Genomic DNA, 56,045 nt, shown 5'->3' with positions numbered 1-56,045 from the left:
CACGTCGACGGTGTCGACTCCGGCTGAGTACGACGACGCCACCGCGCAGCCCGCCCCGGACGCGTCCGAGGGGTCACAGAACTCCGCTGTCACCGCGGCCGAGCAAGTCGTCAGCGTCTACGCCCAGCCGACCCTCACCGCAGACGAATGGGCGCAGCAGATGACGCCCTTGCTGTCGCAGTCAGGCGCAGTCGCCTACGAGGGCCAGGACCCCACCACGATCCCCGCCACGCAAGTCACCGGTGACGGCACGATCGTCGACGGCGCCACCAACGTCGCCCTCAACGTCCTCGTCCCCACGGACGCCGGCGAGTACAACGTCGCCCTGTCGCGCACCGGCGACGGCGCCCCGTGGCTCGCCAACGAGATCCGGCCCACCGACGACGAATGAAGGGCGGCGGCAAGGGTCTGTTGATCCTCATCGGAACACCAGCGGCCCTCATGGGCCTCATGGTGTTCCTCGTCGTGTTCTCCTTCGGTGGCAGTGCCGCGGCCGCGTGCACCACCATGACCGGCGGCAGCGTCGACGTCGACGCGGCCGCACAGCACGCCCCGATCGACGGGTTCTCCGGCGACCAGCTCAAAAACGCCGCCTACATCATGAACTCCGCCGAATCACTCGGCCTCACCCAGCAGGCGCAGGTCATCGGGATCATGACCGCCATCGGCGAGTCCACCCTGCAGGTACTCGACCGCGGCGACGCAGTCGGCCCAGACAGCCGCGGCCTGTTCCAGCAGCGCAGCAACGGCGCGTGGGGGTCCTACGAAGACCGCATGGACCCCACGATCAGCGCCACCAACTTCTTCAAGGCCCTGCAGGCCGTCGAGAACTGGGAGACTCTCGAGCCCACCATCGCGATCCACCGCGTGCAGATCAACCAAGACCCCTTCCACTACCGGCAGTACCAGCCGGCCGCACAGAACATCGTCACGCAGCTCTCCGGTGGCGCCGGCGGTTCCACCACCTCCCCCGCCTCGAGCACCGCGACCCCGACACCGCTTGCAACACCCGGCACAGCCGCCCCGACCAACGGATGCTCCGCCGGTGGCACCGTCCTGCCCCTGACGGCCCCGTTCGACCAGACCTCTGACTACGGCCCCCGCGAGAGCCCCACCGCAGGGGCCTCGTCCTGGCACCCCGCGTACGACTACCAGACCCGCGTCTCCGGCGCCTCCGCCGGCCGCTCCGGCTACTCGTGCGGCTCCCCCATCTACGCCTCCCAGGCCGGCACCGTCACCGTCGCCGCCGGGTACACCCTCTCGATCAAGTCCGCCGAGGGCTACACGATCAGCTACCTGCACATGTACCCATCCGACATGACCGTCGGCGTCGGCGACGCCGTCAGCAGCGGCCAAGAAATCGGAAAAATCGGCTCCAACGGCCCCTCCACCGGCTGCCACCTCGACCTCCGCGTGAACACGGACGGCTCCACCAACGACAGCGTCAGCGCCCTCCCCCAGTCGCAGACCATCGGCGGCCCCCAGGGCTACGTCGACCCCGAAGAGTTCTACTCCCTCTTCGGCGTCACGCTCTGCGGCGAGGACTGCGAGAAGAAGAGCTTCTGATGGCTGACGCCCTGATCCCGCACTTCCCTGTCGTCCACGGCAACGTCTACCCCGACGGCACCGCGCACATTAACTTCGCCGCCCACGACGTGCCGCTCACCCCCGCGAACGTCGATGACGCCCGCGCGCAGATCACGTCCTACGCGATCGCCGCCGCCCGGGACGTGCTGCACCGGCCCGTGCGCCTAACCACCGTCGACCCCGACGGACAATGGACTCTCGCTGCTCACCCTGACGGCAGGATCACGGACCTCGCCCCCGCCGCCAGGCGCTCCGTGACGAGCGAAGTGACCCCACGATGAGTGACACCAGCCCCGACGGAGCGGTCTACTGGAAGCAGCAAGGGATAATCAACCCCAGGGGTAGCGATTCTGAGCAGTTCGCCCCGGAAGAGCTACCCGCGCACCGTCTCCCTGATCAGACGGAGACCGAACGCCCGCCCTCGACCGGAGCTGCACTCCCGCGCATGGCACAAGACGACTACTGGGACAGCCTGCCTGTCACGCTCAAGTCCAAGGACCTCGAGCGCCTACTGCAGATCGGTCAGACGACCGTAAGCCTCTGGCTCAACCGAGGAACTATCCCCGGCCACCAAATCGCTCACTCCTGGATCGTGTTCCGATCCGAGGTGCGGGACTGGCTCGAATCGACGTCGACCGTTCCCGTCCCCGAGCACGAGCCCTACCCAGATCCCCTCGACGACTACGGCGACTACCTCAACTACCAAGACCTCATGGCCCTGCTCGGCAAGAGCCGGCCCGCAATCTTTGGATGGCTCAACAACGGGACCATCCCCGCCATGCGCCCCGGCGGGCGCTGGCGCGTTGAAAAGAACACCCTTCGACGCCTCCTCGAAGAGACCAGCAACCAGCGCCCCGGGTTCATCCCCCGCACCCGTCGTGGTGTTGAACCCAAGGGCGACGCGTCACCTACGACAGAGGAGGCATAAGCCGTGCCGATGCTCGAAACGCCGCACCGCGTCCCGGGCCATACCGCGGAAAATAACCACGACACGCGCCCAGATGAGGTCGGCGTATGCATCTTAAGTACCCATGATGGCTGCATGAGCGCAATTCGTGGGCTGGCCCACCGACCCCAGAACGTCCCAACGGTCCTTCTGCAGGGCCGCGTGTCACCGGAAACGCGTATGGAGGTCCGCGCAGCTGCGGCTGCCAGCGGCGTCTCCATTGCCTACTACATGGAAGCGCTCGTGGCCAAGATCGTTGCCGACCAGGGGTGCCTGCCCCTGGTCGAGCACCCCCGCGACAAGAAGCTCGAGGAGTTGCCTATCCCGGCTGCTTAAACGAAAGAGCCCGCCGCTTCCGCGACGGGCCTCTTCAAATTCGTTGCTCTTACCCCAGTAGCCGCCAAGCAGGTGGGTTCGAGCTCCTAGATCCGATCAAGAACCGGTAGTGCACCGGGCCTTAGTCGTACCCCCATCCCGAGGGAAGGTGATGGCATCAGTGTAAACAGCTTTTCTGTGCGCGCAAGCACCGCGCCGGAAAAATCACCCTCCGGCGTGTCGTCATCTCTGACTGCCGATCCGAACGACGCGTGGGCACTTACTCGAGTGTTGTCCCCGCGGGATTACGTACAGCGCGCGGCCGAGTTCGTCGACGGTACGTTCCTGAACTCCTACGCCGCCCACCACGGCCTGGATGAGGAAGCCCCTGCCGGGCCCTGGGCGATGTGGCTGACGTCGCGTCCGGGCTGGTTCCGATTCATCTGCTTCGACTTCGACGCCAAGAACGGCCGCCCCGCCTACGACGCGGCCCGGCTGTCGTACTGGCTTCACGAGGTGTCGATCGCGCACACGGTCACTGAGTCCGGCCCCACGGGCGGCCGGCACGTGTGGATCGCCCTCGACGAGCTCACCCCGGGTGCTGCTGTGCACCGGGTCGCGCGCCTGGCGAGGCAGTTGCTGCCCTCCCTTGACCCCTCCCCCCTGTCGGAGACCGGCGGTGCTGTCCGCCCACCGGGGGCCCCGCACCGTGTGTCGGGCATGTCGGTGCCGCAGGGTTCGCTGCAGCCGCTCTTGGCGCCCTCGACATCGATGGCTGACGTGGCAGCGCTTGATGCGCTGCTGGTCGATCTGGGCGCCGAGCTCGAGCCGGTGGACGTGTCCCTGGCCCACAATGTGCGGAAGGACCCGGGCGGGCACCCGTACCTGCTCGGGGCGCGACGGGAACTGTCCGAGTACGTCCGGGGCCTACTCGATGCGGCGCCGGCAGGAGACACGTCCGCTGCAGCCGCGTCGATCCTCGCTGGCTGCGCGAACGCCAGGTGGCGGTACGACGACGTCGCCGCCCTGGTCGAGCACTCCGCTGGCCTTGAGCACCTCCGCACCCGCCGTGCCGGCACCCAACGTCTCCCCCGCACCAGCACGCAGCAGGCAAGGACCTTGGCGTCGACGTGGGCTTCTGCTGTGGCGTACGTGTCGGCCAATCCTGCGGCCGCCGACAGTGACCCCACCTTCCCGACCCGTGTTGCTGGCGTCGTGGCCACGATCGACCGGGTCCAAGAACGCGCCAACCTCACCATTGGCCTCTGGGGCGGCAGCCGCGGCCGAGGCGTCACCGGCCGCGGCTCCCTCGTCTTCCGCGCCGTACTCGACGCCCTGTGCGTCTACATGCTCCAGGCGGCGTCCACCGAGGTCGAGGCCGACACCCGGCGCCTCGCGATCGACACCGGCTGGTCCGAACGCCGAGTTGGCGAAGTCCTGACCCTCCTCACCGCAGGCGACGACAGCTGGCTCCAACGCGCCGGGGAACGCATTGACAAGGCCCGCGGGCAACGGTTCCGCCTCCATCCCAAGTTTTCCACAGATCAGATGACGCAAACTCGCGCACAAGTGCTTGCACGCCCGGCGCCGACCCCTCCCCCACCTGACGCCCTCACCTCACGAGCCCTCCTTATCTCAGAACTCCAGCACCGACTGGTTCCCCTACGTACCGATACGTTCGCAGCACCCCATTCGCTAGGACGTGCTGCAGGGCACGTCTATCGGCTTTTGACCAGGACACACGGACAGAGCGCCACGGTCATCGCTGACGCAGCTGGGTTCACCGTTCGCCAGGTCAGGATCTACCTCGGACGACTCATCTCCGTCGGGCTCTCCCGTCGATCCCGGAGCGGTTGGGTCCAGACTCTTCAAACGCCCGAGCCGATCGCCGAAACCCTCGACGTCGACGGGTACCTCGAGCGCCGAGAAGCCCGCTACCGTGCCGAGCGCTCCCGATGGGGCCTCTGGCTTGACGAACTCCGCTGGCGTCGACAGAGAGGCGCCCACAAACCCCGTAGGCGGCGCTTCGAGCAACTCACCTTGACCGGCCTGGAGGAACGGACACGCGTTCGGTACCCCCGCGGCCCAGGCGGCCGGGCTCGGCACGGACATGTGTTGAGCGCATTGCTCGTGCTACAGGACACGCGACCAGGAGTCCGGTTCAAGTGACGGGTGGAAACCGGCGACGTACTTAATAAATACGTCTAGACAGATTGGCAGATCTCACATTCGTGCTCGGCCGTGCCGGCCCAATTCCTTGGGGCTACGTCATGTATTCATGCAAGCGGGCCGTTTCAACGATCGCTCGGTGTTCTTTAGTAATTACCTCCGGATTGACCACGGTGCACGGTGCTGGGCCGCTTAGCGGCTGAGAAAACCGGGCCGTTAGGAAAGAGTAATTACGTCTTGACGGATTGACGTACGCACGTCTATCAGCCATTATCGAGTGGATGGCCGCAACAAGTAATAATTACGTCTTGACGGATTGACGCACGCGCGTCAATCCGCCCGCATCAGTTGGATGGCTCCAAAGACTATTAATTACGTCTTTACGGATTGTTAGACAGATCGACAGTCATGAGGCTGTTCACTCGCGCTCCCAAATTGGTGGTTGGGCTTAGTTATTAATTACGTCTAGATGTATTGACGTATGGAAGGATCTACTCGTGTCACCTAAAATAACAGCTATTGGCAACCGAAAAGGCGGAGTTGGAAAGACCTCCGTAACTCTCGGCCTCGCCTCTGGTCTTGCGTTACTCGGCCAGCGCGTCTGCGTTGTCGACCTCGACCCTCAAGCTGACATCACTGACACCCTCGGGGGAGTCGGCGACTTCAACATCTTCGACGTCCTCTACGCCGGCGACATGGGGACCCTGGGCCAAGCTGCAGTCGCCTCCAGCTGGGAGGGAATCGATGTCGTTCCCGGGTCCCAAGACCTAGCTCGAATCGACACTGAAAGTCTTGTTGGCGCGGAGTTGCGCCTGAAAGCTGCAGCTCAGTCGTCGCAGGAGTTGGACGCCTACGACCACGTCTTAATCGATCTCCCCCCCGCATTGGGCAGGCTGACCCTGAATGGCCTCATCGCCGCTCATAACGTCGTCGTCGTAACTGAACCAGGGGCGTACTCCGTGCGGGGAGTGGCCGAGTTCCTTCAAACAGTCCAAAAGATTCAGAGCGCGCCCTACCTCAACCCTGACCTCGTCTTCAGCGGCATCATCGTCAACAAGGTCAGCTCTCCGCGCACAGCAGAGCATAAGTTCCAGATCGAGCAGCTGCTCGAGGCATTCGGCGACCAGGTTCACGAGCCGTTCCTGCCTCTACGAACAGCCATGCAGGATTCCCAAAGCGGTGGAGTGCCTCTTGCAAAGGTGGGAACCCGAGGGGCAGCCATTCTCTTCGAGTACTTCACCCAACACGCCAAACGCATCAACGGAGGAAACTGATGGTCATCGAGCGCAAAACGCTACAGAAGGCGCCGCAGCGTGACGTCGTGGAATCGTTCACGACGCCACCCCAGCCGGTAAGTACTTCAACTAGCCAGGCGCAGCTGGGGCGAGAGGAATCGACCCCAACCCACGCGCCCACTAGGCGGGGGCCTGGGCGGCCGCGCAGTGCTCGGCGCATGGAGCCCTTCTCCAGCAAAATCGAGATCTCACTCCGAGATCAGCTGGACGAGTACATCTCCGAACACGGGGGCACGATGGTCGACTTCCTCGACGAAGCCATCCGTGACCGACTTACAAAGTAATTACGTAAAGACAGAATTATATCTAGAGTGTCGTCGGCAGGCGGCGGTCCACGAAGCTACTGGCCAACGGGGTTGGCCGGGTTCCAGATGGATCTGGTGACTATCCACGACAAGTCGTGCGAGCTCATCGGAGACGACTGTGGGATTGCAAAGGGATCGAACTGCGCGGTCGATTTTCGCTACGACGTGAATGCCGCCTCGCCGGTAAGCGGCCATTGATACGCCTCCGCTCGAGGACCAGGCCGGCATTGTTTCCTCAGGCCTTCGCATCGCTGACGTCGCGGTCGTCTGCATGGCGTCCACCGTGGGCGAGTACGAACGCCCGCCCGAGGTATGGGCCGCGATTGACGACGTGAAGCCGCTGCGCGCGACGCCATTGGTCGCGGCCGTGCTGATGAACCGCACTGTCACTAACGCCAACAGCACGCCAATGTTTCGCGAGCTGATGACCGATGAAGGACACACGGTCTTGTCGACGACCATTCCTCGGAGAGAGCCCATCGCACAGGCCTTCGGTGGCCCGGTCACCGACCTCGGCAGGTACGCCGATGCCGCCGAGGAGATCGAGACGTTGGGAGCAGGACGATGACCAAGGCCGAAGAGCTGCGAGCACGAGCTGCCCGCGCAACGCAGAGAGCCGCGTCGACGACGCTCGAGCAGCACGAGCCAGGGGCACCCGCCGCCGAGGCGACGCCGGCACCCCGGCCGAGCGTCATCCGAGCCAAGCCCGTACGCATCACCGCCGACCTGTCGCCCCAGGTCTACCGAGGGCTCATCGACTATGCCGCGGGCCTTGCAGAGACTCAGGGCCGCGTCCGCGTCCGCGTCGCGCACGTGCACGTCACTCGCGCCCTCGTTGCGGAGCTACTGGAAAACGACAAGCTGCAGGTAGCCATCGCCCGCCGCGTTCGCGTTCAGGTCGATGACTAGACCGTCCGTAGTTCAGTAACTACGGACTTACGCTACTGGCCGTCTAGTGCCTCAAGGTCCGTGGCCCAGCGCTCTGCGCCGCTCGAGTGCCACGTGACGGCTCGGTAGCCCTCGGCTCTCAGGCGCTCGTCTGCTTCTGGGACGGGGTCGTGGTGGAGATCGCGGGTCGGCAGGATGACGGTAGTGGACTCGCCGGTTTCTGGTGCGAGAGTCAACAGCCATGCACCGCCTCCGCCATATGAATTGACCGGCACGTCGCGGTGGATATAGGCACTTTCGGCCAGCGAGGTCATGGCCAGCACAGTACGGCCTCACCGGCCCTGGCTCTTGGAATACGTCGAACAGATCAGGCGTCGGCCCGGGGGAGTGTCACGGCCGAATCCGTGGCTGCCCGGTACCGCTCGAGCGCCCGGTAGACCGTCGCCCGCCCCACCCCGAACAGTTCCACCAACTGGGCAACCGCGTGGGAGAGGATGTCGTTGAAGAACCCGGCCAGCCGCCGGTTAAGCTGGCTTGCGAACGACGCCGACAGTCTTCCTGTCATCGGAGAACATCACGCCCGCACGAGCCTCGACCTCCCGGATGACGTGGTCTGTGGAAATGTCCCCGCGCACCCACAGGGTCAAAACAACCATGGACTCCCCGACGAGCATTTCTACGCCCGGTCGAGGCTCCTGCACCATCGCCAGCATGGCAACGATGACGTCGAGCACGGGTTGCTCGTCCTTGGCCAGACGGACGGTCAACTGGTTGAGGGCGTTCCCGAACTTGGCCATAGCTGCGCCGGACGGGTTGTAGCCCTCACCTCCTCGTGTCTGACGCACCTCGAGTAGCGCTGCGATCGTGCTGAGCAGCCACTCCTGACGCTCCGTTTCGGTGACCTCGCGCGCCACGCGCTTGCGATCGAGCACGTCTCGGACCCACGGGACCACGACTGAGGCCACGAGCGACAGCACGGCCCCGATGAGGACACCCCAAAAGCCGATGAGAGCGTTTTGCGTGTCTGCGTTCATGCGCCGAGCGTAACGGCGACCGACGCCCGCTGATCAGATGCAGGGAGCCGGAGGCGCAGCGTTACGAAAGAGCTCCTCGGGCCGAAGCCGGAGGACGCAGTTAGAGACCCAGATCGGTTCGAAATCGGGTTTGCGTCGATCTGGGTCTCGGTCGCCAGAAGTATCGGGCGCCCGTTAGGCGTTCGCTAACCGGACGGTTGAGTCGCCGGGCCGGGGCATGAGATCAGCGTGACCTCGTCTTGGGCTGCTCTCACTCGTGTAACAGGTGGCCCCCGTTGTGGGGGACTTCAAGCCTGCTGTTTGTGAATAGCTTGAGCATGATCTAAGGATCTGTTCCGGTGGGGTGCCGGTTCATAAGGCAGCGTGGCCGTGAGGTGCGTTGCGGGGAAGGCCTCGTGCTTATTTCTTCGGTAGCGCGTCGTTCGCGCACCATGTTCCTGGCCGCATTTATCGCGGCAAGTGTCGTAGCAACATCTCTAGTTGTTCTCGGTCCCACCGAGAGCGCGCAGGCAGTGAGTACCGGCTCGGGAGGGCAGTACGTACCGGCTGTCGCCCGCATTGCAGACACCCGCAGTGGTCTCGGCGGGTTCACGACTCCTATCCCTCAAAACAGTTGGCGGACGTTCAAGGTCGCAGGACAGGGCGGAGTGCCAGCGTCAGGAGCTGGAGCTGTTGCCCTTGTGGTGACGGCAGTCGACACCACGCTCGGCTTACTCGACGCTCGAAAGGACGCATCGTCCCCGTCCACTACCGTGCTGGCCTACGGCGGCACAGGAGCAGCTGGAACGAAAGACACGACTTCAGGTACCGCGGTACTTCCTCTCGCGGCCGACGGGACCGTTCAGCTGCACGCAGCTGCCCCGGTGCACATCATCTTGGACGTGCAGGGCTACTACACGTCAGTGGAATCCGGAGTTGCTGATGGCGGCTACGTCCCTGTTCCTGGTTCCCGCATTGTCGACACCCGTTCGGGCCTTGGAGCACCCATTGCTCAGCTGACACCGGGCCAGGCAGTGACGTTCCAGGTCTCTGGTAACGCCGGGGTTCCCGCCGGCGCTTCCGCAGTAATGACGACTCTCATCGGCATCAACAACTCGGGCGGCAGTGGGTACCTAACACCGTCGCCAGCAGGTGCTGCTCTTCCTGACACGTCCCTGACGTACTCGAAAGAGCCTGGTGTTCCGAGCACGGTGAGCGCCCAGGTCGGCCTCAGTACGGACGGCAAGCTGACCGTCACGAACCGAGGCGGCGGCACCGTCGACCTCGTTGTCGAGGTCCAGGGCTATTTCGCTAAGACGAACCCGGGAGGAGCATTTACCCCGGGCGTCGGAACTCTCTTCAACTCACTGGCAGGCAACGCTCCCATCGCCGCGGGGTCAGAAGTAGCCATTCAAGTTGCCGGCACAGCAGGTGTTCCTTCTGTGGATTCGGGCCTGAGCGCCGTTGCTGTCACCTTGACCTCCCACCACGAGACCACTGCCGGCGGTGGGGCGGTCATGTGGGCCGACGGCGTCAGCCGACCCACTCCCTTCACGTCCGTGACCTACCAGCCTCAGGGAAGTCGCTCCAACACAGTCATCGTTCCCGTGGGGTCGAACGGAAAAATTCGGCTCTGGAACGGCGGTTCCACCACTGAGAAGTTCGAGGTGGATCTGCAGGGCTGGTACATCTCTCTCCCCATGGGGCCAGAAACAACCAACCTCACAGGATCCCGGCCGTCCGCCACGAACCTGACCTTCGGAATTAGCGATCAAACGTCCGCGCAGGTTGACGTGGCCACAGGCAACCTCATGGTGACCACCAATGCGCTAAGCCTGCCAGGCGTGACCTCAAGCACCTCGATCGGTGCGACCTACAACTCCCGGAGCACCCTGGTTGCGGACTCGAACCTGCCGGATGCGAACCGGTGGCAGTACAGCCTCGCTGGAGCCGGATCTCTTTCCTCGAACAGCAAGGGCGTCGCCTACATCGCGGCGGACGGCTCCACGTGGCAGTTCACCCCCAGCGGTACGAACGGCGGCTTCACCTCGCCGGCGGGACTTCAGCAGACCCTGCAGCGGACCTCGACGGAGTACGTCATGTCCGGCTGGGCAACAAACCAGAAGATGTACTTCAACTTCGCAGGGCAGCCGACGAAGATCGTTGATCGGAACAACAACACCACGACATTCAGCCGGAACGGCTTCGAGCTCACCAGGATCGTTTCAACCGCTGGCTCCACCGCTGCCCGGACGGCCACCGTGGCGTTCTCTGGTGACTTGACGTCCTTCACGCAGGGGACCGTACCGGGCGCGCGAAAGGTGTCCTACCGAAAAGACAGCTCGGGGAACGTCCGTTCGTTCTCGGACGTCTTCTATTCGAACACCAACTTCGAGTACACCGGTAGCGACTTGACCAAGATCACCTCCCCTCAGGGTGGCGTAACAACAATCACCTACGACGACAACGACCGAGTTACTCGGATCGACCAGCAAAACACCACCGCAGGATCCCCAGGCACAGCAACGACGAGGCTCAGCTACACCTCCAACACGGAGACCCTCGTCGCGGATGCCAACACGGACCCAGCCGCTGCCGTCACGGCGGTCCCGTTCACCCGGTACACCCTTGATTCAGCGACGAACCTGGTCACGAAGGCAGTCGATGCTGCGGGCCGTGAGCAGTCCGCAACGTACAACGCCGCGAACAACGCCGTGAAGACGGCAACGTCCGGGGGTGGCGCTTCTGCTTCGACTACGACGGGCACGTTTGGGGCGAACAACCAGCAGTCCCTGACAAAGGTGCAATCTGCAACAGGTTCTTCGTCGTCAGCGACGTATGGTTCGTCCGCTGCGACGGCCTATCTACCGGCTACGTCGACAGGCTCATCGGGCGAGACGACCACCTACGGCTACGACGGGGCCGGTAACCAGATGTCGACCACCACTGGTAGTGGCGCGTTGTCTGCGACGGCGAAGCTTGAGTACAACGCGGACGGCACGATCAAGACCGCGACGGCGCCCGGGAACGAGGGCAACCCCACCCGATATGCCTACGACGCCAACAAGCAACTGTCGACCATCACCCCGCCCACTGGCACGAGCCTCGGGGTAAAGGATTTCACCTACGACGCTTACGGCCGCCAGAAGACCCAGACGGACGGTCGAGGGAACACGACGACGTTTACCTACGACCTAGCGGATCGGCTGCTACAGACGGTGTTCTCGGACGGCACCCCGCGGGTAACAAACCGTTACGACACCAACGGCAATCTCACCAGTCAAGTTGCGGGCACCGGCACCGTGACTAACGCCTACGATCAGCAGAATCGCCTCATCTCGACGGTGAACACTGCCGGTGGTGGCACGATCGGCTTCGGGTACGACAAGGCCTCCCACGAGACCTCTGTCGCCACTGAAAGCGGCACCACGACGCATACCTACGATGCCTCCGGGAAGCTCACCAGCAGCACCTACCCCGACGGGGCCGGCACAGCGACGCAGCGGTACGCCACCGACGACAAGGGCCGTCGGACGGACACGTGGCTCGCCACGAACGCCGACAACACCCTCTGGGCGGCTAAGACCACCACCAGCTACGACTCCTCAGGCCGGATCAGCCAGATCCGTGCCTGGACCGGGACCGGGAACGCCAGCAACACCGCGGTGTTCGATACCAGCTACTGCTACCAGGCCAGCACCACCGCACCCACCTGCACTGCGACCGCGGGCAGTGACCGGGACACCATCCAGTGGGCCCGCGACAACCTCTCCGGCCAATCCACCACGTACGCGTACACCACAGGTCGGCTGACATCCGCCACCCAGGCTGGCGGCGCGTCCAACAGCACCTGGACGTATTCCTACGACGCCAACGGCAACCGCACCGGTGAGACCGTCACCGGTGCCAACGCCGCAGTCAACGACTTCACCTTCAACGCCGCCAGCCAGATCACCACGGCCGGGTACGTTTACGACGGTTCGGGGAACCTGACCGCCTCACCGGGGTCGACGTACACCTACAACGGTGCCCAGCAGATGACCTCCTCCACCCGAGATGGCATCACCACGACCTACACCTACGCCGGGACCGACCAGAATCAGCTCCTCACGGAGAAAATTACGGGCGGCACCTCCTACGGGTACGTCTATGGCGGCAACGACAGCCAGGGTGTTCCGGAGATCGTGGCGCAGACCACCAGCGGCGCCGGCACCTCAAGCGTCATGACTGACCCCCTCACCGGCCAGGCGCTCAACCTGACCACGGCGGACGGTGTCACAGGGCTGTACCTCGTCGACGCGATCGGCAACCAGGTCGGCCTCCTCACCGAGACCCGCACGACCGCGTTCCAGGTGTCCTACGCCCCCTACGGCGCGCAAACTGTGACTGCCGGTGTAACCAGTGATGAGTGGCAGCAGAACCCCTACGGATTCAAGAACGGAAGCCGCACCGACAACGGCGTGCTCGTCAAGTTCGGCATGCGCTGGTACCTCGCCATCACCGGCACCTGGACCCAGAGAGACACCCTCGACGCACCCCTCGACCCTAGGAACGCCAATAGATACGGCTACGCTGGCGGCGATCCTGTCAACGGCGCGGATCCGACAGGTAAGTACACGGGATATTGCTCAGCAAGTGTGGGCTGCTATACCGATCGAAACGGCGTGAACCGATCCGCGCCGATGGTTCCGAGGGCTACGGCTGCTCAAAAACGCGCTGCCGCGTCTTGCATAATTGGAATTGGCGCTGCATCAATTACTCCAGCAGGGCCGCTAGGCACGGGAATCGCGCTTGGAATTGCCTTTGGTGGAGGATGTGGATTGGGGTTGGCATGAAGCTATTCGTCAAGTTATTCGCCCGAGAGACAATCGGTCTGACTGTCGGCTTCGGCCTCGTATTCATGGCTCTGGGCATTTGGCAATTGGCTGAAAACAGTGTGCCCGCAGGAATTTGCTTTGTCGTATTCGCTGCTCTTGTCTTGTTCACCGCATCATGGATGCTTCTGCAAAAGAGAAGGGGAACGACTCCCCGTTCCGATAAGCGTGACTGACAAAACTAGCGTCNCTTGACCACCTGAACGATTGCAGCGGCGACGATCTTCACGAGGAAGTCGAGCACTACCTTCACCCAGGTGGAGACGCTGCGACGATGCTTATCGCTGTTTACTGCCTCTTCAATCTGCGATCACGCGCAGAGGAAAGTTCTAGACAGTTCCAGAGGCCCATAGTCCTTCCCACGGTTAGCAGGCTGGTATGCCATGGCTTTGCGTCCCGTGGGAAAATGCTCTTTTGGGGTATACCCCAGTGCAACGACCCCTCAAGGGCGTGGCGCGCGTGGCGATAGAGTGTATTTCGCTCCTTCTGCATCAGGTGTGTGTCAGGGTCTAGGAATGGCGCAGCACAAAACGCAGGTCGTGGCATACGTCCGGGTGAGCTCGGTTGATCAGAACCTCGGCCGGCAGCTCGAGGCCGTCGGCGACGTCGACCGGGTCTTCGAAGAGAAGGTCTCGGGCGGATCAAGGGCAGACCGGGCCGCTCTCCTTGACTGCATCCGGTACGTCCGCGAGGGCGATGTCGTCAAGGTCGCCTCCATGGACCGGCTGGCACGGTCGCTGGGGGATCTCCGCGAGATCGTTGACGAGATCACGGGCAAGGGAGCCTCAGTAGTTTTCGTCAAGGAGCAGCAGACCTACAGCCGTGACACGGACGATGCGATTGGCCGGCTGATGCTGAATTTATTGGGGGCGTTCGCGGAGTTTGAGCGGACCTTGATTCGTGAGCGGCAGCGAGAGGGCATCCGGCTTGCCCAGGCGGCTGGCAAGTACAAGGGCCGTGCGCAGAAGCTGACCGCTGAGCAGCTGGTGGACGCGCGCCGGCTGATCGAATCCGGGGTGCCGAAGGCAAAGGTGGCTCGGGATCTGCAGATCGACCGGACCACTCTCTACCGGGCGCTTGCACGGAGACTTGCGCAGGGTCCTGTGGGGGAGTGAGGCACCCCACACTTTTAGGGGCGTGGGGTGCCTCGGTTCCGTCGTCACGCTGAGGACGGCTCGGCGACGCGAGCTCGAGCTCGAGCTCGGAGCGGCGTCGACGGTTGAGCGCACCATCTGGCCGAGGGGGAGTGAGCGCGTACAACAGGTGGGTTTAAAGGACCTCGAGGATCCTCGTTTGGTGGGACGAGCGACACGTCCCTTGCCGCCCCGCCGGGCCTCTGGCTTTCACGCCGGCGTCGCCTTCCGAGGCCTTGTCATCGCCGTGGCGGTGCTGGTTCTTCGGGTGCTTGAGGTAGACGTCGTCGTCCGGGGCCATCGCGGGTTACGGCCGCGCACGAACGGTGCTGGCGATCTGGCGACGGCGGGCGGCCAAGAAGGTCTGAGCCCCAACTCCTTCGCCCGGCCCGGACAGGGGCTACCACCGCACTCGCCAGTCCTGGGATCATCAGCCGGTGCACTCCTCCGAACCGTCCCCTGGCCCCGCCCATGTCAGGGGCCTCCTCCCCGTGCCCGTCATCCGGGCGCACCGGCCCGGGCCACATCGGGTCGAGCTCGTCGTCGCGGTAGGACAGGGCGACGAGCCCGCTCATCTCGCAGGAGTGACGCACCTTGCGGAGCACTTGTTGATCCGTCTCGCCGGCAGTGATGCCGTCTTCAAGGACGGCGAGACGGGGCTGTGGACCGTGGCATTCTCGGGCACCGGAACCGAGTCGACCTGTCTCGACTTCGTCCGACGGCTCGCCGCGGCCGTCCAGGACATCGACCGGCTGACCGACGAAGAGCTGGCGCTCGAACTCCTCATCGTCGAGAGCGAGGACCCGATGCGGTTCCTCGAGACCGTCCCGTCGCCGTCTACGGTCCGATGGGGCCTGCAGGGCCCAGGTCTGTTCGGAGCCGGCACCTCGACCGTCGCGACGCTGACACGCGAGGAGGTCGTGACCTGGGTTCGTGAACGCTTCACGGGCGACCGCGCCGTCGTCGTGCTGACGGGTCCGTGGGGTTTGGACGTCGACCCTGCTCTCTCGCTCCCGAGCCCACCGTCGGGTCTCGCTCGGATCTCGTCAGCATCTTCGGGCCTAAAGGTGCCTGTGGCGGTGCCCACCGCGCGGGGCGGCGCTGTTCTGTCCGTCCTCGTGCCCGCCGCCCTGGCGCCGTCGATCGCGGCGGCCGCGCAGCACCGCTTCTTCTCCGCCCTGCGCCACAACGCCGGCCTCGCGTACGTCGTCGACGTCCAGACCGATCGTGTCGACGCGGGCACCGTGCTCCTCGAGGTCGTTGTCGGTGCCAGTAGCCAGCGCGCCCGCGAGACCGTCGTGAGGCTTGTCGAGCTCGCCCGTCAGATCGGCGCGCATGGATTTGGTGACGAGGCGGTTGCGAGGGCCCGCCTGGCGGCCTCGCTGACGAAGGCCGACGCGGACGCCCGCGTGGCCATCGTCGCCGACGACGCAGTCCGGACCCACCTGCTCGGCCACCCCGCCGACGACCTCGAGGCTGAGCTGCGGGTCGGTGAGCTCATCGAGGACGAGGCGATGCGCGTCGCGTGGGCGGCCGCCGTCGAGGAAGCCGTCGTCATGGTCGACGAGGACGCCGAGCTGGGTGACCCTGCCGCGTTCTCCACAGCCGTGGGCATGAGGTGGGACGAGCTCGCCCCGGCGGTGGAAGTACCGGTTACAGAGGCCCGCCGTGAGGCGCGAGGACACCGGACCTGGAAGAACAGCCTCCTAGCGCCCCTGGCCAGCGACCGGGGCACACTCACAGACGACGAACTCCTCGTGCAGTCCGGAACTCGGGCCTGGCGGGTGCCCCTGCAGGAAGTCGCAGTCGCCGTAGTGGCGGAAGGAGACGTCGTCCTTGTGATGCGCGACGGCCGGCGCCTCCGGATTGAGCGCGATGGCTGGTTGCGGGGCGCGTCGTTCGTCGCAGCGGTCGTGGCAGCCGTCGAGAAGATCGACCCTGTTCTCGTTCGCCACGTGCCACCTCGTCCCGACAAGACGCTCCGGCCCGAGGACGGACACGGCGAATCGACGGCCAGATAAGACCGCTCAGCTTGCCACGTCCCACAGGCCTCGCGAGTGCCCGACCGGGACCGGATACCACCGGCCATCTGGCCGCGAGCCCTGGCGTCCTACAGGCTAGGTGCTTGCGAAGCCGCGAGGAGCCAGGTGTCGGCATCGTCGGTCGTGGTGTCTTGCGCGAGGGCGAGCTCTGATACGAGGATCTGCCGGGCACGGGAGAGCATGCTTTTCTCGCCCGCGGAGATGCCCTTGTCTTGTTCTCGCCGCCAGACATCCCGGACGACTTCGGCGACTTTGTAAACATCTCCACTGATCATCTTGGCTTGGTTGTCCTTGAACCGCCTCGACCAGTTCGCAGCCTCTTCGACCTCGTCCGCCTGGAGGAGGGCGTCGACTTTGTCGACGCCGGCCTGGTCGATGACGTCTCGCACCCCGAGATCCGCTGCCTTATCGATCGCGGCCTGGATGATCAGGTCGCTGCTGTGAACCCGCAGGGTCATGTACTTCGTCGGGGCGCCCTTGATGTCCCGAGTGGTCAGGCCCGTGATCGTGACGGCACCGTGGTGGGGATAGACCAGCGTCGTCCCCACCTCGTAGCTTGCAGGCACCGGTTACTGCGCGGCGTTGTAGGCGTCACGCACCGAAGCGGAGATCCGGCCACGGCTCGAGACGGTGTGCCCGTTTTTGCCGGCCCAGTCGCGGATCTTCTGCAGCTCCGCCGGGTCCGACTTCGCCCCCGAGCTGCGGGCTGCGCTCTGTCGACCATTCACCTTCCGGCCGGCGGCCATGTACGGCGCCAGAACCTCGGCTAGTTCGTCAACGTGCGCCTGGCTGAGGTCAATTTCATAGGTGGCCCCTTCGAGAGCAAAGGTGACCGTCTTGCCTACTCCATCTGTCAAAGCGGTTCCGTCGAGGTCGTCTATAAGCTGAACAAGGGTCTTTTTGGCCATGACTATCTCCTAAGTGTTGGGACAACGCACTCTAGTGACAGACCCGAGGCAATTTCGAAGGCATGCCCGGGACTGAACTGAAGAAAGCATTTTCGACTTGACGAACTGCGTGGAACGGGACTGTAGTCGCCACAACGAATGTAAGCCCCACGCGTGTGCGTAAAGATAGCCATGTTTATCAATGCATCACACGCTTGTGTATCAAATCAACGGTGCGACTACGGGATACTTACTCGCTGCACCAAGCGCTTGAAAACCTGCTCGTCTTGTACATCCGCAAACTCCATACAAGCCCGAAGAAGATTCTCAAGCTCATCCTTATCAGTCTTTAGATTGAAATAGTGACGCAAAACGGGAGCAATATCGTGGCCCCTAATCGTGGCAAGGGATGGTTCTGGCATCCGCTCAAGCGTCTCGGAGACCAGGGCACTTAGGCGATCAACTTCATCCTTGCCTGCATGTGTACTGGCCCGAATCAGTTCATTCACGTCTATAGCAGCGTTCCCATTCTTGTCAAAACACTTTTTTGCATAGTTGTCGACAAGGCCGTGACCGTCTGAATGTCTGTGAAGGACCCATCTCAGGACAAATAGGTGAAGCCAAATAGGAGCGAGGACTCTCAATACATCGTTGGCCTCGACCTTCTCGTCTACAAACTGATTAAGGAACTTAGAAAACGGTCTTTCCCGAAGCGCATAAGTCTCGAGAGCTGGAACGTCGGTTGCAAGGAGCTGGGGTGGAAACACCGCCTTTTCCACGATGTCAAAGTCAGAATCGATTATGCAGGTTAGGCCTTTGTTCGCCCCGCCCCAGGTATCCGCCTCGAATGCTAATGCAACAAGTCGTCCGCGAACATTATTTTCCGCATGGACTGGGCTTACTAGTTCCTCTGGGATAAGCGCCCGTGAGTCGAGTTCATAAACATGTATGTTTTCGCTGAGACCACTTTCACGAAGAAACCAGGAGTAAAAACGACGATCCGTCGCCCCTTCTACCATCACGTCTCGTAGGCGAGGATGAGTGCTGTAGAGAGTCCGCAATTCTTGCAGAGTCCGGCGCGTGCTGTTACGACTCATCGGTGAGTAGGACAAGGGAGTCAGGCGCACCGCTAATAATTTCAATGGAATGCGTCGCCACCAGGAACTGAACTTCAGTCCCGTCGGTGAGCTTCAAGAGTGCGTCAATAATCTTCCGCTGCCATTCGACACCGAGGCTTAGTTCAGGTTCGTCGATGATAAATAGCTGTGTCTGGTCTCTCGCGAGCAGAGTTGTGCATAGGAGCATCAACAACTGCCTCTCGCCTGATGAGAGTGAATCTACGGGGAGAAGATCACCGTCATCAGAAACAATCTCTATTCCTTCTCGCGGAGTGAAAGTGATTTGCTTCGAACTAAAGAACGCATTAATTGTGGGTATTAGCGTTGAGAGAACATTCTTGGCGTCCTCCAGGGCATCGTATCGGGCTTGGAGCCCAGACAGGTATGGAACAAGAACTTGGTTTGCAATCTGCGATCGCGAAGGATCAGTGATCTTGCTCAGAAGAGCCGCGAAAAGGTTTGCGTCAAAACGCGGTACAAGGCCGTAAAGCTCAAAGTCATGAGAGCGTTTGGCAATGACTTCTAGAAGTTTGCTGGGTGATTCATCCGCGGTTCCATCAGGCCCCGTAGGCGTCTCATCTTGATCGGCAAGTTGCCTTAGCAGTGACTCGTAGATGGAGTTGCTTCCAGCCGAACCTGCGTTCTGCCCGCCAAGTGTACTACTGCGCAAATATTCATTAACTCGACGGAGGGTGACTCGTAGCTCTTGGAAAACTAGCTTAGATAGAACGTCCGGTGTTGCTCTATCCAATTCACTATGACGCGAGACAATTGTGCGGGTGCGCTGGATGTCTTCATCGTCCGAATAAAGACTACGGTCATCCGCTAGGTATAACGGGTTGCGAATTTCTTGAACAAGAAAATCGAGGAATTCTCTCTCTGAGCGAGAGTTCAAGTGATCTTGTCTCTGCTCCTCCTCGTATTCCATCCAGTCGATGTTGAATGAGCCGTTCTCAAGTTCATGGGCTTGCAAGTTGCGCCTCGCACGGAGCAAGGCTCGGCTCGAGGCGAGACCTCGTGGGCCCTGAATGCTCAAGTCTTCGTTGGCCTCGAAAGAAACGACTACGTCCTCAACATCAGGGCGCACGAGCGTGATCGTGAATGTACCTACGAGTCCTTCGGCTTTTCGCACACAAATGGACTGATCGCCGCGGAGGCTAATCGTCAAAGCTTCGAAGGGTGTTCTAGATAGATAACTGCGGTGCCCGCTTTTCTCAGCTGAACTGAGTGTGTGCCACAAAAGGCGTAGAACCGTCGTCTTTCCTGAGCCATTGTCGCCGTGGAGGAGCACCAGGCGATCGCCGCTTCCGGGAAGGCGTGGGAAAGGCAACTTGTACGTGTGTCGACCAAAGAGTTTCTCGACTGTTACTTCAGTGATGAGGGGCTGCGCCGCATTTGTCTGAATCACCTGCTGAGCATGACATATACGAAGGGAGCGTGAGGCAAATCTTGCGGGTACTCAGTAGGCGGTCGTTCATCGGGACACCTCGGCGGACCTGCTTCGGCCGGCCAAGGCCAAGTGACACCTGGCCTGCGGATTCGCGTATGCCTGTCCCGCAAAAATGCCCGGTGAAGGGGGTCTAAACGCTACAGTCGCCTCATGCTCATCGGATACGCCCGCGTCTCAACGTCCGGACAGGACCTTGCAGCACAACGTGATGGTCTCGCAGCACTGGGTGTTGACGATCAACACGTGCATGTTGATCACGGCCTGTCGGGCACGACTCGAGCACGGCCCGGGCTCCGCGAGGCGCTGGCCGCGTGCCGTGCCGGCGACGTCCTTGTCGTCACGAAGCTCGACCGTCTTGCCCGCTCGCTGCGTGACGCGACCGATATTGCGGACGAGCTGACGAAGAAGGGTGTCGCGCTGAACCTCGGGGGAGCGGTCTACGACCCCACCGCCCCGGTAGGCAGGCTCCTCTTCAATGTGCTCGGCATGGTCGCCGAGTTCGAAGCCGACCTCATCCGCGCCCGAACCCGAGAGGGCATGGCGATCGCCAAAGCCGCCGGCAAGCTCCGCGGCCGCAAGCCCAAGCTCACCCCCTCCCAGGAGAAGCACCTCGTACAGCTGCACCGCACCGGCGCCCACACGACCAGCGAGATCGCGGAGCTGTTCAAGGTGGCCCGTTCGACGGTCTATCGAGCGATCCAAAGAGCCGAGCAGGCCTAGGTGGGACCCGGAAGAAAGGAGCCTCCCCGCCGAGAGCGCCTGAGGAACGGCCGCCGCCGTCCGGCGCCACCGCGGACACGCGCTGAACGAGACGAGTGGCGACGGGATCGCGCCAACAGTGGAGCTCCTGCCTCGTGGCCTCGACCGTCATTGTGGCTGTGGAGGTGGTTTGTCCGGCCCGTCCTGCGGTTTTTTTGCGCGTCCTGCGCTTCGTGTTCGACGGCCTGTAGGACCCAACACCGGTCCATTAGCCCAAGGCTTACCAGGGCTCAGCGAGGCCTGTTTTGAAGCAACGCAGGGTCAAACGCAGCATCTTCTGGAGCTGGCCGAGTTCCTGCGAGCTCCATCTGTTCAGCGCCTTCGAGCGGCTGTCATCGGTGAGGTACGGGAACTGTCGTTCGACCAGTTTGTCGTAGACGGCTTGCGCTGCCCTGGATCGAGACCGGGGGAGGTGCAGTGAGTGGCGGACATCGTCGGCCAAGTTGATGCAGGTGAGGGCCGCCTCCTCGTCGAGCTTGTTCACCTTGCGATCGAGGTAGTCCTTGACCCCACGCACGTCCACGATGCTGAGGGCCTCCGGCGGGCCGCTCGGCCAGGACTGTTGCTCCGCATGGCGACGTGCCGCGTCTTCAGTGGGGAAGGTCTCGACGAGCGTGGCTTGGGTTGCGACGGCATCTCGTGTTTCGTCGTCGACGTCCTGTCCCCACCAGATGAAGCGGGGGCGAGGGCCAAGATCGACCCGGACAGGCCGCCCGTCATCTATACGCATCTCCCTGGTCTACAGGTGTTGAGGCAACGCTGCCTAATGCTGCAGGGAGGTGTTTGCGCATCTCCGAGATGGAGAAGGAGTGCCTCGGCTTCCGCAGAGTGTCGTTGTCTCGATAGGTGATCCCCTTCCAGCCGAATGCCAGTGGCCAGTGGCCAGGGCCTAGCGGCCCCAGTGCCCAGACAGATGCGTTGCAAGGTCAGGGTCGGCGTCTCAAGCTGGTGAGCCACCACACGAACGATTCTGATTCTTCCTTCGGGGGCCTGGGGTTTGCTTCCCAGTCGAATGGCCGCAAGCCATTCTGTTCTCGTTCCTGGTCCACCTCTCGCTTGAACGCCTCGTTCCACGCGGCGTCTGCGATCAGGAAGTCGGCGTGGTCAAGGCTCCATGTCACGTCCAGCTCGTTCGTCAGGAGGTCGATCAGGCCGCCTCCGTCAGGTCTCTCTTCGTCGCTGCATCCTGAGACGAGAAGAAGTGACCCGTCGTCTCGGAGCAGCTCATCGTCCGGCAGTACCAGGTGATACCCAAATGGTGGATCGAACGGGGTGTCATCGCACGAAGCGATGACCCACTCGCCTGCGCGATCTCCACGTCCGATCCGTCCAGCAATACCGTCAGCCGGCCAGGACGCGAAGTCGGGCACGGCAGCGCTTCTGGAGAAGACTGGTTCGGGTGGGGAGGGCGTTATGGGGCGCCGCTTGCGGAAGATCACGGTTCATGATGCGTTATCCAGTCGGAGGGCCGCGAGGCAGGGGATAAAAACGTCCCGTTTGACCATCGATGGCCGGTGCGCTAGTTGCCCTCGTTGCTCCAGATGGGTCGAGCCTGGCGAGCTGCGACTGAGTAGGCGTGATCGTCGAACGTGTGCCGTGCCTCGGAGACGTCGAATTCGGGCCAGCTCAAGACGAGCTCGAGCCGGCCGTCCGGGGGGACGGGCCACAGCCACAGCCGAGCCGAGGTCGTGAAGTAGGAGTCGTCGCCCGACCCGCCCTGTTCGGTGAGGGTCAGCAGGGGGCCTGTCGGAGCCTGGGCGGGATTGTCGTGGAACGCGTCGCCGACGTCGGCGACGACTTTCGTCCCGTCGTCGAGGACGACGCCGAAACGGATGCTGCGAGCAGGGTCGACTGCCCCGTTGCCCCAGCGTCCGCCTCCGAATCTGTCCATGAGGGTGGACCAGTCTCGGCGGTTTTGGTGACGGTTGCGGAGCAACCACTGGATATCGATCTGTAGGCCTGTGGCGTGGACCGAGAGCCCGGTGACGGTGACGGCGATGTCGTCGGTCGTGGCCATGGCCGTGGATACGCCGATGCGACTCGGGAGCCAGTCGACCGGGGGCGCAGCCCACTCAGGAGCCATGTAGTGCTCTGACGAGTCGTCGTCGGGAGGCTCAACTTCGGGGAAGAACGTCATGAGTCACTTCATCATCTGCACCTGGTCTGCGCAACAGCGTTGGTGAGCTCGTGGATCTGGTCTCGCTTACGCCCGGTAGGAAATCGGGAGACGAGACGCATGGTCATGGTGCTGGGCAGGAGCACACTGAGATGGTGATCTACTACATCGCACCTCTAGTGGTCGGGGCATCGTTTGTGGGGCTTTGCCTTGTTCTGCGTAATGAGCAGCGGGCTCGCCGGCGCAAGTAGACCCACCGGGCGGTGCCGACAGTCGATGATTTAGCACCATTAGGGGTGCCTAGACCGTGTGGGGGCCACCCCAGGTGCGTGGCCAGTTGGCCGGGTGGATCTCGGTGCGCTGTTGCAGGCTGCTCGAAGACCACGGTGTCTGCCAAAGGTCGTCAAGGAACGCCTCGCGCTCTAGCCTCTTCGTGCGGTCGTCGTCGGCGGTGGGCAAGAGCCCCGCACGACCTAGGTCGACTACCGCGTCGACGGCATGCGCGAAGCTCGGGGCGATGGCTCGAGGCAGATCGGGCCAGCTGGCGTCGATCACGGTTCCTGATCGCTCGGGGACGGCATCGATCACGGCTTGGTACCACTGCTCGTGGGTGACGGGAATCCAGGCGACGCTCCATTGCCAGGGCTCGCCGTGAGACCGGAACCAGGTCACCTGCTCAGCGATCTGCTGCCCTGAGAGCAGCGGACCGCTGTCCAACGTCGGCCACCACCCGGTCTCGCTCGACTGCCCGTCATGCGCACGCAGGAACACGTCGAGTTCGTCGGGGAGCGGCGTCGGCTGCACGGCTGCTCGGAGCGCCTCTCGCGCGTCCTCGTCGGCAGGGCCTCGCAAGCCGTCCCAAAGGGCCGGTGCCAGGTGTGGCAGGTCCATGCGGAGGCGGCGCAGAACCTCGGTCATGTGCTGGCCACGATCATCCACGTCCCCATTGACCCAGAGTCCCGCTATGCGCGACAGCCCCTCTTGGAGGCATGACGAAAGGTACCGACGGCGCACGGTGTCGTCCCTCGTCCCACTAGGTGATTAGTCAGCAGGTAGTGCCTCGACCGCGAAGGATCGCCTAGGCGGCAGGTTCGACGCCGTCAAACGGGCTCAAGGTCTGGAACGTGCCTTGGTCGTTCTTGAACAGGTACAGCCGCAGCGGACCGGGTGTGTCGAGCTGGTCGCCTTCTGGGTAATAGTTCGGCCCACACGAGTCGGGCGTGGATATGACTCGGATCTCTGTACCTGTGCTCACGCCCCCCTTCTCCACCTCGGCCACGGAGACGTCGTAGGCAGTGGCATCGACGCCCAGCATCAAGTCCGTGCCGTTTGCGCGTACGGAGTCGCTGACCACCACGTCGGTCGCGGCCTCTTCCATGTCGGCACCCGAGACGTAGTCCGGCCATGACGCGCACGCGACTGGGCCCGGGGTGGCACATGCCGAGAGCCCTGCCGTAACGACTAGGGCCGTCACGAACGGCAACACGCATCGACTCACGTGCACTCCGGGCTTCTCGCGCATTCCTGGAGTGTCGCGCATCCCGCGCGTCCTGACGAGTGTCCGATGAGGGATCGGTCATGGGGCGGTCACTGTGTAGGGCAGTGGGACACTTCTGCCATGCCTCGTTTGTCGCTCCCGGTTCTCCTCGATGGAGCGCGTTTTCGGGGCTTGTGCATGGCGGTCGCGGGGGGCATTAGCGACGAGGTGTCGGGGACCGTCGGGGACATTGCATTCGAGGTTGCTGACGCATCTGCCTTGCCCGGCACGTTCTCCATCCCTCCTCGGGATCTCAAGCGATTAGTCCGAGCTCTCGAGACGCTTCCTCTTGACGATGTCCGGTCGTGGAGCGACCCGCTCCTGTTCTTCCGTGCGCTGACGGCCTCAGTCGACGCGGCTATGCCATGGCAGGCGCCCTACGTCAGCGATGCCCTGACCGCGGATGCCTCGATCCGCGAGGCCTTGGTGCCTGTGGCGGCGGCGATCTCGGCCGCACCGGGCACGGCGTGGTGGGCCAGCGATGTCGATATGACCAATCAGTGGGTCACAACTCCTGTCAGAGAGGGTCGGGTCGTCCCGAACAGCAGCCCGGGCCCGATGACCCGGGTCCTTGATGAATGGTCCGTGAATCACGACAGGGAGAACGTCGACCTGAAGAGGCCGAGGGACCGCGCGTCACGCACGATAAGTGGTTCCTGGTGGTCGACGCCGCACACATATGGACAAGCTCAGGGTGAATGGGCGCGACCACCATCGTCGACCCGTCGCATCGGTGACCTCGGGGCTGTGAGCCTCAGGCTCATCGAGGACGGTTTTGGAGACGGCGAAGCTTTCCTGCACAGGCTGACCATGTCTCCGCATCTACGTGTGGTCGAGATCCACAGCATCCAGGACTGGGCTGCCCTCGTGGCGCGCTACCCGAGGGATGCCCGGTGGGCGCGCCGCGGGACCTGGTGGGGATCGACGGGCCGTGATGAGCAGTGGTTCATCCCCGACTACCGAGAGGTTGCGCGCGATTTCGACGGCATCCACGTCTCAGTCCAGGGCTACCTCGCTGTGGCCGGAGAGGTGGTCGAGGTCCCAGGCGGTGCGACCGTGCTGGCGGGGTGGTCACCCGACGAAACCTTCTGGCTCACCGATGACGTTGCGATCGACGGTGACACCGAGAAGTGGCGGTTCGACGACGATGACAACGTCAGCGGATGGAGACGCATCCAGCACTGAAGGCATGGGTCGCATGTCCCGACAGTGGGTCGGCTATCGCTTCACGATGAGGAGGAAGTGGTTGCTTCTCTCATCGACGAGCTCACCTGTCCAGGGTGATTCGAGGTGTCCGTCGTCGTTGTCGTCGCAGCCGCGCAGAGCTGCCCCGCTGGGCAGTCGGAGGATCGGCGTCGTCACACCGTCGTCGGCGAGGACGAGAATGTCGACGACCCGCCCGCGGACGCGGGTTTCAGGGCGGGAATCATGGTGGGTCTCGATCATCCGCACCTGTCCGTAGGCGTCTTGGATTCGGCTGCAACCCAGGTCGATCACGTCGTTGCGCTCGATCGCTTCACCGCAACAGACGTGCTCCCAGTCGCCAATCTCAACCGTAACGTTCAAGGGTGCTCCTCGGTGGACTTGCGCTTGTTAGTCACTGGTACTTCGGCCGGTTCTGACCATGGGTCGTCATCCCCATCCGCTGTACCAACCTTCGGGGCCGGCTGCCTCCGTGAGGCGCTCGTGTTCTCGGGCGTCGATGAGCCGCCAGCCGTAGGGGGCCGCTTGCACGTAGCTGTCACCGTCGCGTTCCATGCGAGCGCGCCCTTCCGTCAGGCCGCTCGTGAAGACTTCCTCGTCGATCCAGAGGAGTAGTTGACCGACCCAGTCGTCGGCGTTCGTTGGTGTGGCGTAGAGCCAGAACTGAGGTGCGCCGCTGGAGGGGAGCTGGATCATCAAGCGGGCTGAGTGCCCGTCTCGTTGCCGCAACTCGACGTCGGCGTTTCCCGTCTCAACGCGAAGATCATCGATCTCGTAGTCGAGGTAGGTCAGCGCGGGGCCAGTTGACCGGTATTGCCGCAAGACCTTCCGCAGAGCGACCTCGATCTCGTGATCTTTCAGCACGCCGACATCATGGCAGGGTCAGATCCCATTCCACTTGTCACGACGCGGTGTCCTGACAGCAGCCGCACCGGACCCGCCTGATAGGCGATCGTCCTGCGGTCGCAGATGCTTTGAGGTCGAGGAGGGGCGTTACGCTCGCGTCAAGGGGGAACAGTGAGAGGGAAACGAACAGGTCCGCTCCTGTTGGTGCTGGGTTTGGCTCTGACGGGCTGCGCGTCTGAGGTGGTTGATCCCTCGCTGGCCGAGCATGTACGGCCAGAGGCAACAGAACTAGCGGACGACGCCTTGGCGTGGCCCGGTTCGGTATCGGCTCCCCGCATCACCATTGCGCGAGAAGACACCTGCACGTTCGCCGATGACCCGTCTGGCCTGTTCGACGACGCGAGTGGTACCCGTTGCCTGCAACAGGGCCGAGCTGTCTATGCCCTCCTCGACGCCGTCACTTCTGAGCAGGCGCTCGAGCAAGCTGCTGTCGCCCTCAAAGACTCGGATATCTCTCCGGTGGACCCGTTCGCAGACTCAGAAGATCTCCCTTTGCTTGCCGATCCTGCCTTCGGCGTTCTCACAGCACATCCCGCGTCCAGAGCTCACGGAACGGACGAGACGACCCTTGTCGTCGCGACAGTTGACGCTTTCTTAGACCGCGCGTACTTCCACCCAACAGACGTCGTCGTTTCGTCTACGGCTGGGTTGGAAGGAGACGAACTAGCAACGGCGATAAGTGCCACGGGGGCCGCGTACGTGCTGGGGATCGAGTACAACCGTGAATACTTCGACAGCAGATCCGTCGGTGTGAACAAGGCGCCTCGCAACGATCAGCCTCCCTGCTTCGGCACGAGCGGCTACTGCCCCGGCGGGTAAGGCCCGTCGTGTCAGGTGAGTGGGGCCCGTTGGTCACTCGGCTCGGTGCTCACTCACTGGGCGCCTTCTTGGGGCAGACCTCGGCAATGCCTTTCACGCTTACGGATGGATGACCCTGACTCTGCGCCGACGACGCCTGCTCTGAGGGTGCCCGCTAGGGGATCCCTCACCGAGAGCGCTTCCGGACCGACCTATCGAGACATTCCGGGTCCTGCAACCACGGGGGAGTGGTTGGCGCGCCCGAGCGTCCGGCGATCGATCGACTATCGAGACACCGAGGATTGCTCGTACGGTAGACAGATGAGTCCCAAATCCGCCGCCCCCAGCCCCTACCCGAGCTTCGCCTCCATTGGAATAGGTTCAGAGGTTCATCTCCGCCTGATTGGACAGGACGAGACGGTCAAGCCCGAGTACATCAACGCCAAGTTGATTTCCGAACCATCGCCAATTGGTCCGAACAAGGAGTTCAGCGCGACGTTCCAGACTTCCAGTGGCCACGTGACGGTGTCCGAGGTTCAGTACCGGGCCTGGACCCGATATGGCAAGAACTGGTCCTAGGCGCTCTGCGGCTGCGCCCCGGTGGCCGATCGCCCATCGGGCGCCGGTCAACGCTTCGAGGATGATGCGAGCTCGCACAGTCGCTCTGTCAGAGGTGAGGCCCGCGTCGGTCATTTGACTGCTGATCGTCTTCCCGTAGCTCCAGCGATCAACGGCCCTTAACGCCGCAAAGCCCCTAGAAACTAGGGGCTTTGCTGCTCTGTTCCGTGTCGACCAGCCGGTCAAGATTTCGTCGACACACACCCGGAGGCGCTATGGACACTCTAGGCGCCGCTCCGCCTTTTGGGGGGCGTGCCCCCCAGAGCGTCTAAACCCGTTAACCGTCTTTTCGCGGCCGACGGCCCTAAATCGGAAATCCGACTTATTTGACGTTTGGGCGTGTCGCGGCCCTCGGTCGACACGCCGCGACACGCCAGTAACCCCGAACGGGGGGTGTGGATTCGAGAGTGTCGGTAGTGGGGATGAAAGTGTGGAGAACGGCCCCCAGCCGGGGAAAAACCGCCCGGTCCTGTGCACAACGTGTGCGGCTCCCTGTGGAGAACTCGGTTTGAGAACTACAAGCGTGTAACACCACATCTAGTTCCAGAACCGGACCCTCGTCGCTACATGTAGCCTGGTGGGTGTTCCCGACGAAATATCGCCGGGGTCTGTTCCGAGGGCCAGTCGCTTCAGCCGGTCAACCTGATTTCGAGCGGCCCTCACACCTCACATTGGAGAACTACGCCATGAACCCCATCGACCCCGCGGCGTCGCGAGACCCCGCTCAGAACGTCGGCGGATTCGCAACCATGCGTCTGCTGACTGGCCTTCTGCGAGAAGTCCGACTGCTCATCCCGATGCTCGCGGCCGCGATAGTGACCCTCTGGGAGCACTTCGGGCACTAGCTCGATCCGCCCTCGCTGGCCGTCTCCTCATCGAGGAGACGGCCAGCTGTGTCGGTGGCCGCTCGTAGCGTCTGCCGGCATGGGAGTTCGAGGGTCAGGCGAGGCGGCGGCGAAGGCCCTCCGCCGGCCGATTCCGACGCACCCGTTTGCGGTGCCGCCGACTCCTGGCACATTCGGTGTCTGGCAGGTCCGCCGGGTCCGCTCTGCACCCGTCGGGTACGTGCTCTCGCGACACGACCTCGGCAGCATCGTCTACCACTGCTACGCGCACGGCCGAGATGACGCCGGCGGCCGGCCCTGGCTCCGCCGGGCCGACAGCCTCAACAGCGCCGTGGCGTGGATGATCCAGCACGAAGGGGAGCTGTCGGCCCTAACCAGGCGCCTGCATCCCGAGCCCGACGAGTGGCCCTCATGACGACGGGGAGCGCCGAGACATGAGCTGGTTCGTCAGGCACCGCCCCGAGGGCGACACAAGCGCCAAGGCCGTGGCCGTAGAGGTCACCGCGCCGACGCCGGCCGACGCGATCGACCAGGTACGCGCCACGCTCCTAGAAGGTCACATCGTGACCGCTGTCGCCCCGTACTAGCGCGAATCGACCGCCCCAGAGGCGTGGGTAACTTGTCGCGCCCCCGGCACCTGTCCACGGTCGCCGGCAGCCGGCACGACCACCCCAAGTCGCTGCGCTCCAGGTCGCTGCGCTCCCCAGGGAAGCCGCTCCGCGGCCCTCTTCCCTGAGCCCTTCGGGCTTTTCGGCCGTGGCGCTTGCGCAGGATACGGGTCGGGGTTCCGGCGTCAAGCCGTCGTCCGGATTGGCGAAAAAACTGGCTCCCCCGCTGCGCTCCTCCGCAACTTTTTCGGCCAATCCCTCCTTGGGGCGTGACCCCGGAACCCACTCCCCAGGCGGTGATGAATCACCGCCACGGCAAAAAAACGTGGGGGAGAGAGGAACACAGAACATGAGCCAGCAGATCACCACCGTCACGACGTTGGTCCCCGTGGTCACCGAGGAGGCGCTTAACCGCCAGCTGCGGAAGCTGGGGGAGCGCGACAGCGACCTCGCCCAGTACGCAAGCAACGGTTGGGCCCTCGTCCACACCCACGCGATCGCAGGCGTCGACTACACGACCTTCGTCGACACCCTCACCCGCAGCGAGTGACAGGACGGGAGTGACCTATTCGAACTAGGTCCCTCCCGCTCCCTCATCATCTCGGATCGACCGCAGGAGCAGAACCCCATGACCACCGCCCCCACCACGCTCTACGTCACCAACGCCTGCCGGTTCTGTGGCGCCGCCAGCACCGTCGAGCTCACCGCGGCCGAGGTCGCCGCGTGGCTCACCGGCGCCCCGATCCAGGACGCCATGCCCGACCGCCCCGCCCCGAGCCGCGAGCTCGTACGCAACGGCACCCACCCCGAGTGCTGGACGGCCATGTTCGGCTCGGCCGAGTGACAATGACCCAAGGGGGAACCGCCATGATCACCGTCTACAGCAAGCCCAGCTGCGTGCAGTGCACCGCCACCTACCGCAGCCTCGACGCCCGTGGCCTCGAATACCGGGTCGTCGACGTCACCACCAACGACAACGCGCTCGAGTACGTGAAAGGCGAGCTCGGCTACCTCGGCGCTCCCGTGGTCTTCGTCTCGGAGCATGACCACTGGACCGGGTTCCGCCCTGACCACATCGACCGCGTCGCCCGAGGCGGCGCCACCGACAACGAAGGAGTCACCCCATGAGCGACACCACCAACCCCCAGCCCGCAGCCGAGAGCGCCGGACCCGTTCGCGATGAGCACGGGCGGTTCATCTACGACGCCACCTACGACCCCGCGGACGGCGACAAGTACGACGACGACACCCACCTGCAGGGCCTAGGCAACAACGACTAGCCAGGGGGTCCGATGGATTACGACACCTGGGCCGAGGAGGAGGTGCCCCCGCCCCTCACTGACGACGACGCACCCGCACCTCTCGATGAGCCCGAGGAAGAGGTCTATCCCTGGGAGCTGACCGACGTCGAACGCCGCATCTACGAAGCAGGCTTCATGGCCGGCTACGCCTCCCGCGACGCCGAAGTCGCCCAGCTCAACCACGAAGCCGACCGCCTCTACGACAAAGCCTTCAACCAGTCCGGACGCAGCCGCCGGCAGACGTAGGCCTGGAAAACCACCCCCGCGGGCAACGCGCTTGCCATAGCTGTCCACAAGTAATCCGGGGTGGGATTTACGGTGATTTCGACTAGGCTGCCGGTGTGAGTCTTCTAACCCCCGGTCTCCCGGCCTACGAAACGGCGATGCGCTCCAGCACCGCGGAACTGGTGACGGCGCTGCGCGAACTTCTCGGGGCGAAGCTCGTGGCCTATGTCGGATCCGTGGGGGAGACCCGGGCTGTTCGGCAGTGGGCGGAAGGGCAACGGCACCCCTCGGCGGCTGTGGAGCGCCGGCTTCGCCTGACGTTCCAGGTCGCCGGTCTTCTCGCCGAGCGAGACGATGCCCGGGTCATTCAGTCCTGGTTCCAGGGGATGAACCCGCAGCTGGAGGATGACTCCCCAGCAAGGATGCTCCGCGACGAGGACCTCGACACCGCTGGACCTCGCGTCCTGGCTGCAGCCCGGTCCTTTGCCGCCGTCGGCTAGTGGACTCCCATCCGAGCCTGTCGACACTTCCTGCGCCGGCGGTGCTGTGGCGGGTCGGCTACGCCCCCACCCCCTGGAACTGGACTGACTGGGCGTACGCCGACCACGGCCGCTTCACCGGCCGCTGGGATTCCCCCGACGGCTCCTACCGAACCTTGTACGCCGGCACCACCTTGCGGGCATGCCTCGTCGAGGTCCTCGCACCCTTCCGGCCATCGCCCGCGGTTGCGGCGGGCCTCGACGCCATCGAGGAGGACGAAGCCGACCGGGCGCTGCACCCCACGGCCGAGGCTGGCCTCATCTCGGAAAGCTGGTTCTCTCGGCGACGCGTCGCCACGGCCACGGCCGACGGCATATTCTGCGACGTCCTGGCCTCGCACAGCATCGCCGCCCTCTGGCCGAGCTTCCACGTCCTCAGCCGCGACCAGTTCCACCTGCCCGACTTCGACGCCTCAACGCTGATGATGAGCGCGCCCCGGCAGCTCACCCAGCAGGTCGGACGCCACATCTACAGCCATACCCCGACCCTCGACGGGATCCGCTTTTTGTCCCGACACGGCGTCGACTACGAACTTTGGGCACTGTTCGAACGCTCCGGAGACGGCGAAACGAGCGGCCGGCTCCGTGACCTCACGGACGACCCTGTCAAGGCGTACGGGGACGACGTCGACGCCATTTGCGAGCTCTTCGGCCTCCACCGCGACTAACTCCATCGCTGTGCCCGAGGGCCGGCGCCGCGGTTTCTGGTCTGGCCGTGGCCAGACATATGGTCGGTTATCGGCGAACCAGGGCCGGTGTCGGCCAGCGAGTTCGTAGGTAAACAGAAGGTCGACCACCAAGATGCACTTAGAGAGAGGCTTCACCCACGTTGGACAACGCTCTGACGGCGGACACAGTGATTGGAAGGGGCCCGCGTGGACTGGTCTTTGGTGCTCGACAAGCTAGTCGACGTCGTCGTAGGAATTGGCACAACGGTTCTGGGCATTTTGATCGTCTACGCCATTGCTCGACCTCGAGTTGAGTTTGCTCAATCTGTGCAGCTCGAACGTCGTCCTGGGTTTGACCGGTATGGGCTTCTAATTCGGGGCACCGGAATTGTCAGAATTATGACAATGCGCGCCGAAGTATTTCTGCAGGTGCCCGGCCGGCGTCACACCAGCGTTCCCATCCCGCTGTCCCGCGACACTTGGACCAATGTGCGCCGCAATCGGCGCCGCTGGCGCGCGGCCCCGCGGCTCCTGCTGAATGAAGTGGACTGGGCGCGACACCTGCCAGGTCGAGTCTTACCTCCGGGCAGCATGGGCCAACTCGAGACCGTCATGGAAAACATGAACGCCAAGCTATTCGTCCGTATAACAGCGACATCAAACATCTTCTCGGTCACGACCGTTCGAACTCGGCGATACTCATTCGTCGAGGTGCGCGAAGCCGTCGAGCTGGAGCCGAGCGAATAAACGATGCGTCGGAGGCCTTTTAAGAAGGCGGGATCCCGGCATCCGACCCAATCATGCGATCGACCACATCCCTGTGGTCAAGGCCTAAGCCCTTGATGGGCAGGTTAGCCGTCAATGCCCGTTGCCAGCTCGTCGGCTACAGCAACTAGTGCGTCCCAGTCGTACGCGTCAGTATCTCGTGGCCGGAGAAAGTTCACGCGAATGCGCAAGGGCTCCTCCGTCCCGACGAACAGCGCATTCCCGGATGCCCTGGCGAGCTCGCCCTGGATATCAAGCAGTGCGCCCGGTCCCTCGAGGTCATGGGCTTTGAGCTGCTTGGTGACCGTCTTCAGCGACTTGGCTAGGGTTTTCTGGGTTGTCGCGTCGAGGTTGTGGGTGCCCCACTCTCGAGCCAGGGTGTGCAGACCGGCAAGGAACTGCGCCGCTTCTGCGTAGACCACATCGTCCCGGGCTGAAACCCGGGTGTACCGGTTCGCCTCAATCTCCACCAGGCCGTAGGTGTGCAACTGCGCGATCGCTTCCCGGACGGGAGTGCGAGACACGCCCAACCACTTCACGAGCTCTTCGTCGTTCAGGCGCTCACCGGGCTCGAGAGTGCCATCGACGATCGCAGCGAGCATCTTCTCGAAGACAATGTCGCGGAGGAGGCGACGAGGACCCGTCTCGGGGGGCGCGGTAGGAATCGGCATAGCCACAGTCTGCCACATTCAGCGTCTGGTATACCAGTCTGCGAACCATTCGCGATTCGGAATCTAAGTGACCTTTCTGGCTTACGCCTTGAAAGTTCGGTTCTCGTCGCCGCGAGAGGGAGCTTGTGCCCTCACGCCGGGTTCGGTGTGGGCAGGCTCTGAGTGTTGGGAGTTCCGGTCGCTATGGCTACTCGATCATCGCCGTGCTATTCGCTCTCTGAGCGGATGGTCTCGGGGTGGCTTGGGTGGGTGAAAAAGTGAACCGATTGCTCTGTGTGGATAGGTGACCTTGATGCGCATCGTCTCAAGGCCATACGTTTCGCCTCGGGGTACCACTGCCATCGATTACACGATGCCTTCTGCAGGACTGCCCTTCCCGGCGCCGTTCACGAACCCGTGGCGTTGCGCCTCTTTGCTGCGCTGATCAAAGGAGACCCGCAGTGCCATCTGCTGTCTTGCCCGTCCGTTCGTCTCGATCCTCATTCGGAGTGCGTGTCGCTCTCGTCGGACTCACGTCCCTTGCGCTGGTGGGGGGTGTCGCCCAAACAGCCCATGCCGCCCTGCCTACCGGACCAGGGACAACTGGCCTCACTGGTGCGCGCCCCTCGGCAACTTCTCTGCAGTTCCCCATCAGCGACCAGGTGCAAGCGTCCGTTGACGTCGCCACGGGCAACCTGCTGGTAAACACGGTCGGACTAAGCCTCCCCGGGGTCAACTCCACCATCCCGATCGGAGTGGCCTACAACTCACTGGGATCGCAGACCGGCGCTACGACGTCTTCGTCGGCGACTAACTGGACGTGGGGCTTTGCCTCAGCAGGCAGCCTCTCCCTCGTCGGAGCCAACGTCGTCTACACCGGTGCAGATGGAGTGACGTGGACGTTCACTCCCGTCTCCGGTTCGGCCACCGCGTTCACGTCACCCGCCGGGTTCAAGCAGGATCTTGCCAAGACCACGACCGGTTCCTACACCTTGACCGACCGGGAGTCCCGTCAGGTTGTGTCCTTCGACGTCGACGGCAAGGCAACATCGGTCGCCGACCGCAACGGCAACGCCACGCAAATCACGTACAGTGCAAACGGGCAGCCCGCGTCGGTCATCTCCACCGCGGGACCGACCCCGGCCCGCACTGCAGCTCTGGCGTACAACCCGAGCACCCTGGTCTTCACCGTGTCCCAGACCGGCGACTCGTACAACACCAGGACGGTGAAGTACCAGAAGGACTCCGCGTCGAACCTAGTCTCGATCGTCGACGCTGCCGGGAACACGACCTCCCTGACGTACAAGGGCACGGACCTCACCAGCATCACATCGGTGACCGGCGCCAAGACGACCTTCACGTACGACGGCACCAGTCACAAGGTCACGAAGATCGACCAGGAAAACACCACGGCAGGGTCCCCGGGAACGTCGACAACCCGTCTGGCGTACGCGTCGACGACTCAGACTCTCGTGGCGGGTGCGAACACCGACACCGCTGCAGCGGTGTCGGCCGTGCCGCGGACGACCTACACGATCAACCCCACACAGAAGCTCGTCACCAAGGCCGTCGACGCCGCCGGCCGAGAGCGCTCCTCCACCTTCACCGGCAACGCCGACGTCGAAAGCTCCACCACGGGCCAGGCGGGCGCTGCAACTTCCGGTACCACGACCGGCACCTACGGGGCCAACGGCGGGAACAGCCTGACCAAGGCCACCAGCCCCGGTGGTGCGTCCTCGAGCACAACCTACGGGTCGACCCCGGCCACCGCGTACCTCCCCGCCTCCTCGACGGATGATGCGGGCAACAAGAGCGTCAAGACCTTCAACGGGGCCGGCAACGCTCTTAGCAACGCCGACGCCTCTGGCGCCACGGCGACGCTGACCTACAACACCGACGGCACCGTCGCGACCGCCACCGCACCCGGCAACGGCGCCAACAAGACGACCTACACCTACAACGCGAACAAGCAGCTGACGGGCATGACCCCCGTCACCGGCAGCAGCCTGGGCGCGAAGGCGTTCACCTACGACACCTACGGACGTCTCGCCTCGCAGACCGACGGCCGGGGCAACACCTCTTACAACGGCTACGACAAGCTCGACCGGGTCGTCGAGATCCGCAATACCGACGACGCCCTTCGGGTCAACAACATCTACGACAAGGCTGGCCGCCTCACGGCCAGCCGAAGCGCCTCGGGCACGATCGACAACACCTATGACCAGCTCGGCCGCCAGCTCACCACGAAGAACAGCGCCGATGGCGTGACCGTGAGCTACACGTACGACAAGGCAGGCAATCAGCTCACCCAGACCGACTCCTTCGGCACCTACACGAACGCCTTTGACGCCTCGAACGTCCTGACGTCGACGACCTACCCCAAGGGCGACAAGACCGCTCAGATCCAGTACGAGACCGACGCCAACGGACGTCGCACAGGCACCTGGCTGCAGTCCAACGCCGCCCACACCGTGTGGGCCGGCAAGGAAGCGACCACCTACGACGCCTCGGGACGGGTCGCGACGCTGAAGGCCTGGACCGGCTCGGGCGACGCCAGCAACACGGCCGTGTTCGACACGACCTACTGCTACAACGCCAGCAGCCCCGCCCCCACCTGCGGCACCGCCGTCACGGGTGACCGGGCCAAGCTGCAGTGGTCGAAGGACAACATCACCGGGCAGACCACCAGCTACACCTACGACTCCGCCGGTCGTGTCACCAAAGTCGCTCAAGCCGGGGGCACCGGTGCGAACACGTCCACGTACACGTACGACGCTCGGGGCAACCGTCTGACCGCCGTGACCACGGGAGCCGCCCCGTCGTCGCAGACTCTCACCTACAACGCCGCCAACCAGATCACGACGGCCGGGTACAGCTACGACGGTGCCGGCAACATGACGGCAAACCCGACGACGGCGTTCACCTACAACGCTGCTCAGCAGATGACGAAGGCCGTCAAGGGCAGTGTCACCAGCACCTACACCTACGCCGGTATCGAGCAGAAGGCCGTTCTTTCGCAGAGTGTGTCGAGCGGGGTTAGCTACAAGACCACGTACGGCAAGGCCGATCAGAACGGCAACCCCACGATCGCGACGTACACGGGCAACACCTCAAGCTCCCACGTGTACTCCGACCCCATCACCGGTCAGGCCCTCATGCTGACCACGTCGTCCGACATTGCGACGCTCTACATCTGGGACGGCATCGGCAACCCCGTCGGCCTACTGACCGACTTCTCCACCAACGCGTTCTCCTACACCTACGACCCCTACGGCACCCGCACTCTTGCCGCTGGCGGCACGGGAAACGGCGCCGGTCAGAACCCCTACTCGTTCAAGTCCGGCATTCAGGACCGCGCCAGCGGGCTCGTGAAGTTCGGGCTCCGTTGGTATGACGCCACCTCCGGGACGTGGACCCAGCAGGACACCCTCGACGCGCCGCTCGACCCGAGCAACGCGAACCGCTACGGGTACGCGGCGGGGGACCCCGTCAACTTTGCTGACTTCACCGGCGCCGCCGTCGACTTCGGGAAAGCGTCCCGCAGTGGTCTCATCGGTGCTGGAGTAGGAGCTGCCACAGGCTGCATTGGAGGGCTAGCCGCCGGCGGGGTCGGCTGCGCCCCCGGCGCCCTCGGAGGCGCCGTCGCAGGCCTCGTCGGTGGGTTCGCTACCTCAGTCGCCGAACAAGCATTCAACTAAGGAGCTGCACCCATGGAAATCTTGCTCGTGATCGCCGTCGCGGCTGTCGCCGGACTCATCGCTGGATACGTCATCGTCAAAAGGCGTCAACGCTGATCGTTTAGACGGACACGGCGCCTCAACGGAAATGGCACCCCTGCCACAGGGGTGCCATTTCGTTTTCCCCGAAGCTGCTCCCGGCAGGTACAGGCTCCCGTAGTGCGACAGCGGGGGTGTGCTGCTTTGTTCTGGGCGAGCCAACCTACTAGGCCTTCTGTGACTGCGGGGATCTTGCCACGTGGAAAAATTCGCGTGGCGCGCCCAGGAGGCCCAGTTGGGTTAAGTCCACTGGGTCGTCAAAAACGATCGTTTCTGAGCAGATCCGGGACGTGCACGCCGTTGCCGCGTTTCGGGGCGCGCCGACCTGCTCGAAACTCATGACCGAAATCAAAACCACCGAAACCGGCCACTAGGCCTTTTTGACGCGTTTTGGTAGACTCAGTAGACGAACTTGGGGGTCTCATGACTGCAGCTGGTGTGAACGTGTCCGAGCTCTACCCCGACCTCTTCGACGGCGTCGACGAGGTCGTCCGTCGTCGCGTGGTCAGCAACTTCGGAAGCGACGCCCACGAGGGGTGGGAGCCGAACCGGCCCGACGTCGAGCTGATGGTTGGCTACGCCACCGGCCGGATCTCAAAGGCCGAGTACATGCGTGCCGCGTTCGCCGAGGTCGAGGACTCTCGCCAGCACGTCCGCGCCGCCGGCTAGTGGCAGGCGAGTCCTTCGACGAGTCATTCCCCGACTTTGAAAGCACCCTCTATCCGGCGACCCAGCCGCCATCCCGGCGGGTCATGCGCAACACCGAGAACATTCGCGATGCCGGGCAGCTGCAGCGGCTCGAGTACAAGCTCGCCGGCTTCGTCCGCGAAGAAATCGCCGCCGGACGCGTCCCGATCGAGCGGACCTTCGACCTCGAGCACGCGAAGCAGATAAACAAGGAGCTCTTCGAGCACCTCTACCCGAACTGGGCCGGCAAGGTCCGGCCGTTCGGGATGACCAAGGCCGACCACTCATTCGCTGACCCGAAGCAGATCCCGCATTACTTCTCCGAGGCGCACAAGACCATCCAGGCTGTGAAGTGGGCTGAGGTTTCTCGGGACGCTTTCGCGGTGAACATGGCGATCGTCTACGCGAACATCAACCAGGCTCATCCCTTCCGTGAGGGCAACGGGCGCACGGGGAAGATGTTCCTCGAGCACGTCGCCGAGCAGTCGCCGTTCGAGTTGGACTACTCCGCTGTCTCCGCAGAGGTCTGGAACCAGCGCTCGCACTTCTCCGGTCCCGACCGCGGGTATCTCGCGGTGCATCCTGAAGAGCTCGTCCACGTGTTCAAGGCGATCACGGTCGACCGGCGCCCGGCCGAGCCGAGCCTGAGTCCCGAGCTGCAGAAGCTCGCGGACCTCTACAAGACCCACTACTCAAACCCGCCACGGCGGGGGAGTGGTGCCGGCACCGGTGCTGCTCAGCTCTCCGACTACCGCCCGGGGCGAGGCGCCATGGGGCCGGGTCAGCAGAACGGGTACGAGAGGTAGGCATGGCTGTCATTGGCTACACACGCGTGTCCACGCAGGACCAGAACCTGCACTCCCAGATCGACTCTCTGCGCACAGCTGGAGCCGAGCGGATCTTCAGCGACAAGCTCACCGGAAAGAACGCGGCTCGTCCAGGTCTCAAGGAATGCCTGCAGTACCTCCGGAATGGCGACGTCTTGCTGGTGTATTCCACGGACCGTCTCGGCCGGTCGATGACTGATGTCGTCACGATCGTGGGCGAGCTCGCCGACAGGGGAGTGGAGTTCCGGTCCCTTACAGAGCCGTTCGACACCACGACCGCCGGCGGGGAGCTGTTCTTCCACATCTGTGCCGCCTTCGCGCAGATGAATGGCCGCATCATCTCCGACCGCACCCGCGCCGGCCTCGCCGCTGCGGCCGCACGGGGGCGCCGCGGTGGGCGGCCGACTGTGATGACGCCAGAGCGAATCGCGGTGGCGCGTCAGATGCGTGCGGACGGAGCGACGTGGGACACGATCGCTGCGACCCTGCAGGTCGGGGCATCCTCGATCCGTCGCGCCTTGGACAAGGCGCCCGCAGCTCCGGTGGCTCAGTCGAGCTAGTGTGCTTCGGCCGCGGGGGCCAGGGCGTCTACCGCCAGGTGACGTTGTGCCGGCGACCCCGCCAGCACGAGCAGTTGCGGTGATCGAATGCGGCGACGTAGAGCCGGTCGGCCTCGTGGTTCAGCTGGTCGACTTCGAGCTGACGCGCCGCGAAGCCGGTGTGGAAGCCGAGTTCGTAGATGACGCGTTCGCGCTCGCTCAGCTCCCACACCTGGACGGTGAAGATCGGGTCGCGGTTCAGCGAGTACGCGATCGGCTCCGGGGCTGTCGCCGCCGTGTGGGCGAGATTCATCACGACACCTGGGATGACTTCCACGCCGCGACCTCGGCAAGTGAGTACCGCACGACTCGACTCGTCAGCGCGAACGCTGCCGGCCCGTTGCCGGCGACACGCATCGAGTCGAGCTCGGGCACGCTGACACCGATCGACCGTGCGGCCTGTGCTGGCGTCAGGAGTCCCGCGAACACCTTTTGAGGACGCGGTGCCTCGAGCATCAGCGTCGGCTTCGTGGACGTGCTCACGGGTCCAGCCTCTTGGCGAGAACGGCAAGCTTGTCGGGACGGAAGTCTGTCCAGTGATTGTCGCTGGTTTCGATCACCGGCGTGTGCTGGTAGCCCAGCTCGCGCACGTGCTGCAACCCTTCCGGGGATGTCGTCACGTCCACGTAGACGTAGTCGATGCCGGCACGCTCAAGCGCCGCCTTGACGGCCACGCACGGACCACAACCCGGCTTCCCGTACATAAGTACTGTGTGCTTTCCCATCAGGTCCACTCCCTCTCGTTCTTTTGCCGTGAAGGCGACTTGTCGCCGCTAGGACGTGGAGGTGGAGTGCAACCCTCTGTGGCGGGGTGGGGAAGAAGTTCGGGGCGAAATAAGGGAGCGCAGCGACCGCGTCTCGAACTTGTTCCCCGCGCCGGCGGCTTGCCGCTTGCACGGAGCCGGAGCGTCCGTACGCTGCCGAAGGCTTCACGGCAAAAGAACGATCTTCGGCCGGCTACGCCGGCTCCTTTCTGCCGCTTGCGGCTCCCGCGCAGCGGTGCACTGGCTGTGGGCCCGTGTGCTCCCGGGCAGACGCAGGAAGGCCCCGCGGAGTTGCACTCGACGGGGCCTTCCTCTGTGATTAAAGTCGGCGACTCATCCCTGTTCGGTTACCCCTCGGGAGTCGTCATCGTTCGTCGCTGACGGCGCTTGGGTGCCGTGGGACTGGGTGCACGTGCACCTGTTTGGCGGAGGTCCTTATCGGACCAGCCGGCCTTGAGAGCGGCGTCCCACGCGCGTGTGTGACGCTCACGGGCTTCGGCTGCAGCTCGCTCGCTCGCGTCCGCTTCGTTCGCCGCTTGCGCCAGGTCGCGCACAGCGTTGACGCGCTCGTTCACGTTCGCTTCGAGGAGACGGCGTGCCGCCTCCGCAGCCTGATCCGGGTTCACAGTCGCATCGCTCATGTGAACCAGCGTACTGGGGCACGGCGTCTCGAGACTCGCCTCTCGTCCTGCACCGTTCCGACGCATGCCCACGTCCCCGGTGGCTCCGTTGGGGCAGTTCCCTGCGGAGCAAGCTATAGGTTTAGGTGCCCTAAACCGCTTGGCCTCTGGACGCGGCGCGTCCTCGGCGGCATACTTGTCGTATGAAGCCCCGGAGATCCGGGGTCGCTGCGCTGGGCTGGGGGTTGGTCATGTCGGTACCGAACGAAGGTCAATTGTTCGGCCGTCAGCGCCGCGCGAACGCGGAAGGCGGTCCCCGTCAGAAGCGCTACACCGTGAAGGTGACGGGTGAAGAGGACGTGCAGCTCACCGCCCGCGCTGTCGCTCGGAGCGTGACCGTCCCGCGCCTCATGGTCGAGACCGCGATGAGTGCGCACATCGAGACAGACACCGATCGCAAGGCTGCGATCGCTGAACTGTTCGCTGTGCGCCGGCTCCTGGCCAACGTTGCGAACAACGTCAACCAGATCGCTCGGTTCGCGAACGAGGAGAAGCAGTTCCCCGCCGACGCGCAGGCGGTCGTCGAGGAGTACCGCGCGCTTGTCCCGCGGATCAGCGCCGCCATCGAGGAGCTGTCTGGCTCATGATGCCGAACATCACCCGCGGTGGCCGCATGGGCGGCCTGATGGTCTACCTTGCCGGCGAGGGACGCACCAACGAGCACGAGGACCAGCACCTCGTCGCAGGCGACCCGGCCATCATGACGATGTACGGCGACGACGTCCTCGACAAGACAACCGCCCTCGCGATCGCCCGCGACCTCGACGAGCCGCACCGCGTCTACGGGACCGAGGTCACGCAGCTCAAGACCATCACCGACCCCGAGACCGGTGACGTGCACAAGGAGCGCATCGACGCCCACGTGTGGCACTGCTCCCTCTCGCTCGCGGCCGAAGAAGGACAGCTGTCCGACGAGAAGTGGAACGCCATCGCCACCGACTTTGTTGACGCGATGGAGTTCACCGAGACGACCTCCGGGCGGTCTCCGGCACGGTGGGTTGCCGTCCGTCACGGGCTGTCGAAGAACGGCAACGACCACGTCCACATCGCGGTGTCTCTCGTCCGCGAGGACGGGACGAAGGTCAACGTGCACCGCGACCGTCAGCGGTCGCAGGATGCTGCCCGCGAGCTCGAGGTGAAGTACGGACTGCAGCTCACGACGTCACGGCTGTCCGCTTCGGCCGAGCGGGGCGAGAAGCCTGCAGAGCGTCAGATCGCCGAGCGCTCCGGCGCGTCGGAGGTGAAGGCGCACCGCCTCGAGCGGGGTGTCCGTGCAGCCGCGGGGGCTGCACAGACCGAGGGGGAGTTCGTTCGCCGTCTGCACCAGATGGGCATCGTCGCCAAGCCCCGCTTCGCCGCCGGCCGTGACGACGTTGTAGCCGGGTACTCCGTCGCGATCCGCCCCGAGAAGGGCGAGCCGATCGTGTGGCACGGCGGGGGCCGGCTTGCTCGTGACCTCACGCTTCAGCGCCTCCGCGAGGGATGGATCGACAGCCCCGAGGCAACGTCCGAAGGCGCCGCAGAGTGGCGGGCCACGTGGCGCAACCCCATCCGGTACAAGCCTGTCAGCCCCGGTATCGAGATGCGGGAGCCGACACCGGAGATGTGGCAGGACTACACCGCCGACGTCGGTCGCCTCCGCAAGCAGCTGAGCGACGTTCCTCGCGAGGACCGCGCCACATGGGCCATCGTCGCCAAGGAGACCAGTGCGGCATTTGCTGCGTGGTCCGAGCGTGTCGAGGAGATCCCTGGACCGCTCGCGGATGCGTCGCGTGTGCTTGCTCGCAGCGCTCAGCTCCGCAAGCACCAGGTGAAGCCCAAGCCCGCCGGTATGGCCTCCGCCTCGGGCGCCGCGATGCTGCTGCTCATGGCGACCAACGGCGGGAAGGGAACGATGGCCGAGGCCATCCTGTTCCGCCAGCTCGTCGCCACAACGCGCGCCCTCTACGAGTCGCACACGGCAATCCAGGACGCCCGCCAGGCGACACAGATCGCCGACGCGGTCGGCGCGAAGCTCGACAGCGTGCGTGCACGACTGCCCGAGATCCCGAAGGCACCAAAGCAGGCTCCCGAGCGTGCAGCAACGTCGACGGCCACGCTCGACCCGGCCGCGGACACTGCCCGTCGAGTCATCGAGGCGCAGAACGGCGCAGCCGCCGGACGCCCCTCGAACCCGCTGCCGAACCGGATTGAACCGGCCAAGCCGGTGACACCAACCGTCCACCCCGAGCGCGACGACCGAGACCGATAGAAACCGTGAAAGATAGGGGAACACGATGACTGATGTGGGGAACGTGAACAGCAACGAAGTCGAGCTCGAGCTCGACGGCGTGATGCGAACTTTGATCGCGGCCGCCGGCCGCATGGGCGAGAACATGGCCCGGATGCGCGAGGAGCAGGCTCGACGAGCCGAAGCGGTCAGCGCGCAGCGCGCACGCGAGACCACCGCGCAGTTCGACCAGGAGCGCACGATGGCGCGCGCTCTCGTGCAGCCGACACGGGAACCGGCATGGTGGGACCGCGCCCGTCCCGAGTACGTCGCGCACCTCTACGAGACGACCGCGGCATGGAAGGACCACGACCCCACGCTCGCCCAGGCGCACGCGCACATGGGAACTGTGTTCCGAGAGCGTTACGGCATCGACGTCGACAACATCGGCGCCGATCCCCGCCGTGTCGCCCAGGTGATCAACGACCGCGCGGCCGAGGCCGACGGGGTCCACGCCGAGGGCTCGACCGAGCAGGAGCGCCGTGAGGCAGACCAGCTGCTAGGCGCCGCCGATCAGCACGACCGCAACGCCGAGACCGCACGCGGCGAGGCGGCGGCGGAGCGGAGCGTCGGCGACGAAGCCCCGAAGCTCGACGACCAGGAGCCCTACGCCACGGTGAACCTCACCGCGGCCGAGGCAGGCACCCTCCGCGAAGCCCTCAAGCAGGCGCAAGACCGCCACGACCGGGCGGCCGACCCGCTGCACTACGGGCCCGAGTACGAGGACGAAGAGACCCAGGACCTCATCACTGCCGCGCAGGAGCAGAGCGGCATCGCCGGTCGTGCTGGCGACAAGGTCGACCAGGCCATGACTGAGCACGTCCCGGCCGCCGAGCCACTCGCGATCAGCTCAAAGACTGGCCGCCCCGTCGGGGTCGGTCCGAACGGTGAAATCGGCGCCGGCTACGTCGAGGAGTACACCGAGGCCAACGACCGCGACGCGATCGTCCCAGTGACCCTCACCGAGGCCGAGGCCAGCACCGTCCGCGACGCCCTCGACCGCCACGAGCGCGCCACCCAGGGGAGCATCGATCGCCTCGAGGACCGAGCAGAGGGTGAAGCTCCAGACGTCGAACACCTTCGTATTTCGGAGGCGAAGATCGACCGCAGCACGCGGGTCGGTCAGAAGCTCGAGAAGGCCACCGAGCAGCGCGCTGCCGGCACCGAGGACCGCGACGCGGGCCTCAGCGCCTGGAACAGCAACGACCGCCGCGACAGCCACGCGTCCGAGATGGCGGCGCAGAACGTCGCCCCGGACGCCGTGCAGGCCCAGTACGGTGCTGACATGTCCAACGCCAAGCACCCCCGCTCGGCCGTCGCCTTCAGCCGCGGAGCCGCCAAGGCCCGCAAGGCGGCCACGCACTCGATGGGTGTTCAGCGCGAGCGTGGGGAGCGCGGTCGATGAAGCCACCGAAGAGGTCCCTGTCAGACGAAGACGCAGTCGCCAACTGGGGCGCCGTGCAGCGGAACTCTCCGATGTGGCTCTACCGCAACGGTGAACTGCACTTGAACGAGCCCGTGCTCGTCGTGACCGCGAACGAGGACTACCTCGAGTACGGCGACCCTGAGGAACTGAGGCTGAAACGAACCAAGCCAGTGCGCATCTGGGCCGATGGAGACAAGCCCACGGAGGGCTGGCAGATCAGGCGGCTGTGATGATCCTTGTCTCCGTGACCCTCCCAGCAGCTGCCACCCTGGCTACCGTTGGTCCGTCGACGCCCGTGGCATCAAGTGCCCAGGCGACCGCCACGCTCATCGCTGCAATCGTCGCCGGCCTCGGCGCACTCCTTGCTGCAGGCGTCGGCCTGATCAACGCCTCGCGAAACCTGGCCCAGGTGCGCAGGGAGCAGTGGTGGCAGCAATTCCAGTGGGGTATCGAGAAGGCCCTCAGCCGCGACGGCGATGAATCCGACGTCGGAGTCGCCGTCTTGAACAAACTCGTTCAGCGAAAAGAGGCTCGCGAAGAAGATAATGAGATCGCGCTCGTAGTTGCGGACCTTGTCACGGACCGTGCGAGCCGACAGCGTTGGTGGAGGAGGAACCCATGAGCGACCCATCGGATCACTCGGCCGAGCTCGCAGCGCAGCTGCGTGAGACCGCTCTGAAGAACCTCGGCCGATCCGGCACAAAGTACCGTTCCGCCATCTCGGGAAGGTTCATCGCGAGCACTTCAGCCGCGCGTCACCCACGCACGACAACTACTGAGACAGTCGGACAAGGAACATCGTCCGCAGCAATCTCCCGCAGCTCTACCTCAGGTCGTTTCCTCGGGAGGAACCGCAGGGGCTGAAGGCCGCACCACAGTCACGACGAGAGCCGCCCCACGGGGCGGCTCTCGCTGTAATGGCCCGCTCTGGTGAATGGTCCGGCGCTAACGGGACGAGAGGGGGCGGTCTCGGTGAACAACCCGGACCGCCCCTGCTTGCTTCTGCCCTCTAAGCAGCTGCTGGCGTCTCCTCTTCTAAGCCGCGTTCTTCATGGCCTTGGCATCGACGAAACGCCGGAACACCTCGAGCAGGTCAACGCCGGCTGCTTCAGCCCTGAGGGTGACAACTCTGTTGGTGACCCGGCCGCGAATCAGCGGCTCCTGCTTTCGCAGGTCGTCCTTGCGGGTAGTGAGTACCGAGCCGTCGTGGGTAACGACCGCTTGCTCATCCTGAGCGAAGGAAAGCACCTTCGTGTCGTAGAACCTACGGGCGGACATCAGCAGGGTCGACCGTGCCCATCCTGCAGGGATGAGCATCAGCGGCTTGCCATCGACCTCAGGCAGCACGACCTCTCGACGAGCCCACTGCTGCAACTCGGTGTCCCAGACCTGACGGACGAGAGTCATGGATGTGTGGCCGCCGGAAGTGAATTGCGGGTACTCATCGAGCATGCTTGCCGTGAAGTCAGCCAAAGCGCCGAACACGATGCGCGTCGTGACGTCAGAGGTGATGTCCCGGTCGATTCCCTTCACGAAAAGCGGCAGCTCTTCGAGGTGCTTGAGAACACCAACCCGCAGCAGGGCCACGAGGTCCGTCGTCAAGGCGTCCCACATCCATCGACCCACGTCGGCTGCACCGCCGTGGCCACGGAAGCCGTCGCCGGCCATCCCCAGCCGAGTCTCCCACGGCTCCTCGAAGTGCTGCAGAAGATCGAGGCCACGGCGACGGTCGCCAGAAGAGCTCGACATCGCGTCAAAGCTGACGCGGGTGAAGAAGGAGTCGAGGGCAGAGATGGCGTCCTGAGCGAACGGCTGCGGACCGGCCATGAGCCGAATGGCGTGAGGGTCAAGGAACCGCCGGTTGTCCTGGTGTACCTCGATGTCGAGGAACGGGACGGGTCCAGCAATACCGAAGTGTGTAGCGATGGAAGCCATGAAGGCTCCTTCCTGGTAGAAGGACCCTCGAAGAAGCGGAGCACATCGCTCCTCTGACTTCGCTACGCTGATGGTGTGACTGCTGTCACCACCTGCGACTCAAGGGTCCAGGTTCGGCCCCGATCCACTCCAATTGGATCGGGGCCGAAGTCTTTAATTAGTCGACATCGTCAGGCGTAATTTCGCCGATCGACGGTTCAAGGGGCTCTTTCGCGGCCCGATTGCCCCTCACGATCGCACTCGGGCCCTTCAGGTCGATGCAAAGCATGCCCGCGTCCATGTACGGCTCCCAGCGACGAGTCACGGTCGTGTCGATGTCGTAGTACTGCGTGAAAGCCGTAGCAGAGAGCACGACCTGTGCCCCCACGCGTTCGGATTGTGCTCGAATCGCGTAGGCGTGCGGCGAAGGATCAGATGGTCGAAGAGCAATCACCTGGGATTCCTTGTCAAAGAGAAGCTCGACAGTGGCAGCTTCTCCAATCAGCTTGTGAGCTGCCTTGCTGATGGAGAAAATTCCGCGCTTCTGGATCGTGATGCTCGGCGCCTTGGCCAGTGGCGCGTTGCGCTTGTCGAACAATTCGAATGGCATAGTGGCTCCTCTGTTCTCTCCCTGAATCGTAACTCAGAAGACCGACATTGTCAGTGCGTCCATCAATCGCGACCTCGTCGAAATCGAATCGTAACTCTGCAGGGACGGCTAGACCCTCCAATGCGCCGAATTTAATCCGACGTTCTGAACGCAGTTTCCTAAATGCCGCCGGAGGATCCTCTCAGAGCACCGAATCAGGAGCTCTCAGTGCGACCATCGGCCTTGCGCTTCCAGGCCTGAAATTGGACTTCAGATGGACTCACGAGATGGTGTCGAGCATGAATAACATCGCTGTATGTCGGGGTCTCGAAATCGCATAACTGCCATCACGCGCCGGAAGCTATTCGATTCCATCTCGCTGGCGGGAACAGGTTGGTCTGGCCGTCTTCAGGAGCCAGATTTTCTGGGAAGAATCTACGATCTGAGCAGTTTGCCGAGCATGGACAAGCGCTACGACGATGCGTACGGAGATATTTGGCAGCACCGCGTCAACAACTACGACTGGGAAGACGATTGGGTCTTTTCGGACAGCCGATTCAACCTCGCGCACGGCGATGACGCCGCCGTCCTTGCCTTCCTTGCCGAGATGTTGCACCCTCTCGTTCGATCCGATGAGTCAGAAGTGGGGACACTCCTGAGTGGATTCAACGAAGCACTAGCGAGGGACGGATATCAGTTGTATGCCTCGGACTGGATCAGTGGACATGCCATTTACGGGTGGCGACGACTCGACGCGTTCCATGGCTCGGCCCCGGAACTACGACTCACAGAAAGACCCCTTACAGACTCTGCAGTCCTGGGGGAGCACTTGAAACGGATTCGGACGACACTGGCTGAGGATCCTGCGGCTGCAATATCTTCCTGCAAGAACCTGCTTGAAAGCCTTTTCAAGATTATTTTGGACGGCAGCGAGAGGGCCTACGGGACGAGCGAAGATCTGCCTCGTCTGTATCGAAAGGTCGCTGACTTGCTGGCCTTGAATGCAGAGTCTGTTCCTACATCGGCTCGAGCAAGTCAGACATCTCAGCAGATTCTCCGAACGCTAGTGACGACGGTTTCTTCCCTCGCCGAGCTGCGCAACGAGCTAGGGATCGGCCACGGTCAGACGTCTCGTAGTGCAGCCCTCGCTCGTCACGCCCGCCTGGCTCTGAACGCCACCGTCACCGTCGCGGAGTTTGTCCTGGATACGTGGCAGGTACGGATTGAGTCTGGAGGACTCGAGAAAGCGCCGGCCTCCAAGTCCTAACCATCTGGACGCAAATGAGCCGACCCCGACCCGCTGACATAATCAATATTATCGGCTACGGCGTGGTCTCATCCGCGCCGACTTGTCCCGAGATCCGCGGGCTCAGATTGAAGGCCTTAGCCGAGGCGTAAGGGCCCAGGGCCAGGGCCCAGGGCGATGGGCGCCTGGGCCCCAAGCCGTAACTCACAGGGTGAGGGGCCAGGGATATCCGTGCCGGTCCGCCACCCATTTGAGTCGGAGAAACTCTGGCCGCTGATTCCACTTTTCCGGCAGCCCAACAGGCGCTAGGGATATGGCGCTGAGCTGCACGGCATCTGTCTGATTGTCCAGACCCAGTTGCCGCACAACGAGCGCTTGGTAGAGCGTGATGAGGCTAAGGAAGTCATGGTCCTTCGCTGCTGCCGATTTGGCCGCTTCTCGGTACAGGCGGAAGCCGTCAGGAATGTTGCCCGCCGCGAGGTGCGCGAGCCCGAGGGTTGCCTTCATAGTGCTATCGGCTTGTGAGTACGGCGTCAGGATACGAATCGCCTCCTGTCCCCGTCCGGCCATGGCGTACACGTAAGCAGCGTTGTTGACGAGAATCGGATCAGTTTCGTGGGACTCAATCACCGTCTCCGCAATTGGAAGCGCCTCGCTCCATCTCTCTGCTCCGATGCCGAGGGCAACCAGGGCGGAGGACACCGCCCGAGGGTTTGAGGGCTCGGCCGAAGCCCATCGTGCGGCCTCGTCCGCGGCTACATCGTTCTGGCCTTGAAGATGAGCAATTTGAAACGCCACGTACGCTTGGCGGGCAGGAGGCATCGTCGCCGTGCACCTTTCAAACGCGTCGATAAGCGCGGGGACGTGACTCCTCCGGTCTGACGCTTGCGCCAGATTTGAAACCACGATGTGGTGCTCGGGATAGCGCTCGGCTAGAGCGACGAGTTGCTCGATTGCAGTTGTGCGCCGGGCATGCCCAGTGACGACTCTGATGCGCAGCAAGTTGCTCTGTACCTCTGCAAAGTCGCCTGGGTTCTTCTCTGGGTCAATTCGCTTTGCAGCGGCCGCGAGAAGGGACTCGCCACGCTCGGTTTGCCCGATAAGCAGTGCCGCTCGAGCTTGCATCACCATGAGCTTCGGGGTCTCCTGCACCCCGGAGTTCAGGAGCCGATCTGCTTCCCGCAGAACCTCTGCTGGCTCACCACTCTCGAGTAGCAGCTGTAGATAATGCATGAAGATGTCTTGCCGAGCGGCGCTGGCACGTGTAGCCCGCAGCGCCATGGACAGAGCCTTGCGATGTGCTCCAGATCGCGCGAACGCGATCGACAGGTTGTGGGCGCTTTCCGCATCGTTCGGGACTGCTCGCAGTGCTCGACGAAGCAGTGGAATCGCACCCCGATCGTCACCCTCGGCTAGTAGCAGGTAGGCCAGCGCCGCGGCTTTGGATTCATCATCAACCGGGTTCAGCAGTCGATGAGCGACCGCGAAACGCCCGAGCTCTGCGAAAGCGGAACCAAGCACGAGCCGTGTGGTGTCGTCGATAGGAAGCCTAGAAGCGAAGTCCTCGATGACGTCAAACTCGTCATTCCGAGCCAAGATTTCAAGTGCAAGACGAATGGCGAACGGATCTTCGAGCCTCCGATCGCTCACCTTCGTGGCGAGATTGAGCACCTCGATCGCAGTTGCCACCGCCGGCTCAACAGCCTCACACGCTTCCTGCGCCTGGGCAAGCTGGATCAGTGAGGTTGTACTGCGCTCCTGCGTCGCCACCCGGGTGGCCCTTTCAAGCTCAACCTCAAACTCCTCCCGGACGATTGCGCGAATGGCATCGCTGAGCGTCTTGGAACCCGGCGTGTCGGCCGCATGGGAGACCGATTCGGCAGAAGTTCGACGAGCTGCGGGACGGGTGGGCTGTGATTCGATGGAGTCGAACGTCGCAGCTTTGTCGTCGGCGGTCAGAACACCCAGAGCGGGCATTAGCTATTCCTCTCAAGCGCGCGCCGAGCCATGCGCTCATCGATTTGGATTCTCTTCGTCATGATGTCAATCCTTCTCAAGACCCAAGTCAGCGATTCTCGATCTTTCTGGTCTTTGCCGTAGGGACCCCGAACCAAGCGTTTCGATGCGACCGGATGGCAGAGAGTCGCCAAAAGCACTCGAGCGTCGTCTTGAACGGACTTGGGCAAGATGCTGACGACGCTCTCAACAACGAGCTCCTGCTTATTCGTCAAGACAGCTAGATCACGAACTTGCCCGTGCTCCAAGTCATACGCCGCCTGCGTCCGAGCCCCTCGGATGTCCCCGATGCTGATCTGCGTCATGGATTGTCCCGTGAGTAGTTCCACCAGGAGGGAGCCCAAGCCGTAGTAATCGGCGGCCAGGAAATCGTCAGTTGTTGCGCCTCCCTGCAGGAAGACAGCCTCGGGCGGGGCGTGAAATGGATCACCTCGGCCAATCAGGTACGCATCTTCGGGCCGAGATCTCAGCAGCGCAAGATCTTTGCCGCGACCAAAATCACCGAAGCGCACGACCGACTTGCCGCCGGCTTCGGTAAAGACGAGGCAGTTCTCCGCCTTGACGTCTCGATGCGCGACTCCTGCCGCGTGCATCCGCATCAAGCTCAGAACGGCTGATCTCCAAAGTTGAAGCCGCTTGGCCAGCGAGACTTTCGCTCGCGCCGCAGGCGAGGAACACAGATCCGACAAGGGGCCGTCCGCAAGCGCTAGGGCTTGAAAAGGCAAAGTCAAGGTGAATGGGGAACCGCTTTTGGCCGGTGGAATGACGTAGCTGCCGCGGCCCAGGAGCTTTACGACCCCGTCGCAGTTGACGAGCTTTTCGAGAATCGAGCCTTCGTTCTCAAAGTCCGTAATGTGCGCAGATTGCAGCCGCTCGGGATGGAGCACCTTGACGGCTGCCTGGGTCCCATCCACGGGGTACGTGGCTTCAAATACAAGACCGAACTGCCCGTGGCCGAGGAAGGAATCGATGAAGAAGTCCCCGATGGTTTCACCGACGAAGAGTTCGTCAATCCAAGTGGTTGGCGCGCTCGTGCTCACTTGGAGTACTCCGCGCGTAGGCGCTCCATCTCCTGCGGATTCTGCTGCAAAATCTCAACGATGTCAGAGGGTAGGGCTGGTGGCAGGAAGCTCTCGACAGGGACCGAGTAATAATCGGCGAGGCGTTCAGCTGCTCCACCTACCGATCGTTGCCCTCGCTCCATCCGCGACAACTGCGAAGCTGCCACCCCCACGTTTGATGCTGTGTGTCGCAGACTCTCCCCCTTTGACTCACGGAGACCACGCAGAAGCGCACCAACCGTCTGAGTAGCCATTCCGCGAGACTATCCATTGTTGCCACGCGTGGCAACGATCACTCGCCCCCAAAAGGCGTGTGCGTAGTCCTTCGAACAGAGTGATGAGCTACTGACATCCCCTGGCTCCAAAGAGGGCTTTGTGTTCAGGCCTGCGTCAGGTGAAGGCTTAGCTGTCGAGACCCCTTACGTCGACGAAGAGTCCCGTCGGTGGGGCGAGGTAGGGAAGCGGGTCACCAGGATCCGTTGTTCCCGAAGACTTGCCGAACGGTCCAACGGGGCTCAGGAGGACGCCCATGTGGTGGTCGGCGTGGTCGCGCCACCAGACGCTCATCCCGGTCGCACCGTCGCCTCGGAAGTGTTCCCAGGTGCGCCAGAGGGCGTCGAGCCGGGCGACGGCCTCTGGGTGCATCCACCACTGCGGGTCCCACCGGAACTCGCCCTTGGGGCTGACCTCGCGGCGGTAGGTGACGATCAGGAACTCCCGCACGAACTCGTCGGCTGAGCCGTAGAACGTCTCCGGTTGCTCGAGGGCGCCGTCCTCGTCGACGTCGTCGTCTGCGTCGTCCCACTCAGCAACGTCGCTCATCGGCCGTCCTCCGCCTCGAGCGGCCTTACCGTCGAGCTGTTCAACCATGGGTTGCCCTCCGCGGGCGTAGAGGCCACGGTCGTCGTCGGGCCCGCCACCTGGGCCGTGGCTTCGTGCGCGGCTATCGACGCGTGGATCTTGTCGGCGTCGGGGCTCTCGTACCAGGGCGCCGTCTTGACCATCGACGTCCGAAGACCCGATGCCAAGAGAATCGCCCGTCCCCGAGGCAACTCCGCGAGCTCGGAGATGTCGAGAATGCGGCGCCGACTGTTGTTCACGTTCGTCGACCGGACTCCCTTGTTCATCGAGTACGAGACGGCCTCGTGGTCGTAGTCCCCGATCAGCTCGGAGAGCTCACGGAGCCACTCGGTTTCCTTCACTCCCCCGAGGTATACGACCTCGTTGGCGGCGCTGAAGAGCTTTCGCATGCCGGCGAGGGTGAACACGTCGACGCCCTGCGACCAGGACTGGAAGATCGACATGATGGGGATGCCGCGGGAGCCGTAGTGCGAGTACAGGTCCGGTAGGTCCTTCCACCGGCACACGTTCGCGGCCTCGTCGAGGATGCAGAGCAGAGGCGTCGTCAGGCGACCGCCGGGTTGGGTCTTGGCCAGGCGTTCGCCGGCCTCGACGACTGCGACGGTCAGCGCGGTCACCAGGGGGGCTGCGGTGCCCTCGCCCTCCTTGGAGAGCGAGTACAGGGTGTCGGTGCTGCGCACGAACTCGTCGGGGTTGAACTGCGGGCGCGTGTCGCCGGCCATGTTCTGTCCGAGGGGCGTCACCCATCGGCCGATGCTGCTGTTCTTCAAGCATGCGGCCATCTTGCGGGCCGTGCCGTAGACACCGTCGCGCTGCTTGGGTGAGGTGCGGGACGCGCTCTCGACGTCGTCGGCGATGAGCTCGAAGCCGCCCTTGCGGAGGATCGAGACCATTTCGCGGTTGTCGGGGTCGGTGAGCCACCCGAAGACGTCGGTGATGGGGCGCTGGTCGAGGGACGCGGCCAGGAGCATGCCGGCGAGGAGGTCCTTACCGGCGGGATCGAAGAACGCATCACCCTTGTCGCCGGCCTCGCGAGAGCCGGCCGCGAAGTGCCCGGCGAGTCGGGCGGCCGTGGTGTCGTCGGTGACGTAGGAGAGCGGGTTCCACCACCAGGTGGGCTCCTCGTCGACGAGCTGTTGCGGGTCGAATACCCACGTCGTGCCGACCTGGTCGCGCATCTTGCGAGTCGTCTCGACGGTGTCGGGCTTGTTCGACGTCGTCAGGAGGGCGCCGGGGGCGGCGAGGATCGCTGGGACGACCAGCGAGGTCGTCTTACCCACGCGGGGCCCGGCGATGCCGATCGTGACGTCCTCCCACGAGGCGTAGAGCATCTTCCCCGAGCGCATGTCCTTGCCGAGGGGCACGCCGGGTCGGCCGGGCACGCCGAGGCGTGCGGCCTTCTCGAGCGAGCGCTTCTCCTGCAGGTCGAGAAGATCCTTCGTCGAGCCCATGTACCGGGCGGACGTGTCGACGCGGGTCTTGTTCTTGCTCGACGGGCGGAAGATTTTCGCGGCCGCCACTACGAGGATGAGCAGCACTACCGCGACGACGATCGAGAGAACCGTCGCCAGCGTCGTCCACTCGACCGTGCCGTTCTTGATGCCTGTGGCGATCTTGAACGGGTCGCGGGGTAGGTCGGCGTTCGTGCCGTCGATCTTCGATGCCGCCAGGAGGCCCGCCCATGCCGACGCGACCGCGCCGGCGACGATGCAGAACATGTACGTGTAGAGCACGGTGTTCGGGTTGGACCGGCCCGGCTCGGCACGGCGGTTTGTCTGCTGAGTGCTCACGCTGCACCCTCCTCGAGTTCGTCGCCCTCGTCGCCGACGACGACCGCCAGCTCCGGTGCCAGGCCGATCATCTCGTCAGGCTCCGGGAAGACTTCGGTGGCGTGCCAGGCCTTGTTGGTGTCGTTGATGTAGCGCTCCTCCTCGGTGAGCTCGACGTGCACCGGGATGCCCGGGTGCCCGCCGACCTTGATGAGGAACTTCCCGCGCCCGGGCGGCTCCTGCTCCGGGGACCATCCGGGCGGGTTCTGCCAGGACATGACGAGGTTCTGCTCCGAGCGGGACAACGCCACCGCTTGAGTGAGCATCGCCATCTCGGCACGGGGCAGCCCGCCGGCGACGATCATCCCGGCGCGCTCGACGAACCCGCGGGCCTTCATGCGGTCCTGCTCGTCGGGTAGGGCCAGGAGGTCCGACATGGTGTGCGTGATCATTGCCAGGCCCACGCCTCGCTGACGGTTCAGGCGGGTGAGCGAGTCGATGCGGTCGACGATGCCCTTGCCGACGCGCAGCGCCCGCCACAGCTCGTCCATGACGATCAGGTAGTGCCGGCGCGGCTGCAGCTTCGCGTCTGCCAGGGCCGTGGCGACGTTCACCGTGCCGAAGCCCTGCGACCAGCACGCCAGGAGGACGGCCGCCTGCAGGTCGGTATCGGATTCGTCGATGCTCGACACGTCGTAGACCACCGGCTTGTCGTGGCGCATCGCGACGTCGGTCTGCTGGGAGAAAATCTCGCCCAGCCGCCCGCCGCGGGTCAGGCTGATCAGCGACGCCTCGAGGCCTCGGGTGATCTCCTGGTACGCGCGCATATCGCCGCGGTCGACCGCGACGTCACGGACGGCGGGGTGGGCGTCCTGGATGACCTTGAGCAGATCCGCCAGGACGGGGATGCCCTCGAACTCGTCATCGAGCACCCGCAGGGCCGCGTCGATCATCGACTCCTCGACGTCGTTCGGCGGCTGCTTCCGCAGGATCGTCAGGAGCGAGGACACCATCGTGTTTCGGCGCCCGTGGGCGTCGGCGATGAGCTGCTGACGCTGCTCCTCGAAGCCGGCGACGCGCAGCTGCTCGGCGGCGTCGATCGCGCCGCCCGGGTCGAGGATGTTGAGGTGCCCGCGGCCTCGGCCGAGGGTGATGACCTGCCCGCCGAGAGCGCGAACCATGTCGACGTAGTCCGGCTTGAGGTCCCCGAGGACGAGCGGCAGGTAGCCCATGCCGTCGCCGCCGACGCCCATCCGTCGGATGAGCGTCGATTTCCCCAGGCCCGGCAGGCCCAGGGCGAAGATCGAGGGGTTGGAGATGATGCCGGCCTGGAACCACGAGATCGGGTCCGCGCAGACCGTGGCCCCAGTGTCGAGGTGCAGCCCCAGCGGGACACCGCTGATTGGGCTGCCTGAGCCGACGGCATACGGCCAGAGGCCGCACACCTGCACCGTCGTACCGCGCCACTCCGGGGCGGGCTGAACGATGACGGTCTCACCGCGCCCGCGACCGATCCAGCCACGGGGTGTGGGGCGCTTGAACGACTGACCGGCAGCACGGAGCGCCTGGCGCTCCTTCTTCGTCAGCTTCTCCTTCGACTCGGACTTCGCCTCCACCTGAGAGGGGGTGAGCGTCTTCGCTCGCTTCTTGGTGACCCGACGGGTCCCCTGGTCAAGCGCGGGCATCGGTAGTCCCTTCCGTCTGGTCGCTCATCAGAGCTGGTCGCGGATGTCATGCGGGATGGCCAGGTGCCGAGGGAGCACCACGCCGAGAGGCAGACCAGCCGCGAAGGCGGAGTCCTGCGACCCGTACACCGGCCGCAGCCGGATGCGGGCCTGAGCGGAGAGGCTGTCGATCGCGGCACGCGCGTCTTCGATCGTGGCCGGGTCCTCGACGGTCGCCGTGACGACCATGCCGAAGTTCACAAGTCCCGCGCCGCCGGACTCTTCCGACTCGTTCGCGAACGCCGCCAGGGCGTCCTTCCGCGAGCGGCCGGTCGGC

At 63.9% G+C, this 56,045-nt stretch carries 61 protein-coding genes (1 of these 61 running past the window's edge); 34 read left to right on the top strand and 27 right to left on the bottom strand.

What is annotated here, in order from left to right:
- The 9 genes from IFT72_RS15175 to IFT72_RS15135 form a co-directional block, all read left to right on the top strand.
- Window positions 1–391 carry the 3' portion of a hypothetical protein gene (locus IFT72_RS15175; protein ID WP_192046964.1) on the top strand. It extends 104 nt beyond the left edge of the window, so the window shows 391 of its 495 coding nt (coding positions 105–495); its start codon lies off the left edge, out of view; it ends in the stop codon at window positions 389–391.
- Entirely contained in the window at window positions 388–1,566 is a 1,179-nt protein-coding gene (locus tag IFT72_RS15170; RefSeq protein ID WP_192046963.1) for a M23 family metallopeptidase, read from the top strand. Before IFT72_RS15175 ends, IFT72_RS15170 begins: the two co-directional genes overlap by 4 nt.
- Window positions 1,566–1,868, top strand: coding sequence for a hypothetical protein (locus IFT72_RS15165; protein ID WP_192046962.1), 303 nt, complete (start codon window positions 1,566–1,568; stop codon window positions 1,866–1,868). The genes IFT72_RS15170 and IFT72_RS15165 overlap by 1 nt, the downstream gene beginning before the upstream one ends.
- Window positions 1,865–2,515 (top strand): helix-turn-helix domain-containing protein, encoded by a 651-nt coding sequence (locus IFT72_RS15160; RefSeq protein WP_371741319.1) that lies wholly within the window; start codon window positions 1,865–1,867, stop codon window positions 2,513–2,515. The genes IFT72_RS15165 and IFT72_RS15160 overlap by 4 nt, the downstream gene beginning before the upstream one ends.
- Window positions 2,516–2,518: 3 nt before the next feature.
- Entirely contained in the window at window positions 2,519–2,869 is a 351-nt protein-coding gene (locus tag IFT72_RS15155; protein WP_192046960.1) for a hypothetical protein, read from the top strand.
- A 177-nt stretch (window positions 2,870–3,046) separates the two neighbouring features.
- Entirely contained in the window at window positions 3,047–5,017 is a 1,971-nt protein-coding gene (locus IFT72_RS15150) for a hypothetical protein (RefSeq protein ID WP_192046959.1), read from the top strand.
- 497 nt (window positions 5,018–5,514) lie between these two features.
- Window positions 5,515–6,291, top strand: a complete 777-nt coding sequence (locus IFT72_RS15145; RefSeq protein ID WP_192046958.1) for an AAA family ATPase — start codon at window positions 5,515–5,517, stop codon at window positions 6,289–6,291.
- A gap of 609 nt (window positions 6,292–6,900) precedes the next feature.
- Window positions 6,901–7,185, top strand: a complete 285-nt coding sequence (locus IFT72_RS15140; RefSeq protein ID WP_192046957.1) for a ParA family protein — start codon at window positions 6,901–6,903, stop codon at window positions 7,183–7,185.
- Window positions 7,182–7,526, top strand: coding sequence for a DUF2274 domain-containing protein (locus IFT72_RS15135; protein WP_192046956.1), 345 nt, complete (start codon window positions 7,182–7,184; stop codon window positions 7,524–7,526). Before IFT72_RS15140 ends, IFT72_RS15135 begins: the two co-directional genes overlap by 4 nt.
- A gap of 32 nt (window positions 7,527–7,558) precedes the next feature.
- Here IFT72_RS15135 and IFT72_RS15130 read toward each other — a convergent pair whose 3' ends face one another.
- Window positions 7,559–7,819, bottom strand: a complete 261-nt coding sequence (locus IFT72_RS15130) for a hypothetical protein (protein ID WP_192046955.1) — start codon at window positions 7,817–7,819, stop codon at window positions 7,559–7,561.
- A gap of 210 nt (window positions 7,820–8,029) precedes the next feature.
- Window positions 8,030–8,539, bottom strand: coding sequence for a hypothetical protein (locus IFT72_RS15125; RefSeq protein WP_192046954.1), 510 nt, complete (start codon window positions 8,537–8,539; stop codon window positions 8,030–8,032).
- 881 nt (window positions 8,540–9,420) lie between these two features.
- Here IFT72_RS15125 and IFT72_RS16780 point away from each other — a divergent pair.
- The 3 genes from IFT72_RS16780 to IFT72_RS15110 all read left to right on the top strand — a co-directional run bounded on the left by IFT72_RS16780 (window position 9,421) and on the right by IFT72_RS15110 (window position 16,546).
- Window positions 9,421–13,353, top strand: a complete 3,933-nt coding sequence (locus tag IFT72_RS16780; protein WP_192046953.1) for an RHS repeat-associated core domain-containing protein — start codon at window positions 9,421–9,423, stop codon at window positions 13,351–13,353.
- Window positions 13,354–13,907: 554 nt separating this feature from the next.
- Window positions 13,908–14,507, top strand: a complete 600-nt coding sequence (locus tag IFT72_RS15115) for a recombinase family protein (protein ID WP_197981580.1) — start codon at window positions 13,908–13,910, stop codon at window positions 14,505–14,507.
- 626 nt (window positions 14,508–15,133) lie between these two features.
- Complete coding sequence (locus tag IFT72_RS15110) at window positions 15,134–16,546, top strand: hypothetical protein (RefSeq protein ID WP_192046951.1); 1,413 nt, start codon at window positions 15,134–15,136, stop codon at window positions 16,544–16,546.
- Between the two features lie 89 nt (window positions 16,547–16,635).
- Here IFT72_RS15110 and IFT72_RS15105 read toward each other — a convergent pair whose 3' ends face one another.
- The 4 genes from IFT72_RS15105 to IFT72_RS15090 all read right to left on the bottom strand — a co-directional run bounded on the left by IFT72_RS15105 (window position 16,636) and on the right by IFT72_RS15090 (window position 19,980).
- On the bottom strand, window positions 16,636–17,133 hold the full coding sequence (locus IFT72_RS15105) for a CarD family transcriptional regulator (protein ID WP_192046950.1): 498 nt from the start codon (window positions 17,131–17,133) through the stop codon (window positions 16,636–16,638).
- Window positions 17,134–17,136: 3 nt separating this feature from the next.
- Window positions 17,137–17,475 (bottom strand): Lsr2 family protein, encoded by a 339-nt coding sequence (locus tag IFT72_RS15100; RefSeq protein WP_192046949.1) that lies wholly within the window; start codon window positions 17,473–17,475, stop codon window positions 17,137–17,139.
- A gap of 218 nt (window positions 17,476–17,693) precedes the next feature.
- On the bottom strand, window positions 17,694–18,476 hold the full coding sequence (locus tag IFT72_RS15095; protein ID WP_192046948.1) for a hypothetical protein: 783 nt from the start codon (window positions 18,474–18,476) through the stop codon (window positions 17,694–17,696).
- A gap of 64 nt (window positions 18,477–18,540) precedes the next feature.
- Window positions 18,541–19,980: an AAA family ATPase gene (locus IFT72_RS15090; protein ID WP_192046947.1), complete on the bottom strand. Its 1,440-nt coding sequence runs from the start codon at window positions 19,978–19,980 to the stop codon at window positions 18,541–18,543.
- Between the two features lie 192 nt (window positions 19,981–20,172).
- On the opposite strand from IFT72_RS15090, the gene IFT72_RS15085 reads away from it, so the two are divergent.
- Window positions 20,173–20,742 (top strand): recombinase family protein, encoded by a 570-nt coding sequence (locus IFT72_RS15085; RefSeq protein ID WP_192046946.1) that lies wholly within the window; start codon window positions 20,173–20,175, stop codon window positions 20,740–20,742.
- A 259-nt stretch (window positions 20,743–21,001) separates the two neighbouring features.
- On the opposite strand, the gene IFT72_RS15080 is transcribed toward IFT72_RS15085, so the two are convergent.
- The 5 genes from IFT72_RS15080 to IFT72_RS15060 form a co-directional block, all read right to left on the bottom strand.
- Window positions 21,002–21,511: a hypothetical protein gene (locus tag IFT72_RS15080; RefSeq protein ID WP_192046945.1), complete on the bottom strand. Its 510-nt coding sequence runs from the start codon at window positions 21,509–21,511 to the stop codon at window positions 21,002–21,004.
- A gap of 196 nt (window positions 21,512–21,707) precedes the next feature.
- Window positions 21,708–22,151 carry a hypothetical protein gene (locus IFT72_RS15075; protein ID WP_192046944.1) on the bottom strand — a complete coding sequence of 148 codons (444 nt, stop codon included), beginning with the start codon at window positions 22,149–22,151 and terminating at the stop codon, window positions 21,708–21,710.
- Between the two features lie 149 nt (window positions 22,152–22,300).
- Entirely contained in the window at window positions 22,301–22,918 is a 618-nt protein-coding gene (locus IFT72_RS15070; protein WP_192046943.1) for a hypothetical protein, read from the bottom strand.
- Window positions 22,919–23,197: 279 nt separating this feature from the next.
- Window positions 23,198–23,815 carry an SMI1/KNR4 family protein gene (locus tag IFT72_RS15065; RefSeq protein WP_192046942.1) on the bottom strand — a complete coding sequence of 206 codons (618 nt, stop codon included), beginning with the start codon at window positions 23,813–23,815 and terminating at the stop codon, window positions 23,198–23,200.
- A gap of 160 nt (window positions 23,816–23,975) precedes the next feature.
- Window positions 23,976–24,275 carry a hypothetical protein gene (locus IFT72_RS15060; protein ID WP_192046941.1) on the bottom strand — a complete coding sequence of 100 codons (300 nt, stop codon included), beginning with the start codon at window positions 24,273–24,275 and terminating at the stop codon, window positions 23,976–23,978.
- 297 nt (window positions 24,276–24,572) lie between these two features.
- Between IFT72_RS15060 and IFT72_RS15055 the strand changes: the two genes are divergently transcribed.
- On the top strand, window positions 24,573–25,619 hold the full coding sequence (locus IFT72_RS15055; RefSeq protein ID WP_192046940.1) for a hypothetical protein: 1,047 nt from the start codon (window positions 24,573–24,575) through the stop codon (window positions 25,617–25,619).
- A 33-nt stretch (window positions 25,620–25,652) separates the two neighbouring features.
- Here IFT72_RS15055 and IFT72_RS15050 read toward each other — a convergent pair whose 3' ends face one another.
- Together IFT72_RS15050 and IFT72_RS15045 are read right to left on the bottom strand one after the other, a co-directional pair.
- Complete coding sequence (locus tag IFT72_RS15050) at window positions 25,653–26,000, bottom strand: hypothetical protein (protein WP_192046939.1); 348 nt, start codon at window positions 25,998–26,000, stop codon at window positions 25,653–25,655.
- 66 nt (window positions 26,001–26,066) lie between these two features.
- Window positions 26,067–26,501, bottom strand: a complete 435-nt coding sequence (locus IFT72_RS15045) for a hypothetical protein (protein ID WP_192046938.1) — start codon at window positions 26,499–26,501, stop codon at window positions 26,067–26,069.
- Window positions 26,502–27,662: 1,161 nt separating this feature from the next.
- On the opposite strand from IFT72_RS15045, the gene IFT72_RS15040 reads away from it, so the two are divergent.
- From IFT72_RS15040 to IFT72_RS15000, 10 genes are all read left to right on the top strand, one after another.
- Window positions 27,663–27,920 carry a hypothetical protein gene (locus IFT72_RS15040; RefSeq protein ID WP_192046937.1) on the top strand — a complete coding sequence of 86 codons (258 nt, stop codon included), beginning with the start codon at window positions 27,663–27,665 and terminating at the stop codon, window positions 27,918–27,920.
- A 1,318-nt stretch (window positions 27,921–29,238) separates the two neighbouring features.
- The gene (locus IFT72_RS15725) at window positions 29,239–29,391 is read left to right on the top strand and encodes a hypothetical protein (protein ID WP_206758290.1); all 153 of its coding nucleotides are present in this window, start codon (window positions 29,239–29,241) and stop codon (window positions 29,389–29,391) included.
- A gap of 370 nt (window positions 29,392–29,761) precedes the next feature.
- Window positions 29,762–29,962 carry a hypothetical protein gene (locus IFT72_RS15035; protein ID WP_192046936.1) on the top strand — a complete coding sequence of 67 codons (201 nt, stop codon included), beginning with the start codon at window positions 29,762–29,764 and terminating at the stop codon, window positions 29,960–29,962.
- A gap of 78 nt (window positions 29,963–30,040) precedes the next feature.
- Window positions 30,041–30,256, top strand: coding sequence for a hypothetical protein (locus tag IFT72_RS15030; RefSeq protein WP_192046935.1), 216 nt, complete (start codon window positions 30,041–30,043; stop codon window positions 30,254–30,256).
- Window positions 30,257–30,279: 23 nt separating this feature from the next.
- Complete coding sequence (gene nrdH, locus IFT72_RS15025; protein ID WP_192046934.1) at window positions 30,280–30,540, top strand: glutaredoxin-like protein NrdH; 261 nt, start codon at window positions 30,280–30,282, stop codon at window positions 30,538–30,540.
- Window positions 30,537–30,692, top strand: a complete 156-nt coding sequence (locus tag IFT72_RS15020) for a hypothetical protein (RefSeq protein ID WP_192046933.1) — start codon at window positions 30,537–30,539, stop codon at window positions 30,690–30,692. Before nrdH ends, IFT72_RS15020 begins: the two co-directional genes overlap by 4 nt.
- A 12-nt stretch (window positions 30,693–30,704) precedes the next feature.
- Window positions 30,705–30,959, top strand: a complete 255-nt coding sequence (locus tag IFT72_RS15015; RefSeq protein ID WP_192046932.1) for a hypothetical protein — start codon at window positions 30,705–30,707, stop codon at window positions 30,957–30,959.
- A gap of 137 nt (window positions 30,960–31,096) precedes the next feature.
- Complete coding sequence (locus IFT72_RS15010; protein ID WP_192046931.1) at window positions 31,097–31,438, top strand: hypothetical protein; 342 nt, start codon at window positions 31,097–31,099, stop codon at window positions 31,436–31,438.
- The gene (locus IFT72_RS15005; RefSeq protein ID WP_192046930.1) at window positions 31,438–32,145 is read left to right on the top strand and encodes an RES family NAD+ phosphorylase; all 708 of its coding nucleotides are present in this window, start codon (window positions 31,438–31,440) and stop codon (window positions 32,143–32,145) included. Before IFT72_RS15010 ends, IFT72_RS15005 begins: the two co-directional genes overlap by 1 nt.
- A 207-nt stretch (window positions 32,146–32,352) precedes the next feature.
- The gene (locus tag IFT72_RS15000; RefSeq protein ID WP_192046929.1) at window positions 32,353–32,892 is read left to right on the top strand and encodes a hypothetical protein; all 540 of its coding nucleotides are present in this window, start codon (window positions 32,353–32,355) and stop codon (window positions 32,890–32,892) included.
- Between the two features lie 104 nt (window positions 32,893–32,996).
- Here the strand turns inward: IFT72_RS15000 and IFT72_RS14995 are convergent, their stop codons facing one another.
- The gene (locus IFT72_RS14995; protein WP_192046928.1) at window positions 32,997–33,581 is read right to left on the bottom strand and encodes a GntR family transcriptional regulator; all 585 of its coding nucleotides are present in this window, start codon (window positions 33,579–33,581) and stop codon (window positions 32,997–32,999) included.
- A gap of 641 nt (window positions 33,582–34,222) precedes the next feature.
- Between IFT72_RS14995 and IFT72_RS16775 the strand changes: the two genes are divergently transcribed.
- From IFT72_RS16775 to IFT72_RS14975, 4 genes are all read left to right on the top strand, one after another.
- On the top strand, window positions 34,223–37,258 hold the full coding sequence (locus IFT72_RS16775) for an RHS repeat-associated core domain-containing protein (RefSeq protein WP_192046927.1): 3,036 nt from the start codon (window positions 34,223–34,225) through the stop codon (window positions 37,256–37,258).
- Between the two features lie 501 nt (window positions 37,259–37,759).
- A complete protein-coding gene (locus IFT72_RS14985; protein ID WP_192046926.1) occupies window positions 37,760–38,005 on the top strand; it encodes a hypothetical protein in 246 nt (81 codons plus the stop codon).
- An 83-nt stretch (window positions 38,006–38,088) separates the two neighbouring features.
- On the top strand, window positions 38,089–38,829 hold the full coding sequence (locus tag IFT72_RS14980) for a Fic family protein (RefSeq protein ID WP_192046925.1): 741 nt from the start codon (window positions 38,089–38,091) through the stop codon (window positions 38,827–38,829).
- Window positions 38,830–38,831: 2 nt separating this feature from the next.
- Complete coding sequence (locus IFT72_RS14975; protein WP_192046924.1) at window positions 38,832–39,410, top strand: recombinase family protein; 579 nt, start codon at window positions 38,832–38,834, stop codon at window positions 39,408–39,410.
- Between the two features lie 28 nt (window positions 39,411–39,438).
- On the opposite strand, the gene IFT72_RS14970 is transcribed toward IFT72_RS14975, so the two are convergent.
- From IFT72_RS14970 to IFT72_RS16770, 4 genes are all read right to left on the bottom strand, one after another.
- The gene (locus IFT72_RS14970; RefSeq protein ID WP_192046923.1) at window positions 39,439–39,702 is read right to left on the bottom strand and encodes a hypothetical protein; all 264 of its coding nucleotides are present in this window, start codon (window positions 39,700–39,702) and stop codon (window positions 39,439–39,441) included.
- A complete protein-coding gene (locus IFT72_RS14965; protein ID WP_192046922.1) occupies window positions 39,702–39,932 on the bottom strand; it encodes an AlpA family transcriptional regulator in 231 nt (76 codons plus the stop codon). The genes IFT72_RS14970 and IFT72_RS14965 overlap by 1 nt, the downstream gene beginning before the upstream one ends.
- Window positions 39,929–40,153 carry a glutaredoxin family protein gene (locus tag IFT72_RS14960; protein ID WP_192046971.1) on the bottom strand — a complete coding sequence of 75 codons (225 nt, stop codon included), beginning with the start codon at window positions 40,151–40,153 and terminating at the stop codon, window positions 39,929–39,931. The genes IFT72_RS14965 and IFT72_RS14960 overlap by 4 nt, the downstream gene beginning before the upstream one ends.
- A gap of 831 nt (window positions 40,154–40,984) precedes the next feature.
- Entirely contained in the window at window positions 40,985–41,086 is a 102-nt protein-coding gene (locus IFT72_RS16770; protein WP_371741318.1) for a hypothetical protein, read from the bottom strand.
- Between IFT72_RS16770 and mobC the strand changes: the two genes are divergently transcribed.
- From mobC to IFT72_RS14935, 5 genes are read left to right on the top strand one after another with little or no spacing between them, the layout of a single operon-like run.
- The gene (mobC, locus tag IFT72_RS14955) at window positions 41,085–41,480 is read left to right on the top strand and encodes a plasmid mobilization relaxosome protein MobC (RefSeq protein ID WP_197981578.1); all 396 of its coding nucleotides are present in this window, start codon (window positions 41,085–41,087) and stop codon (window positions 41,478–41,480) included. The genes IFT72_RS16770 and mobC overlap by 2 nt on opposite strands.
- Window positions 41,477–43,144 (top strand): relaxase/mobilization nuclease domain-containing protein, encoded by a 1,668-nt coding sequence (locus IFT72_RS14950; protein WP_192046921.1) that lies wholly within the window; start codon window positions 41,477–41,479, stop codon window positions 43,142–43,144. The genes mobC and IFT72_RS14950 overlap by 4 nt, the downstream gene beginning before the upstream one ends.
- Window positions 43,145–43,178: 34 nt before the next feature.
- A complete protein-coding gene (locus IFT72_RS14945; RefSeq protein WP_206758289.1) occupies window positions 43,179–44,567 on the top strand; it encodes a hypothetical protein in 1,389 nt (462 codons plus the stop codon).
- Window positions 44,564–44,818, top strand: a complete 255-nt coding sequence (locus IFT72_RS14940; protein WP_192046919.1) for a hypothetical protein — start codon at window positions 44,564–44,566, stop codon at window positions 44,816–44,818. Before IFT72_RS14945 ends, IFT72_RS14940 begins: the two co-directional genes overlap by 4 nt.
- Window positions 44,818–45,210 (top strand): hypothetical protein, encoded by a 393-nt coding sequence (locus tag IFT72_RS14935; protein WP_192046918.1) that lies wholly within the window; start codon window positions 44,818–44,820, stop codon window positions 45,208–45,210. The genes IFT72_RS14940 and IFT72_RS14935 overlap by 1 nt, the downstream gene beginning before the upstream one ends.
- Before the next feature lie 413 nt (window positions 45,211–45,623).
- Here the strand turns inward: IFT72_RS14935 and IFT72_RS14930 are convergent, their stop codons facing one another.
- Entirely contained in the window at window positions 45,624–46,523 is a 900-nt protein-coding gene (locus tag IFT72_RS14930) for a hypothetical protein (protein WP_192046917.1), read from the bottom strand.
- A 157-nt stretch (window positions 46,524–46,680) separates the two neighbouring features.
- Complete coding sequence (locus IFT72_RS14925; protein ID WP_192046916.1) at window positions 46,681–47,112, bottom strand: hypothetical protein; 432 nt, start codon at window positions 47,110–47,112, stop codon at window positions 46,681–46,683.
- 295 nt (window positions 47,113–47,407) lie between these two features.
- On the opposite strand from IFT72_RS14925, the gene IFT72_RS14920 reads away from it, so the two are divergent.
- Window positions 47,408–48,358, top strand: coding sequence for an abortive infection family protein (locus tag IFT72_RS14920; protein WP_192046915.1), 951 nt, complete (start codon window positions 47,408–47,410; stop codon window positions 48,356–48,358).
- Window positions 48,359–48,541: 183 nt separating this feature from the next.
- Here IFT72_RS14920 and IFT72_RS14915 read toward each other — a convergent pair whose 3' ends face one another.
- The 7 genes from IFT72_RS14915 to IFT72_RS14885 all read right to left on the bottom strand — a co-directional run.
- Window positions 48,542–50,314: a hypothetical protein gene (locus IFT72_RS14915; protein ID WP_192046914.1), complete on the bottom strand. Its 1,773-nt coding sequence runs from the start codon at window positions 50,312–50,314 to the stop codon at window positions 48,542–48,544.
- Window positions 50,314–51,393, bottom strand: a complete 1,080-nt coding sequence (locus tag IFT72_RS14910) for a protein kinase (RefSeq protein WP_192046913.1) — start codon at window positions 51,391–51,393, stop codon at window positions 50,314–50,316. Before IFT72_RS14910 ends, IFT72_RS14915 begins: the two co-directional genes overlap by 1 nt.
- A complete protein-coding gene (locus IFT72_RS16765) occupies window positions 51,390–51,668 on the bottom strand; it encodes a helix-turn-helix transcriptional regulator (RefSeq protein ID WP_192046912.1) in 279 nt (92 codons plus the stop codon). The genes IFT72_RS14910 and IFT72_RS16765 overlap by 4 nt, the downstream gene beginning before the upstream one ends.
- Before the next feature lie 148 nt (window positions 51,669–51,816).
- Window positions 51,817–52,236 carry a DUF4913 domain-containing protein gene (locus IFT72_RS14900; protein WP_192046911.1) on the bottom strand — a complete coding sequence of 140 codons (420 nt, stop codon included), beginning with the start codon at window positions 52,234–52,236 and terminating at the stop codon, window positions 51,817–51,819.
- The gene (locus IFT72_RS14895) at window positions 52,233–54,065 is read right to left on the bottom strand and encodes a TraM recognition domain-containing protein (RefSeq protein WP_192046910.1); all 1,833 of its coding nucleotides are present in this window, start codon (window positions 54,063–54,065) and stop codon (window positions 52,233–52,235) included. The genes IFT72_RS14900 and IFT72_RS14895 overlap by 4 nt, the downstream gene beginning before the upstream one ends.
- On the bottom strand, window positions 54,062–55,729 hold the full coding sequence (locus tag IFT72_RS14890) for an ATP/GTP-binding protein (protein WP_192046909.1): 1,668 nt from the start codon (window positions 55,727–55,729) through the stop codon (window positions 54,062–54,064). Before IFT72_RS14890 ends, IFT72_RS14895 begins: the two co-directional genes overlap by 4 nt.
- A 27-nt stretch (window positions 55,730–55,756) precedes the next feature.
- The coding region (locus tag IFT72_RS14885; protein ID WP_371741317.1) for an SCO6880 family protein at window positions 55,757–56,045 on the bottom strand (289 nt) is incomplete at its 5' end.

The organism is Frigoribacterium sp. CFBP 8754 (assembly GCF_014841815.1).
Lineage (GTDB): Bacteria > Actinomycetota > Actinomycetes > Actinomycetales > Microbacteriaceae > Frigoribacterium > Frigoribacterium endophyticum.
The sequence above is the reverse complement of the archived record's forward strand: the minus strand, read 5'-3'. Positions and strand labels throughout refer to the sequence as shown.

Bases quoted from the DNA above. Each gene is read 5' to 3' on its own strand.
- IFT72_RS15130 (WP_192046955.1), bottom strand. From the start codon at position 7,819: ATGACCTCGCTGGCCGAAAGTGCCTATATCCACCGCGACGTGCCGGTC.
- IFT72_RS15160 (WP_371741319.1), top strand. From the start codon at position 1,865: ATGAGTGACACCAGCCCCGACGGAGCGGTCTACTGGAAGCAGCAAGGG.
- IFT72_RS15115 (WP_197981580.1), top strand. From the start codon at position 13,908: ATGGCGCAGCACAAAACGCAGGTCGTGGCATACGTCCGGGTGAGCTCG.
- mobC (WP_197981578.1), top strand. From the start codon at position 41,085: ATGTCGGTACCGAACGAAGGTCAATTGTTCGGCCGTCAGCGCCGCGCG.
- IFT72_RS14935 (WP_192046918.1), top strand. From the start codon at position 44,818: ATGATCCTTGTCTCCGTGACCCTCCCAGCAGCTGCCACCCTGGCTACC.
- IFT72_RS14930 (WP_192046917.1), bottom strand. From the start codon at position 46,523: ATGGCTTCCATCGCTACACACTTCGGTATTGCTGGACCCGTCCCGTTC.
- IFT72_RS14970 (WP_192046923.1), bottom strand. From the start codon at position 39,702: ATGAATCTCGCCCACACGGCGGCGACAGCCCCGGAGCCGATCGCGTAC.
- IFT72_RS15030 (WP_192046935.1), top strand. From the start codon at position 30,041: ATGACCACCGCCCCCACCACGCTCTACGTCACCAACGCCTGCCGGTTC.
- IFT72_RS14975 (WP_192046924.1), top strand. From the start codon at position 38,832: ATGGCTGTCATTGGCTACACACGCGTGTCCACGCAGGACCAGAACCTG.
- IFT72_RS14900 (WP_192046911.1), bottom strand. From the start codon at position 52,236: ATGAGCGACGTTGCTGAGTGGGACGACGCAGACGACGACGTCGACGAG.
- IFT72_RS15010 (WP_192046931.1), top strand. From the start codon at position 31,097: ATGCGCTCCAGCACCGCGGAACTGGTGACGGCGCTGCGCGAACTTCTC.
- IFT72_RS15055 (WP_192046940.1), top strand. From the start codon at position 24,573: ATGGCGGTCGCGGGGGGCATTAGCGACGAGGTGTCGGGGACCGTCGGG.
- IFT72_RS15040 (WP_192046937.1), top strand. From the start codon at position 27,663: ATGAGTCCCAAATCCGCCGCCCCCAGCCCCTACCCGAGCTTCGCCTCC.
- IFT72_RS15070 (WP_192046943.1), bottom strand. From the start codon at position 22,918: ATGACGTTCTTCCCCGAAGTTGAGCCTCCCGACGACGACTCGTCAGAG.
- IFT72_RS14950 (WP_192046921.1), top strand. From the start codon at position 41,477: ATGATGCCGAACATCACCCGCGGTGGCCGCATGGGCGGCCTGATGGTC.
- IFT72_RS15060 (WP_192046941.1), bottom strand. From the start codon at position 24,275: ATGGAAGAGGCCGCGACCGACGTGGTGGTCAGCGACTCCGTACGCGCA.
- IFT72_RS15020 (WP_192046933.1), top strand. From the start codon at position 30,537: ATGAGCGACACCACCAACCCCCAGCCCGCAGCCGAGAGCGCCGGACCC.
- IFT72_RS15080 (WP_192046945.1), bottom strand. From the start codon at position 21,511: ATGCGTATAGATGACGGGCGGCCTGTCCGGGTCGATCTTGGCCCTCGC.
- IFT72_RS14940 (WP_192046919.1), top strand. From the start codon at position 44,564: ATGAAGCCACCGAAGAGGTCCCTGTCAGACGAAGACGCAGTCGCCAAC.
- IFT72_RS14995 (WP_192046928.1), bottom strand. From the start codon at position 33,581: ATGCCGATTCCTACCGCGCCCCCCGAGACGGGTCCTCGTCGCCTCCTC.
- IFT72_RS15125 (WP_192046954.1), bottom strand. From the start codon at position 8,539: ATGAACGCAGACACGCAAAACGCTCTCATCGGCTTTTGGGGTGTCCTC.
- IFT72_RS14920 (WP_192046915.1), top strand. From the start codon at position 47,408: ATGTCGGGGTCTCGAAATCGCATAACTGCCATCACGCGCCGGAAGCTA.
- IFT72_RS15725 (WP_206758290.1), top strand. From the start codon at position 29,239: ATGAGCTGGTTCGTCAGGCACCGCCCCGAGGGCGACACAAGCGCCAAG.
- IFT72_RS15035 (WP_192046936.1), top strand. From the start codon at position 29,762: ATGAGCCAGCAGATCACCACCGTCACGACGTTGGTCCCCGTGGTCACC.
- IFT72_RS16770 (WP_371741318.1), bottom strand. From the start codon at position 41,086: ATGACCAACCCCCAGCCCAGCGCAGCGACCCCGGATCTCCGGGGCTTC.
- IFT72_RS16765 (WP_192046912.1), bottom strand. From the start codon at position 51,668: ATGGCTACTCAGACGGTTGGTGCGCTTCTGCGTGGTCTCCGTGAGTCA.
- IFT72_RS14960 (WP_192046971.1), bottom strand. From the start codon at position 40,153: ATGTACGGGAAGCCGGGTTGTGGTCCGTGCGTGGCCGTCAAGGCGGCG.
- IFT72_RS14985 (WP_192046926.1), top strand. From the start codon at position 37,760: ATGACTGCAGCTGGTGTGAACGTGTCCGAGCTCTACCCCGACCTCTTC.
- IFT72_RS15015 (WP_192046932.1), top strand. From the start codon at position 30,705: ATGGATTACGACACCTGGGCCGAGGAGGAGGTGCCCCCGCCCCTCACT.
- IFT72_RS15100 (WP_192046949.1), bottom strand. From the start codon at position 17,475: ATGGCCAAAAAGACCCTTGTTCAGCTTATAGACGACCTCGACGGAACC.
- IFT72_RS14925 (WP_192046916.1), bottom strand. From the start codon at position 47,112: ATGCCATTCGAATTGTTCGACAAGCGCAACGCGCCACTGGCCAAGGCG.
- IFT72_RS15085 (WP_192046946.1), top strand. From the start codon at position 20,173: ATGCTCATCGGATACGCCCGCGTCTCAACGTCCGGACAGGACCTTGCA.
- IFT72_RS15135 (WP_192046956.1), top strand. From the start codon at position 7,182: ATGACCAAGGCCGAAGAGCTGCGAGCACGAGCTGCCCGCGCAACGCAG.
- IFT72_RS14890 (WP_192046909.1), bottom strand. From the start codon at position 55,729: ATGCCCGCGCTTGACCAGGGGACCCGTCGGGTCACCAAGAAGCGAGCG.
- IFT72_RS14980 (WP_192046925.1), top strand. From the start codon at position 38,089: ATGCGCAACACCGAGAACATTCGCGATGCCGGGCAGCTGCAGCGGCTC.
- nrdH (WP_192046934.1), top strand. From the start codon at position 30,280: ATGATCACCGTCTACAGCAAGCCCAGCTGCGTGCAGTGCACCGCCACC.
- IFT72_RS15165 (WP_192046962.1), top strand. From the start codon at position 1,566: ATGGCTGACGCCCTGATCCCGCACTTCCCTGTCGTCCACGGCAACGTC.
- IFT72_RS14915 (WP_192046914.1), bottom strand. From the start codon at position 50,314: ATGCCCGCTCTGGGTGTTCTGACCGCCGACGACAAAGCTGCGACGTTC.
- IFT72_RS15065 (WP_192046942.1), bottom strand. From the start codon at position 23,815: ATGACCGAGGTTCTGCGCCGCCTCCGCATGGACCTGCCACACCTGGCA.
- IFT72_RS15170 (WP_192046963.1), top strand. From the start codon at position 388: ATGAAGGGCGGCGGCAAGGGTCTGTTGATCCTCATCGGAACACCAGCG.